We start from the raw sequence: 57671 nt of genomic DNA, 5'->3' as shown, positions 1-57671 counted from the left end.
CCTCGCCGAGGGTGCGTCCGCGGGCGCCGTAGGCCCAGCCGTCGTGTCGGGTGCCGTCCTCGAGGACCAGCACGGCCCGTTCGCGTGTCATCAGTTCGTCCCTTCGCCCGCGGTGTGCGGGTGGTTGTGCTTCGTCGACAGCTCCTGCAGGGCGACGAGCGCTGCTGCGTCGTCCTGCGGGAACCGGAAGTAGGTGTCGAGGTCCGTCGCTCCGGCGGCGCCGGTCGCCGTCCATCGCAGGCGGACCAGTCCCCCGGGTTCGACCACCCGGTCGATGGCCGCCGTCGCGCGGTCGGCGCCCCGGAGCAGCGCGGCGGCGATCCACCGGTCCGGCTCACCGGCCAGGTGCATCGCCACGCCGGTCTGGTGCACGGTCAGACCGCCGCGACCACGGAAGCCGAGCCCGCCCGCCGCGATGCGTTCGAGGGGCTGGTCGGCGCGGGTCGTCGCGACGCTGAACCCGTCCCACGACCCGACCGTGGTTCCGGGGTCGGACGGCACCGGGACGGGAGGCACGACCTGCGCCTGCTTCCTGACCCGCGTCCGCCAGGTGCGCACCATGGCGAGGAACAGCGCGGCCACGGCGAGCAGGATCACGCCGCCGAGGACCCACCGTGCGGCGTCGCCGCTCATGCGTGCACCTGCTGCGCCCTGGCCGCCGCGGCGACCGTCGCCGCGTCGACGACCACGCCGTCGAGCACCGTCGGGTACCCGTGGTGGAACGTCGCGACGACGCGGCCGGGCAGACGCATGCCGAGGTAGGGCGAGTTCCGTGACTGCCCCGCCAGGTCGGTGACGGCGAACTCGCGGCTCGCGCTCGGGTCGTAGAGCGTGACCTCGGCCGGGGCACCCTCGGCGATGGCGTGCCCGTGGCCCTCGACCTGCCCGATGCGCGCGGGAGCACTCGAGAGCACACGAGCGACGTCGGTCCAGTCCAGACGGCCGTCGTCGACCACGGCGGCCTGCACCACGCTCAGCGCGGACTCGAGGCCGACCATGCCGTTCGCGGCGGCCGGCCACTCGCAGCACTTCGCCTCTGCCGTGTGCGGCGCGTGGTCCGTCGCGACGATGTCGATCGTCCCGTCGGCCAGGGCGGCCCGCAGCGCGTCGACGTCCTCACGCGAGCGCAGCGGCGGGTTCACCTTGTAGCGGGCGTCGTACCCGGGGGCGCCGTCGAGCCCCGCGATGAGGTCCTCGGTCAGCACGAGGTGGTGGGGCGTGACCTCGGCGGTGACGTCGATCCCGCGGGACTTGGCCCAGCGGATCACCTCGACGCTGCCGGCGGTCGAGACGTGGCACACGTGCAGCCGGGCGCCGACGTGGTCGGCCAGCAGCACGTCGCGGGCGATGATCGCCTCTTCCGCGACCGCGGGCCACCCAGCCAGACCGAGCTCGGACGACAGCCGGCCCTCGTTCATCTGCGCACCCATGGTCAGACGGGGTTCCTGCGCGTGCTGGGCGAGGACGCCGCCGAAGCCCTTGATGTACTCGAGCGCCCGGCGCATCAGCAGCGGGTCGGACACGCACGAGCCGTCGTCCGAGAACACCCGGACCTTCGCCCGCGAGGTCGCCATCGCGCCGATCTCGGACAGGTGCGTCCCCTGCAGGCCCTGCGAGACGGCTCCGATCGGACGCACGGTGACGTAGCCCGCGTCGTCGCCGAGTGCCTGGACCTGCTCGACCACGCCGGCGGTGTCCGCGACGGGACTCGAGTTCGCCATCGCGTTGACGGCGGTGAAGCCGCCGGCGGCCGCGGCACGCGAGCCGGACAGGACGGTCTCGGACTCCTCGGAGCCGGGCTCGCGCAGGTGGGTGTGCAGGTCCACGAGCCCGGGCAGGGCGATCAGGCCGTCCGCGTCGACGGTGGTGGCGCCGGCCGCGTCGAGACCGGACCCGACCGCGGTGACGAGCCCGCCCTCCAGTCGGATGTCGGCACGCGAGCCGTCCACCAGCTGCGCACCGCGGATCAGGTGAGCGGTCATGCGACGGACTCCTTCGCTTCGTTGCCGGTCAGTTTCGCGTCGTTCCCGGTCAGCGCCAGGTACAGGACGGCCATCCGGACCGACACCCCGTGCTCGACCTGCTCGACGATGGTCGAAGCCGGCGCGTCGGCGGCGACGTCGGCGATCTCGAGACCGCGGTTCATGGGTCCCGGGTGCATGACGAGGGTGCGGGGGTCGAGCCGGGCGAACCGCGCCGCGGTCAGGCCCCAGTGGCGGCTGTACTCGCGCGGGTTCGGGAAGAACGCGTCGTTCATGCGCTCCTGCTGGATGCGGAGCGTCATCACGACGTCCGGGTCCTCGGCCAGTGCGACGTCGAGGTCGTGGTGCACGGCGGCGCCGAACGGCGTGGTCGTGGCGGGGAGCAGGGTCGGCGGCGCGGCGAACGTCACGCTGGCGCCGAGCGTGCGGAGCAGCCAGGCGTTGCTGCGGGCGACGCGGCTGTGCAGGACGTCGCCCACGATCAGGACGCGCACGCCGTCGAGGGCCTGGCCGCGGGACCCGGAGCCGTGCAGGCGACGTCGCATCGTGAACGCGTCGAGCAGTGCCTGGGTGGGGTGCTCGTGGGTGCCGTCGCCGGCGTTGACGACCGGGACGTCGATCCAGTCCGCGTCGGCCAGCACCCGCGGGGCTCCGGACGCGCCGTGCCGCATCACGATGCCGTCGATGCCCATCGCACCGAGCGTCTGCACCGTGTCCTTGAGGGACTCGCCCTTCGAGACGCTGGAGCCCTTCGCGGCGAAGTTGATGACGTCCGCGGACAGGCGCTTGGCGGCGGCCTCGAACGAGATGCGCGTGCGGGTCGAGTCCTCGAAGAACAGGTTCACGACGGTCTTGCCGCGCAGGGCCGGCAGCTTGCGGACCTCGCGCTGGTTGACCTCGGCCATCTCCTCGGCGACGTCGAGGATGTGCACGGCGTCAGCGCGCGACAGGTCGGCGGTGGACAGCAGGTGCTTCATGCGTCGCCCCCCGACTGCTCGATCACGACTTCGTCGGTGCCGTCGGTCTCGGTCAGGCGCAGCGTGACCCGCTCGTCGGACGCCGTCGGCAGGTTCTTGCCGACGTGGTCCGCGCGGATCGGCAGCTCGCGGTGCCCGCGGTCGACCAGCACGGCCAGCCGGACGGCGCGAGGCCGGCCGATGCCCTGCAGCGCGTCGAGTGCGGCCCGGACGGTGCGGCCCGAGTAGAGCACGTCGTCGACGAGCACGACGACCTTGCCGTCGATCCCGCCCGCGGGGATGGTCGTCCGGTGCGGTGCTCGGCCGATGCCGTGCCCGAGGTCGTCGCGGTGCATGGTGACGTCGAGGGCGCCGACCCGTTCGGTGCCGATCCCGCCGCGGGCCGAGGCCCACTCCGGCTCGATCTCGGCCAGGACGCGGCCGAGCCGTTCCGCCAGGACGGCGCCGCGGGTCGGGATGCCGAGCAGCACGAGGTCCGAGCCGCCGTGGTTGGCCTCGAGGATCTCGTGTGCGATGCGTGTCAGGGCACGCGTGATGTCGGGGTGCTGCAGGACCGTTCTGGTACCCACGCCGACCTCCTTCCCCGCCTCTCAGGACGGCATTTAAAGGATGCTGACGAGCTCAACCCTAGCGGGACTCCTGGTCCCCGGCGACCGTCCGACCGGACGGTCCACGGTCGCCTCCGACGGGCGCTCGCCCGCCGGCGACCGCGCCGAGCACACCGTTGACGAACCCGGCGGACTCCTCCGTCGAGAGCGACTGCGCGAGTTCGACCGCCTCGGAGATGGCGACCGCGTCGGGCACCTCGTCGTTGAACCGGATCTCCCACACGCCCATGCGCAGGATGCACCGGTCGAGCACTGGCATGCGCGGGATCGACCAGCCCTGGGCGTGCTCGACGATCACGGCGTCGATCTCGGGGCGGGCCTCGTCCACGCCGGTGACGACCTGTCGCGCGTAGTCCCAGCTGGACGCACGCTCGGGCTGGTCGAGGTGGCGGACGGTCTCGGTCGCCAGCACGTCGGCGATCGGGAGTTCACGCACCTCGGCCACGTACAGCATGTCGAGGGCGCGCTTGCGGGCCTTGGAACGAGCACTCATGTGGCAGCGCCCTAGTCGTTGACGCGGCCGAGGTAGTTGCCGTCGCGCGTGTCGATCTTCACCTTGGTGTCGGTCTCGAGGTACAGCGGCACCTGGATCTGGTAACCGGTGGCCTTGATGGTCGCCGGCTTCGTGCCACCCGACGAGCGGTCGCCCTGCAGGCCCGGCTCGGTCTCGATCTCGGTGACGATCGAGGTGGGGAGCTCGATGTAGAGCGGGTTGCCCTCGTTCATCGCGATGGTGACCATCGCCGACTCGAGCAGGAAGTTCTTCGCGTCGCCGACGACCGTGGCGGGGACGGGGACCTGGTCGTAGGTGTCGGTGTCCATGAAGACGTACGAGTCGCCGTCCTCGTAGAGGAACTGGTAGTCACGGCGGTCGACCGTCGCGGTCTCGATCTTGGCGCCGGCGTTGAACGTGCGGTCGACGACCTTGCCGGAGACGACGTTTTTCAGCTTGGTGCGGACGAACGCACCACCCTTGCCGGGCTTGACGTGCTGGAACTCGACGACCGACCAGAGCTGCCCGTCGATGATGAGAACGGCGCCGTTCTTGATGTCAGTGGTACTGGCCATGGGTGTCGATGTCCAATTCGTGTTGAGGAATGAAGGGGTGCGGGCGGCTGCGCGCCCCGGACGAGTGTAGCCGACCGCCTCAGTCGCGCCGTCGTGCCCGCCGAGCGTCTCAGTCCCGCCGTCGTGCCCGCCGAGCGTCTCAGTCGCGCCGTCGTGCCCGCCAGGCGTCGATCGCGGCCCAGCCGAGCAGCACCACGGTCGCCCCGCCGAGCAAGCCACCCGCTGCACCCGTGCTCAGCACCGCGGTCGGCCGGCTCGGCATCGTCAGGTACACGATCGACAGGATCCCGGCGCCCGAACCGAGGAGCACGAGCAGGATCCGCCGGATCATGCCCGACACCGTCCGGCGGTCGCGCTGGTCGGCGAGCAGGCGGATGTTCACCGACAGGCGGTTCTGCTCGATCGCCTCGCCGATGCGGTCGACCCGGCGCGGCAAGCGCCGGACCGTCGAGACCAGGCCGAACAGCTCGCGGGCGGCGATGCCGCCCAGCACGCTGGGTCGGAGCTGGTCGCGGATCTGCTCGCTTGCGAGGTTGCGCGACTCGTCGAGCAGGTCGAACGACGGCAGCAACGTGCGGAGCGTGCCCTCGAAGATGGCCAGCGCCCGGGCGGCCGCGACGAAGTCCGGCGGGGGCTTCAACCGGTAGCGACCGAACACCTCGACCGCGTCGTCGACCGTCTGCACGCCGATGCGGGCACCGGGCCCGAGCTCGTCCGCCACGAACCGCGCGATGTCCCGCCGGAAGTCCGGTTCGTCCTCGGCGCGGCGCACCGGCGCCATGCGCAGCACCGCGTCCGCGATGCGCGTCGTGTCGTTCTGGATGTACGCCGCGACGAGTTCCTGCACGACGTCGCGCAGGGTCGGGTCGAGTCGTCCCACCGATCCGAAGTCGATGAGTGCGGGGCGACCGTCGGGCAGCAGCAGGACGTTCCCCGGGTGCAGGTCGCCGTGGTAGATCCCGTCGAAGACGACCTGTCGCAGGAACACCCGCAGGATGGCCCGCATCGGTCCGTCCAGGTCGCGATCGGCACGGGACGCCCGGATCGCGCTCAGCGTGTCGCCCTCGAGGAACTCCATCACGAGCACGCGTCGGCCGGACAGCTCGGGGTACGAGGCCGGGAAGCGGACCTCGTCCGGACGAGCGCTGCGTTCCTGCGCCGCACGCAGGGTCTCGAGGTTCCGGAGCTCGGACCGGAAGTCCACCTGGCGGATCAAGTCGTCGGCGTACTGCTGCGCGACGTCCCGCACGCCGACCTGTCTGGCCTCGGCCGAGGTGCGCGCCATGAACGTGACCACCCGCAACGCGATGTCGACGTCGCGACGGACGGCGTCGTCGATGCCGGGACGCTGCACCTTGACCGCCACAGCGGTGCCGTCGTGCAGTCGCGCCCGGTGGACCTGCGCGATCGACGCCGCGGCCACGGGCGTCGCGTCGAAGGACTGGAACAGCTCGTCGACCGGTGCGTGCAGTTCGCTGGCGAGCAGTTCGGCGACCTCGGACGGATCAGCCGGCGAGACCCCCTCCTGCAATGACGCCAGGCCGTCGGTCCACTCGTCGGGCAGCAGGTCGTCGCGTGTGGAGAGCAGCTGCCCCATCTTCACGAACCCGCCACCGGCCTCCTCGAGCGCCAGGCGGAGGTGCTCGGCCTGGCTGCGCCGCTTGTCGGAGGTCTCCGGGTCGCGGGAGAAGTCCAGCCGGCGGAAGGGCAGGAGGTCGTGACGGCGGGCGATGGACAGCAGTTCGGCGAAGCGGCGCGCGCGGGTCCGGAGGGTTCCCGCGTCGACGGCCTGCCCGCCGCCGAGGTCGCTCAGGCGGGGAGGGTTGGGCACTCAGCCAGCATGCTCCCCCGGCCTGGGGTTCCGCAGGCGACTCCTCCACAGGACGGGAGGCCCGGCTCGTCCCCCACAGGACGGTTCCGCCCGCCCCGCGGTCGTCGGGGCCGCGTCAGGGTCGCCCCGTGGCTAGACCCCGACCTCTTGGTACGCGGTGAACAGCAGGTGGTCCTCGGGCCCCTCCAGCACCACGGGCTTGCCGACACCGTCGAGCACGATGAACCGGAGCATGCCGGCCCGGGCCTTCTTGTCCCGGCGCATCGTCGCCAGCAGCGACTGCCAGCGCCCGAGGGGGTACGTCGTCGGCAGCGACAGTGCGTCCAGGATCGCCCGGTGGCGGTCGACGGTGGCGTCGTCCAGGTGCCCGGTCAGGCGCGCGAGCTCCGCGGCGAAGACCATGCCGACCGACACCGCCGCACCGTGCCGCCACTGGTAGCGCTCGGCGTGCTCGATGGCGTGTCCCAGGGTGTGTCCGTAGTTGAGGACCTCGCGTCGGCCCTGTTCCGTGAAGTCGTCCGACACCACGCGTGCCTTGAGCTCGATCGCGAGCTCGACGACGCGGCGGAACTCCGGCGTGGTCGGGTCCGTCGCGCGCTCGACGTCGGCCTCGATGACGTCGAGGATCTCGGGCACGGCGATGAACCCGGCCTTCACGATCTCGGCGAAGCCGGTCAGCACGTCGTTGCGGGGCAGCGTCGCCAGCAGGTCCAGGTCCGCCACGACCGCGTGCGGTGCGGCGAAGGCACCGACCAGGTTCTTGCCCTCGTTCGTGTTGATGCCGGTCTTGCCACCGACGCTGGCGTCGACCATCCCGAGCACGCTCGTCGGGATCGACACGTACGGCACGCCTCGGAGCCAGGTCGCGGCGACGAACCCGGCCAGGTCGGTGACGGCACCGCCGCCGAGCCCGATCACGGCATCGGTCCGCGTGAAGTCGGACTGGCCCATCACCTGCCAGCAGAACGCGGCCACCTCGACGCGCTTGGCTGCCTCGGCGTCCGGGACCTCGGCGATGAGTGCCTCGAGGCCCGCGTCCACGAGCAGCACCCGCAGTGCCTCCGCACGGGCACCGAGCGTCGGGGCGTGCACGATGAGCACCTTCGCGACGCGGGGGCCGAGCAGCGCGGGCACCGAGTCGAGCAGCCCGGTCCCGACCGCGACCACGTAGCCGTCCTCGCCGCCGACGCGGATCTCGGTGGTGCCCTCGGGCAGGGTCGACTCGGTCACGGTGCTCCTCGTTGGGTTCAGTGGTCGGACTGCAGCCAGCGCACGACGTCGTCGACCACGTGCGACATCGGTCGCCGCGAGGTGTCGACCACGGTGTGCGCGAGTTCCGCGTAGGTCGCGGCGCGCTCGTCCAGGATGGTCTGCCACGCGTCGATGCCGCCGGACGCCAGCAGCGGTCGATCGGAGCCGGCGATGCGCTCGGCGACGGCCTCGGGCGACACGGTCAGCAGCACGATGCGGGCGCCGGTCAGCGCCTGACGCGTGGCCGCGTGCGTGACCGCTCCCCCGCCGACGGCGATCACCCCGCCGGCACCGAGTGCCCGCCGCACCGCGTCGGCCTCGAGTTCGCGGAAGGCGGGCTCGCCCCGGTCGGCGAAGATGCCGGGGATCGGGCCGTGCTCGCGCGCGATGACCCGGTCGGTGTCGGTGAAGGGCACGCCGAGCCGCTTCGCCACCCGCTTGCCGACGGTCGACTTGCCCGCGCCCATCGGGCCGATCACCACGACCGGCGCCGCGATGGTCTGCTCAGCGCTCACCAGGTCGTGGAGTGCGCTGCCGGCTCGGTGCGGCGCGAGCGCAGGGTCTCCGGGATCGACGCGAGGTACGACTCCAGGTTGCGCTTGGTCTCGACGACGTTGTCGCCGCCGAACTTCTCGAGGACGGCATCGGCCAGGGTCAGGGCGACCATCGCCTCGGCGACCACACCGGAGGCCGGCACGGCGCAGACGTCGGAGCGCTGGTGGTGCGCCGAAGCGTCCTCACCCGTGGCGACGTCGATCGTGTGCAGGGCGTGGGGGATGGTGGCGATCGGCTTCATCGCGGCACGGACCCGGAGCACGGTACCCGTGGACATGCCGCCCTCGGTGCCGCCCGCTCGGTCGCTCGTGCGGATGATCTCGCCGTCCTCGCGGTACAGCTCGTCGTGCGCCTCGGAGCCGCGGCGTCCCGCGGTCTGGAAGCCGTCGCCGACCTCGACGCCCTTGATCGCCTGGATGCCCATGATCGCCGCGGCGAGCCGGGCGTCGAGGCGGCGGTCCCACTGCACGTGCGAGCCGAGCCCCGGCGGGACTCCGTAGAACAGGACCTCGACGACACCGCCGAGGGTGTCGCCGTCCTTCTTGGCGGCCTCGACCTCGGTGACCATCCGTGCCGAGGTGTCGGCGTCGAAGCAGCGCAGCTGGTCCTCGTCGAGACGGTCGACGTCGTCGGGCTGCGGGAGTGCCGTGCCGTCGGGCACCCGGACGGTGCCCACCTGCAGGGTGTGGGCGACGGAGCGCATGCCGAGCTCGGCGAGGAAGGCCTTGGCGACGGCGCCGAGCGCGACGCGGGCCGCGGTCTCGCGGGCGGACGCGCGCTCGAGGATCGGTCGGGCCTCGTCGAAGCCGTACTTCTGCATGCCGACGAGGTCGGCGTGCCCGGGACGGGGTCGGGTCAGCGGGGCACTGCGGCCGCGGGAGAGCTCGGTCTGCTCGACCGGCTCGGGGTTCATGACCTCGACCCACTTCGGCCACTCGGTGTTGCCGATGCGGATGGCGATCGGGCTGCCCAGGGAGTAGCCGTGCCGGACACCGCCCGAGACGTGCAGCTCGTCCTGCTCGAACTTCATGCGGGAGCCACGACCGTAGCCCAGCTTGCGCCGAGCGAGGTCGGTGCGGATGGACTCGAACGACACCGGGACGCCAGCGGGCAGGCCCTCGAGCATCGCGATCAGTTCGGGTCCGTGGGACTCACCAGCGGTCAACCAACGAAGCATGGTGTCCATCCTCCCACAGGCGCCGTCTGTGCGACGCGCCCGTGGGAGGACCGGCGACTACTGGTACGACGGGTGGGCGCGCAGCCATGCCTGGAACTGCTGCACAGCGGCCTCGTGCTGCGGGAGCGTGTCGGAGAACACCGTCTCGCCGGTCTCGAGGTTCACCGTGACGAAGTACAGCCAGTTGCCCGTCGCGGGCTGGGTGACGGCCTTGATGGCGATGTCACCCGGGTTCGAGATCGGCCCCGGCGGCAGTCCCTGGTGCTGGTACGTGTTGTAGGGGTTGCCGGAGTCAGACCGCTCGGCGTCGGTGGTCGTGACGCGGTGCGTGTTCCCGGTGCCGTAGGCGACCGTCGCGTCTGACTGCAGGAGCATGCCCTGGTCGAGGCGGTTCTGGAAGACGCGCGCGACCTTCGGGAAGTCCGCCGCGAGACCCGCCTCTTTCTGCACGAGCGAGGCGAACACGATGACGTGCTCCTGGTCGGCCTCGGCGACGCCGGCGTCCTTCAGGTGCTGCTTCATGGTGTCGACCATCGACTGGAAGTACTGCTGTGCCGTCCACCCCGGGTTGATCGGGTAGGTGGCCGGGAACAACCACCCCTCGAGCGACGTCACGCCGCTCGGCAGTCCGTACGCCGACACGTCCTTCGCCGCGGCCGAGACCTGTGCCTCGGACAGTCCGGCCTTCGAGACCATGCCGGCCTCGATGTCCGCCAGCGCCGTGCCCTCGGGGATGACGATCGACGCGGTCACCTTGTTGTCGGCGTCCTGCAGGGCGGCGAGCGCGGCCCTCGAGCTCATGTGCTTCTTCAACGCGTACGAGCCGGGCTGGAACTGCACCTCGTTCGAGGTGAGCAGCAGCTTGTAGAACGCCGTCGACGTCTTCACCACGCCGCTGCGCTGCAGGGTCTTCGCGACGTCCTCGCCGATGTCGCCCTGCTTGATCGTGATCGTCACCTTCGACGTGCCCGACCCGGTGTAGTCGTCGGTCTCCTGCTTGCCCGAGACCGCCGCGATCACCTGCTGCACCTTCGGTGCGGCGAACGCGTACGCGCCGATGCCGGCCGCGATCACGACCGCGACGATGACGATGCCGGCGACGAGGGCGCCACGCGACCTGCGGTGCGGCTCGCGCGGCGGACGGGAGGATCGCCCGCCTCCGCCACGGCCCCCGCCACCGGCGCCGCCCGCAGCGTCGTCGCCGCCGTTGCCGTGGCTGTCGCCGTTGCCGTTGCCGTTGCCGTTGCCGACGCCCTGGTCTGCGTCGCGCGGGGCGCGGGCCGCCGCCCCCGTCCCGCCGTCCGCCGCGGAGCGCTCGCCCGGCCCGGTGCCCAGCAGTGCGTGCACCTCGGGGTGCAGCTGGTCGGTGCCGCGGACGGCTGGGCTGTCGGCCGGAGGGACCGAGGATCCGGCGTCGTCAGGAGCGGGAGACGCGGCGTCCCGCGCCGATGCGGACTCGCGGGCACGGGCCTCCCGTCGGGAGAGCGGTCGTCCGATCTCGCCTCCGGCAGCCGGAGCGTCGTCGTGGTCGTCTGATCGGCCGTCGACGGGCTGCTCAGCCCGCCGTTCGGCGTCGTTGCCGGAGGCGATGATCGCGTTCCAGTCCAGGTCGTCTGCCAACGGTCCTCGGTCTCTCGGTGGGTGACTCCGCAGCGGCTCCGTCGATGCGGTGACGACGGGAGGGCAGCCTATCCAGGGAGCGTGGCCCCCGGAGGGGCGCCGGACGAGCGCTCGTGGTCGAGCGCATGTTGCAGAATGATAACAGCGGCCGCTTGGTCGATCACGGCTCGCGACTTCTTCGTGTTCCGGCCGGCCTGGTGCAGGCCGCGCTGCGCCGTGACCGTCGACATCCGCTCGTCGACCATCCGCACGGGTCGGTGTGCGGCGAGTGCCGCGGCGAACACGCGGGCGTCGGTCGTCGAGGGCGTGTCCCCACCCGACATCGACAGCGGCAGCCCCACGACCAACTCGAGCACGTCGTACTCGTCCGCGATGGCCACGATCCGGGCGATGTCGGTCTTGTCGTCGCGACGGACCGTCTCGACCGGGGTGGCGATCAGGCCGTCCCGGTCGCACACCGCAATGCCGATCCGGGCGCGACCGACGTCCACGCCGAGTCGCCGCCCGGACCGCATCGGCACGATCAGCCCGCGAGCCGCGCGGTGACGGCCCGGAGCGCCGCGGGCAAGACCGTTGCGTCGGTCCCGCCGCCCTGGGCGAGGTCGGGCTTGCCGCCACCGCCGCCGCCGAGCACCCCGGCAGCTTCCTTCGCGAGGGGACCTGCCTGGACGCCGGCGGCGCGCGCGGCGTCGTTCGTCGCGACGATCACGGCCGGCTTGCCGCCGACGACGGCACCGAGGACGACCACCGCGGCACCGTCACCGAGCTGCGACCGCACACCGGTGGCGAGCGAGCGGAGGTCGTCGGCCGACTTCAGGCCGTCGACGGACTCGGCGACGACGGTGGTGGCGCCGATGGTCGTCGCCAGACGGGCGATGGTGGGGACCCGCTGCTGCAGGCCCGCGGACTCGAACTCCGCGATGCGCTTCTGTGCCGCGCGGAGGTCCTCCATCAGCGACTGCACCCGCGTGGGGAGGTCGTTGCGGGGTGCCTTCAGCGCACTCGACAGCTGCGACACGATCGTTCGCTCGACGGCGAGGTCGCGGAAGCCCTCGAGGCCGACGAGCGCCTCGACGCGGCGGTTCGTCGAGCCGACGCTCGCTTCGCCGACGAGGTTCACCAGGCCGACCTGCGCGCTGGAGGCGACGTGCGTGCCACCACAGAGCTCGCGGGACCACGGGCCGCCGATGTCGACCATGCGGACCTCGGCGCCGTACTTCTCGCCGAAGAGCGCCTGCGCGCCGAGCTCCTTCGCCGCGTCGAGCGGGAGGACCCGGGTCGAGACCTCGAGGTCTGAGCGGATCGCGGTGTTGACGACCTCTTCGATCTCGGAGCGAGTGCTGAGCGAGATGGGCTGGCTCCACGAGAAGTCGAGGCGCATGTAGCCCGACTTGTTGTAGGAACCGGCCTGCAGCGCCTCCGGGCCGAGGATGTCACGCAGTGCGGCGTTCACCAGGTGCGTGGCCGAGTGCGCCTGGGTCGCACCACGGCGGTACTCGGCGTCGACGACGGTGGTCGCGGCGTCACCGACCCCGACCTCGCCGGAACGGACCTGCACCTTGTGGCTCCAGAGCCCGGAGACCGGGCGCTGCACGTCGAGCACCTCGAGGTCGAAGCCGTTGCCGACGATCGACCCCTGGTCGGCGTCCTGCCCGCCGGACTCGGCGTAGAGCGCGGTCTCGCTGAGGACGACCTCGGCGATGTCGCCGACCACGGCGCGGTCGACACTGGCGCCGTCGACGATGATGCCGAGCACGGTGGACTCGGCCTCGAGTGCGTCGTACCCGAGGAAGGTGGTCTCGCCCTTCGCGCGGAAGGCGCTGTACACGCTGAGGTCGGCCAGCGCTGTCTTCTTGCTCTTCGCGTCGGCCTTCGCGCGGGAACGCTGCTCGGACATGAGCGTGTCGAAGGCCGCGCGGTCGACGTGCACGCCGGCCTCTTCTGCCATCTCCATCGTCAGGTCGATCGGGAATCCGAAGGTGTCGTGCAGCAGGAAGGCGGTGTCGCCGCCGATCGCGGGCTGGTTGTCCTGCTTGGCGCGGTCGACCGCGACGTCGAGGATCGTCGTGCCCTGCGCCAGGGTGCGGAGGAAGGTCTCTTCCTCGGCGTAGGCGATGCGCGCGATGCGGTCGTAGTCGGACGCGACCTCGGGGTAGGCGTCGCGCATCGCGTCGCGGGACGCCGGGAACAGCCGCGGGAAGGTCGCGGACTCCACGCCGAGCAGGCGCATCGCGCGGACGGTGCGGCGCAGGAGCCGACGGAGGATGTAGCCACGCCCCTCGTTCGACGGCGAGACACCGTCGGCGATGAGCATGAGCGAGGACCGGACGTGGTCCGCGATGACGCGCATGCGGACGTCGTCCTCGTGCACGGCACCGTAGCGGCGACCGGACACCGCGGACGCTTCGTCGAGGACCGGACGGACCTGGTCGATCTCGTACATGTTGTCGACGCCCTGCTTGATGAAGGCGACGCGCTCGAGCCCCATGCCGGTGTCGATGTTCTTGTTCGGCAGCTCGCCGGTGATCGTGAAGTCGTACTTGGAGCGGACGTCGGCGATCTGGTACTGCATGAACACGAGGTTCCAGATCTCGACGTAGCGGTCGTCGTCGGTCGCCGGACCGCCGTCGATGCCGTACTCCGGCCCACGGTCGAAGAAGATCTCGGAGCACGGCCCGGCCGGCCCCGGCTGCCCGGTCGACCAGTAGTTGGTGTCCTTGCCGAGTCGCTGGATGCGGTCGTCCGGCAGGGACGAGTGCTGCTTCCAGAAGGCGATCGCCTCGTCGTCGTCCTCGTAGACGGTGACCCAGAGGTCGTCCGGGGCGAAGCCGAGGCCGCCGTCGGACTCCGCGCCGGTGAGGAACTCCCAGGCGTACTGGATCGCCTGTTCCTTGAAGTAGTCGCCGAACGAGAAGTTGCCGTTCATCTGGAAGAACGTGCCGTGACGCGGCGTCTTGCCGACTTCTTCGATGTCGTTCGTGCGGATGCACTTCTGCACGCTGGTTGCGCGGGGGTACGGCGCGGGGATGAGCCCGGTGAGGTACGGGATGAACGGCACCATGCCGGCGACGGTGAACAGCAGCGACGGGTCGTCCGAGACGAGCGAGGCGGAGGGGACGACGGTGTGGCCTCGGTCGCCGAAGTACTGGAGCCAACGGCGGCGGATCTCTGCGGTCTGCATGGTGCTTCCTGGTGACGAGAGGGCGGAACGGGAGGGCTTGTCAGACGTCGGTGCGGAGCTCGGCTTCGCGGGAGCGGTACCCGTCTGCCACGGCACCCCGGAACGCCTTCGTGCGGGCGTCGACCTCGGCGAGGAACGTCGCACCGGCCGAGGTCCTGCCGACCCGGTGGGCGACGAGGAACCCGATGACGACGCCGACGGCGACGAAGAACAGCTGCTTCACGGTGCCTCCCTCCAACGCACGCCGAGGCGCGCGTCCGACCAGCTTAGCCGTCACCCCGGCAACGCCGAACGGCGGGCCGTCCGCTGTGGACGACCCGCCGTTCGGGGTGTGCTGTGGATCAGCCGGGGCTGGTCAGCGAGCTGCGTAGTACTCGACGACGAGCTGCACTTCGCAGGTCACGGGGACCTCGGCGCGCTTCGGGCGACGCGCGAGGCGTGCCTGGAGCTTGTCGATCTCGACCTCGAGGTAGCCCGGGACCTTCGGGAGGACTTCCTGGTGGCCACCGGCAGCGGCGACCTGGAAGGGCTCGAGCGACTCGGAGCGCTGCTTGACGTGGATCAGCTGGCCCTCCTTGACGCGGAAGGAGGGACGGTCGACGAGCTTGCCGTCGACGAGGATGTGACGGTGCACGATCAGCTGACGGGCCTGCGAGGTCGTGCGGGCGAAGCCGGCACGGAGCACGAGGGCATCGAGGCGCTGCTCGAGCAGCTCGACCAGGTTCTCACCGGTCAGGCCGTTCGTCTTGCGGGCCTCTTCGAAGACGATGCGGAGCTGCTTCTCGCGGATGCCGTACTGGGCGCGCAGACGCTGCTTCTCACGGAGACGGACGGCGTAGTCGCTGTCCGCGCGACGGCGCGTGCGGCCGTGCTCACCGGGCCCGTAGGGGCGCTTCTCGAGGTACCGGGCCGCCTTCGGCGTCAGCGGGATGCCGAGCGCGCGCGAGAGGCGGGTCTTGCTGCGGGTACGTGACTTGGTAGACACAGGGTCCTTTTCTCTGTACTTGCTGAACTGAACACGGGTCTCGGCACGCGCACGTGCCGACGAACCCCGTGAAGGGATCCAGAGGGATGAGCCTGTGGGATCGGACGGCTACAGTCCGAACCTCTGTCCCCGTACCGGACCACGCGAGGTGGTCACGGGACTCTGTTCCCGACGCAGCCGCACGCGGGAACCAGGACGTAGGCCCGTCAACGATAGCAGGGTTCCGCCGGGCCCCCAAGCACCGCGCTCACTCGCCGCGGGTGATCCTCCGCAGGCGGTCGAGCCGCGGGCCGACCTCTCGCTCGAAGCCGTTCGTGGTCGGCGTGTAGTACTCGGTACCCTCGAGCGCGTCGGGCAGGTACTGCTGCTCGGCGACGCCGTGTTCGGCGTCGTGCGAGTACACGTAGCCCTTGCCGTGGCCGAGGCGCTTGGCTCCGGCGTAGTGGGCGTCGCGCAGGTGGTTCGGCACCACGCCCATGCGACCGGCCTTGACGTCGGCCATGGCCTGGTTGACGCCGTTGTACGCCGCGTTCGACTTCGGCGCGGTCGCCAGGTAGACGACCGCCTCGGCGAGCGGGATGCGCCCCTCGGGCATGCCGATCAGCTGGACGGCCTGGGCCGCGGCGACCGCGATGGGCAGGGCCTGGGGATCCGCCATCCCGATGTCCTCGGACGCCGAGATGATGATGCGTCGCGCGATGAAGCGGGGGTCCTCGCCCGCCTCGATCATCCGGGCCAGGTAGTGCAGCGCGGCATCGACGTCGCTGCCCCGGACGGACTTGATGAACGCACTGATGACGTCGTAGTGCTCGTCGCCCTGTCGGTCGTAACGCAGCAGCGCGCGATCCACGGCAGCGGCCACGGTGTCGGCGTCGACGACCGGCACGCCGTCGTCGTCGTCCTCCTGCGCCGCCCCGGCGGAGGCGGCCGCGGCTTCGAGCGCGGTCAGCGCGCGGCGGGCGTCTCCCGAGGCGAGGCGCACGATGGCCGCGCGGGCTTCGTCACCCAGGACCACGGAGCCACCGAGACCGCGCGGGTCCTCGACCGCGCGGTCGACGAGCATGCCGAGGTCGGCATCGGTCAGGGGCTTGAGCGTCAGCAGGAGGGACCGCGACAGCAGCGGCGAGATCACCGAGAACGACGGGTTCTCGGTGGTCGCTGCGATGAGGATCACCCAGCCGTTCTCGACACCGGGGAGCAGGGCGTCCTGCTGGGCCTTGCTGAACCGGTGGATCTCGTCGAGGAACAGCACCGTGGTGGCCCCGTACAGGTCGCGGTGCGTGAGGGCCTTCTCCATGACCTCGCGCACGTCCTTGACGCCGGCCGTCACGGCGGAGAGCTCGACGAACTCACGGCCCGACTGCCGGGCGATGGCCTGGGCCAGGGTCGTCTTGCCGGTGCCCGGCGGTCCCCAGAGGATCACGGACACGCCCCCGGGGTTCTCACGGGTGCCCGTCGCGAGCTGCACGAGCGGCGAGCCGCGACCGAGCAGGTGCTGCTGTCCGGCGACCTCGGCGAGACTCGTCGGTCGCATCCGGACCGCCAGCGGCACGGACCCCTGCGACAGTCCGGTACGCCCGCCGGTCGTGGGCGCCGTCATGCCCGATCGATCCGATGCCATGGCGTCAATCGTAGGCGCGGAGACCGACACCGGATCCATCGGCGCGGTCCGATACGCTCGCAGGCACACTGCGACGAGAGGGCAGACCAGCACCGTGGCACCGAAGAACCAGGCGCGCGAGGACCGCGAGGCGCGCGAGCGGCTCCGACTGTACGAAGCACGGCAGGGACTGCACGACCGGCAGCGGCGCCGTCGGGTGCGGGACGACCTGTTCGGTGTCGGTGCGCTCGTCGTGGTCGCCGCCCTCGCGACCGGCTCGCAGCTGGCCTTCGCCGGCTCCCGCCCGTCGCACGACGCCGACGCGAGTGCCAGTGCGAGTGCGAGTGCCAGCGCCTCCCCCACGCCGTCCTCGAGCGCCACGCCCGCGAACACCGGCGACGTGCCGAGCGCGTCCATCGCGAAGGACAGCACCTGGACGGGCACGCTCACCCTCAACAAGGACGTCGATCTCGGGATCGAGCTCGACGGCAAGGCCGCTCCCCAGGCGGCCAGCGTCGAGATCGACCTGATCCGCAAGCAGTTCTACGAGGGCACGAAGTGCCACCGGCTCGCCGACAGCGCGGACTTCAAGTTCCTGCAGTGCGGTTCGGCGAACGGCGACGGCACCGGTGACGCCGGCTTCGAGTACGGCCCGATCGAGAACACGCCGAGCGATGACGTGTACCCGAAGGGCACGATCGCCGTCGCGCGGAGCTCCTCGACGTACTCGCAGTCGACGCAGTTCTTCATCGTCTACGGCGACACGACGCTCGACGGTTCCACGGGCGGGTACACGGTCGTCGGCAAGGTCACCAGCGGCCTGGACGACCTGCAGCGCGAGATCACCTCGAAGGGCATCACGGACGCCGGCCAGGACGGCACGGGTGCCCCGGAGGTGGCGACCACCATCACCGGCGCCACGATCGAGCGCCAGCAGTAGTCCACAGTCTCCGCACCGGCGGGTCGCGCAGCCCGCAGTTGCAATAGGGTGGCTTCCTGACCGTGCCGACGGTGACGTCGGTGATGCATGACCACGATCGAGGCGAGACCTGTGGGATCTGACGAAGCAACGACCTGGGGGCGGGTCGACGATGACGGCACCGTGTACGTCCGGTACCAGGACACCGAACGTGTCGTGGGCGAGTACCCGGATGCCACCGCCGACGAGGCCCTCGCCTACTTCGCGCGCAAGTACGCCGACCTCGAGGGCCAGGTGAAGATCGCCGAGCAGCGTGTGCAACGTGGCGCCTCGGCGAACGACGTCGCCCGCACGGTCGAGCACCTGACGGCCCTGGTCGGTGAAGCCCGGGTCGTCGGTGACATCAAGTCGCTCGAAGACCGTGTCGCGGTCCTGTCCGAGCAGCTCGGTTCACTCACCAAGGAGCAGGAAGAACAGGCCAAGCAGGCCCTGACCGACGCGCTGGCGTTCCGGACGGGCTTGGTCGAGGAAGCCGAAGCCCTGGCTGCGGTCGACCCTGCTCGCGCCCAGTGGAAGCAGATCACCGCGCAGCTCGACGACGTCTTCGCGCGCTGGCAGCAGCACCAGCACGACGGCCCGCGCATCCCCAAGAACGACGCCAACGAACTCTGGAAGCGCTTCCGGTCCGCCCGGTCGACCGTCGACCAGCACCGTCGCGCGTTCTACTCGGAGCTCGACGCCCAGCACCGCGACGCGCGGACGCGCAAGCAGGAACTGGTCCAGCAGGCCGAGGCACTCGCACCCCGCGGTTCCGACGCCATCCCCACCTACCGGCAGCTCCTCGACGACTGGAAGCAGGCCGGACGCGCCGGCAAGCGCCACGACGACGCACTCTGGGCGCGCTTCAAGGCCGCGGGTGACGTGCTGTTCGAGCAGCGGCACGCCGAGAGCGCTGCCGAGGACGAGGAGTACTCGGTCAACCTCGAGGCCAAGCAGGCCCTCCTCGTCGAAGCCGAGCCGCTCCTGCAGCAGCGCGACCGGGTGGCCGCGCGCAGGACGCTCACCGACATCCAGCGCCGCTGGGACGAGGTCGGTCGTGTCCCGCGCAATGACGTCCGCCGCATCGAGGACCGTCTGCGTGCGGTCGAGGACCACGTCCGCAGCCTCGAGGACGCGCACTGGCGTGAGTCGAACCCGGAGCGCAAGGCCCGCACCACGGGTCTGGCGAGTCAGCTCGAAGACGCGATCGGCAAGCTCGAAGCCGAACTCGAGTCCGCTCGGGCCTCCGGTGACTCCCGCAAGATCAAGGACGCGCAGGAAGCCCTCGACGCGCGCAAGATCTGGTTGGACGCCCTCGGCAGCTGATCGACGAACGATCTCATTCCGTGCCCTCGTGACCGTCCGGTCACGAGGGCACGGTCGTGTTCAGGCTGCCGGCCCTCAGACCGCCGTGGCCATCCCGAGCAGGAGACGGATGTCGAGGTCGTCCTGCCGCATCTGCGCAGCGAGTTCGTCCATCGACGAGAACTTGACCATGCCGCGCACGTACGAGACGAAGAGCACCGAGATGGTGTCGTCGTATAGGTCGATGTCGACGTCGAGCAGGTGCGCCTCGATCTGCTTCGCCGGCACGCCCTCGAAGGTCGGGTTGTTGCCGACCGACACGGCCGCCGGGTAGGTCCTGCCGTGGTGCAGCACCCGCGCGGCGTACACGCCGTCGGCAGGGACGAAGCCCTCGCACGCCGGGTCGAGGTTCGCCGTCGGGTAGCCCATCGCGCGACCCCGCTGGTTGCCGTGCACCACGGTGCTGCGGACGGCGTGCTCACGCCCGAGCAGACGCGCCGCCTCGGCGACCCGGCCGTCGCCGAGCAGCTCGCGGATCCACGTGGAGGACACCCGGCGTTCCCCGTCCGGCCGGACGTCGTCGACGAGGTCGACGTCGTCGATGAGCTCGACCGCGAAGCCGTGCTGCGCACCCAGCACCCGCAACAGCGCCACGTCGCCGATGCCCTTCGCGCCGAACCGGAAGTCGCTGCCGACGAAGACGAGTCGTGCGTTCAGGGTGTCGACGAGGATGCGGGACACGAACTGCTCGGGCGACCAGGACTGCAGTTCCTCGTCGAAGCGCAGCAGGAGCGTGGCGTCGACGCCGACGGCCTCGAGCAGTTCACGGCGCTGCGCGATGCTGGTCAGCGCCGGCGGGACCTTGTCAGGGTCGATCACGGTGAGCGGGTGCCGGTCGAACGTGACCACGGTCGACACGAGCCCCTGTCGGGCGGCGGCCTGTTCGAGGTGCGCGATCACGGCGCGGTGCCCGACGTGCACGCCGTCGAACTTGCCGATGGTGACCGCGCTCGGGCCGAACCCCTGTGCGACGTCCGCGACGTCCTCGTAGTACTGCATGCTGCTCCCCCGTCTACTCGCCGGCCGCAGCGGCGGGCTCGGACTGGGTGACGGGCGCTCCGGCGGTGCGGTGGTGCTTGCGGAGCCACCAGAGGCCGGCGATGGGCAGCACGAGCGGCGCGAAGGCGTAGCCCAGGCCGTAGTAGGACCAGATCGTCAGGTCGGGGAACAGCTGCCGGTCGAAGAGCGAGAGCGTGCCGATCACCAGGACACCGGTCATCTCGAACACGATGGTCACGCATGCCACGCGGTACCAGAACCGACCGGGCACGATCAGGGCGATCATCGCGACGATGTAGACGACCGCGGCAACGGCACTGAGCGTGTAGGAGAACGGAGCAAAGGAGAACTTCTCGGCGATCTGCACCACGCTGCGACCGGTGGCGGCGAGGGCGAGGATGCCGTAGACGGCGATGAGGACGCGCCCGACACCGGTCGCGAGGGAGGACTTGGTCGCCATTGCACCGATTCTACCGATGCCCGGTGACACCACCGACCGCAACCGGGTCAGTTCAGCGCGAACCAGATCTGGTACATGCGGTAGACCATCACCGCGACCGTGAATGCACCGGCTCCGAGCACCACGGTGCTCCACCGGGTGCGGTCGACGAGCGCCCACACGATGGTCGCCGGTGGGACCAGCAGCACCGACACCGCGTAGACCCAGAACTCGAGCACGTTGCCCTTCGGCGGGTTGCCGACCGCCGGTGCCACGAGTGCGATCACGAGCTGCGCGACGAGCAGCAGCTCGACGAGGACGAGGGACCCGACGGTGTAGTCGTTCGGCTTCCAGCCGACGAACCCGACGACGACGGCGAACAGCCCCACGACGACGGCGAGCACGAGCTGCACCCACATGAACCACTCGATCACGCCGTGGCTCCGTTCGTGGGGAAGTTCGTGATGACGCGCAGCAGACCACGGCGGACCGACACCAGGCCCACCAGGCGGTCGTCCCGCGCGGTGACCGCGGCGACCGGGCCGTCGGTGTCCGGGTGGTCCGCGCTGATCCGCTTGCCGTCGGCCAGGTCCTTGGCGGCGACGGCGTCGAGCGCGACGACCGGGAAGAGCTGCCGGGCGACGTCGGCGGGACGGTGGAGTGCGGCGCGGACGTCGACGGCGTCGTCCTCGAGGTCGATGGCGTCCGCGACCGAGAACGGGCCGACCAGCGTGCGCCGGAGCGCGGTCAGGTGTGCGCCGGTCCCCAGCGCGGCACCGACGTCACGGGCGAGCGCCCGCACGTAGGTGCCGGACGAGCAGGACACGACCACGTCCAGGTCGACGACGGCCGTGTCGGCGCCGTCCACCGTGACCGTGCGGTCGTTCCGACCGGTGACGTCGAACTGCGAGACGGTGACGGACCGGGCGGTGAGCGTGACCGCCTCGCCCTTGCGCGCCAGGTCGTACGCGCGGCGTCCGTCGACCTTGATCGCGCTGACGGTCGAGGGGACCTGCGAGATCGGTCCGCGCTGGGCGGCGACGGCCCGCTCGACCGCGTCGTCGGACACGTCGGCCTGTGCGACCCCCACAGCGGCGACCGGGGTGCCGTCGGCGTCGTCCGAGTCGGTTGCGACACCGAGCCGGATCGTCGCCGTGTAGGTCTTGCCGAGTCCAACCAGGTGCGTCAGCAGGCGCGTCGACGGGCCAGCACCCAGCAGCAGCAACCCGGTCGCCATCGGGTCGAGCGTGCCGGCGTGACCGATCTTCTTGAGACCGAGTCGCCGTCGAGCGATCGAGACCACCCGGTGGCTGGAGATCCCCTGCGGCTTGTCGACCAGGAGGATGCCGTCGGGCGCGGTTTCGAGCACCCGAGGAGAATACCAGCGCTGGTCAGCAGGCGTCGTTCCACTCGCGTCGCGGGTGCTCCGGGTCGGTGACGTCGAGCACGGCCGACGCGGCGATCTTGACGTCGGCTCGTCGTTCGAGGCGCCCGGACTCCTGCTCGACCCACATCGACCAGCGCCACAGGCCGCGGGCACCGACGCCGAGGACACCGTGCCCGTGGACGACGAGGACACCGTCACCCGCGCCGGTGCTGCGGAACGGCGCGACGAGGTCGCTGCGGAGCTCGTCGACGTCGGCGGACGGCGCTGCCGCGGCCATCGCCGAGATCCCGTGCTGCTCAAACCCGGCGACCAGTGCGGCAGCGACGTGCTCGAGGTCGACGCCGTCCTGACCGTCGATGCCGATGACAGTGCGGTTCGTGCCGACCTGTGCGATCACCTCGCTCGCGATCGCGGCCATCGTGTCCGTCTCTTCGGGTGCCCAGCGTGCCATGCACCCACCGTAGGCTGTCGTGGTGAACGCGAGCGGAGCCTCTCCCCACGCCCACGGCCGTCACGACGCTCCGCAAGCTCCGCATCGCGCCGGAACCGGGGCGCGTGGGCCCCGGCCGTCTGTGGACGACCCTGCGGACCCGGACCTGCCGGACATCGCCACACCGTTGGTCGCCTGGTTCCGCGCCGAGGCGCGGGACCTGCCCTGGCGCCGCTCCGGGTTCCCCGCCTGGGGCACGCTGGTCAGCGAGATCATGCTGCAGCAGACGCAGGTCGCGCGCGTGGTCCCCCGCCTGGAGGCGTGGCTCACCCGGTGGCCGACGCCTCGCGACCTCGCGGACTCGCCTCCGTCCGACGCGGTCCGGGCATGGGACCGGCTCGGCTACCCGAGACGGGCGCTCGCGCTGCACGCGGCGGCCACGGTGATCGCCGAGCAGCACGACAACGTCGTGCCGCGGGACGTCGACGCACTCCTCGCACTGCCTGGCATCGGCGACTACACCGCGCGGGCGGTCGCCGTCTTCGCCTACGGCGACCGGCACCCGGTCGTCGACGTCAACGTGCGACGGGTGCTCGCCCGGGCGCTGCTCGGGGAGGGCGAGCCGGGCCCGGCGAACGCGAAGCGGGACCTGCCGCTGATGGCCTCGGTCCTCCCGGAGGACCGTGACGAGGCGGCCGCGACCAACGCCGCCGTGATGGAGCTCGGCGCGCTGGTCTGCGTCGCCCGCTCCCCCGCGTGCGACGCGTGTCCCATCGCCGACCGGTGCGCTTGGCGAGCCGCCGGCTACCCGGAGCACGACGGTCCCCGTGCGCCGAAGCAGGCGAAGTTCGCCGGCAGTGACCGGCAGGTCCGGGGCCTGGTGATGGCAGAACTCCGCGCGAGCGACGTCCCCGTCACCCCCGCTGAGGTCGCGATGGTCTGGCCGGACGCCGACCAGCTGGCCCGCGCGCTCGCGTCGCTCCTCCGCGACGGTCTCGCCGTCGGTGACGACGCGAGCGGCTACCAACTGCCCGGCGGCGACGACTAGGCCGAGTCCGCTGCCTCGTCGTCGTCGTGCTTGTACGGGTCGGCGTCGCCGGCGTAGGTCGCTCCGGTTGCGGCACTGCGGACCTGCTCGTCACGCATCTTCGCCTGGGCCAGCAGGTCCTCGAGGTGTGCCGAGGTGTCCGGCAGGGCGTCGGCGATGAACTCGAGCGACGGGGTGAGCCGCGCCGTGATGTTCTTGCCGACCTCGGTGCGGAGCAGGCCGGTCGCGGCCTTGAGCGCCGCGGCGGAGTCGGCGCGTTCTTCGTCGGAACCGTAGACGGTGTAGAAGACCGACGCGTGCTGCAGGTCGCCGGTGACGCGGACGTCGGTGATGGTCACGAACCCGAGGCGCGGGTCGCGCAGCCCCTTGTCGATCCGACGAGCGACGACTTCCTTGATGCGGTCCGCCATCTTGCGTGCGCGCTGCGGGTCAGCCATGGGTGCCTCCTGGGGCAGTGGTGGAACGGGGAGAGCCCCGGCCTCCCCGTACAGGGAAGCCGGGGCTCAGGGTACTCACACGATCAGTCGCGCGGCTTCTCGACGAGCTCGGTGGTCTCGATCTCGTCACCGGGCTGGATGTCGTTGAACTTGCCGAGACCGATGCCGGCCTCGTAGTCCGTGCGGACCTCGGTGACGTCGTCCTTGAAGCGACGGAGCGACTCGATCGCCAGTCCGTCGGCCAGGACCACGCCGTCACGGATGACGCGCGCCTTGGCGTTGCGCGTGATCGTGCCGGAGCGGACGATGACACCCGCGATGTTGCCGAACTTCGAGGACCGGAAGACCTCGCGGATCTCGGCGACACCGGACTGCACCTCTTCGTACTCGGGCTTGAGCATGCCCTTGAGGGACTGCTCGATGTCCTCGAGTGCGTTGTAGATGACCGAGTAGAACCGGACGTCGATGCCTTCACGCGCCGCACGCTCACGGGCCTTGACGTCCGGACGGACGTTGAAGCCGATGACGATGGCGTTGTCGATCGTGGCGAGGTCGATGTCCGACTCGGTGATCGCACCCACACCGCGGTGCAGGATGCGCAGCTGGACGCTGTCGTCCACCTCGATGTCGAGGAGCGACTGCTCGAGTGCCTCGACGGCACCGGAGACGTCACCCTTGATGATGAGGTTGAGCGAGTCGACCTTGCCCTCTTCGAGTGCACGGGTGAAGTCCTCGAGCGAGATGCGCTTGCGGGCCTTGGCCAGCTGGGCGTTGCGCTCGGCCGCTTCACGCTTCTCGGCGATCTGACGGGCCGTACGGTCTTCCTCCGTGACCAGGAAGGTGTCACCGGCGCGGGGCACCGAGGACAGACCCTGGACCTGCACTGGACGACTCGGGGTCGCTTCGGTGACGACGTTGCCGTCCTCGTCCGCCATCGCACGGACGCGGCCGTAGGCCGTCCCCGCGACGATCGCGTCGCCGACGTGCAGCGTGCCGGACTGGATGAGCACCGTGGCGACTGCACCGCGGCCCTTGTCCAGGCGTGCCTCGATCGCGACACCGCGGGCGTCCTTGTCGGGGTTCGCACGCAGGTCGAGTCCGGCGTCAGCGGTGAGCAGCACGGCGTCCAGCAGTTCCTGGATGCCGATGTTCTGCCGCGCGGAGACGTCGACGAACATGACGTCGCCGCCGTACTCCTCGGCCACCAGGTTGTACTCGGTGAGCTGCTGGCGGACCTTGGCCGGGTTCGCGCCTTCCTTGTCGATCTTGTTCACCGCGACCACGATCGGCACGTTGGCCGACTGCGCGTGGTTCAGCGCCTCGATCGTCTGGGGCATGATGCCGTCGTCCGCCGCGACCACCAGGATCGCGATGTCCGTCACCTGCGCACCACGGGCACGCATGGCGGTGAACGCCTCGTGACCAGGGGTGTCGATGAAGGTGATCGGGCGTTCGATGCCCTCGTGCTCCGCGACGATCTGGTACGCACCGATGTGCTGCGTGATGCCGCCGGCTTCGCCCTCGACCACCTTGGAGTTGCGGATGGCGTCGAGCAGTCGGGTCTTTCCGTGGTCGACGTGGCCCATGACGGTGACGACCGGGGGACGCTGCTGCAGGACGGAGTCGTCCTCGTCGGCGTACTCGGCGTCGATGTCGATGTCGAAGCCCTCGAGGAGCTCGCGGTCCTCGTCCTCCGGCGAGACGATCTGGATCCGGTACCCGAGCTCTTCGCCGAGGACCTCGAAGGTCGCCTCGTCGAGCGACTCGGTCGCGGTCGCCATCTCACCGAGGTGGAACAGCACCGTCACGAGGTTGCCCGGGCTGGCGTCGATCTTGTCGGCGAAGTCCGAGATGCTCGCACCGCGACGCAGGCGGACGACCGTGTTGCCGTCGCCGCGCGGGACCTGCACACCGCCGAGCGACGGCGCCTGCCGCATCTCGTACTCGGCGCGCTTCGTCCGCTTCGACTTGCGGGCACGGCTCTTGCCGCCACCACGACCGAACGCGCCGGCGGTCCCACCACCGGGACCACGACCACGGCCACCGCCACCGGCGGGACGCGGGCCGCTGAAGGCCGGACGCGGGAAGCCACCACCGGCGCCACCGGCACCGGCACCCGGACGACCACCGGGGCCGCCACGACCGCCGCCACCCTGGCCCGGGCGCTGCCCGAAGCCGTTGGGACGGTTGCCCTGACCGGGACCACCGGGACGAGGAGCACCCGGGCGGGGTGCACCCGGACGCGGGGGCTGGGGACGCGGGATGCCACCGCCGCCACCGGCACCGGCTGCAGGACGCTGTCCCATGCCCTGGTTCGAGGCGAACGGGTTGTTGCCGGGGCGCGGCGGGCGCGAGCCCATGCCCTGGTTCGACGCGTAGGGGTTGTTGCCGGGACGGGCGCCCGGCTTCGGGCCACCCGGCTTGGGGCCGGCTGCGGACGGCTTGGCGCTGCCGGCCTTGACGGCGTCGTTCTTCGGGGCGTCGTCGGTGGACGACTCACCCGTCGACTCGGCGGCCTTCTCGGCTTCCTTCGCCTTGCGTGCCGCCTCGGCCTCGGCCTGTCGCTGGGCGACGGACTTCGGTGCCGGGGTGACGGCCACGTCCGAGTCGGTCGCCTGGGGAGCGACCTCGGGCTCGGGCTCCGGTGCCGGGCGCTTGGGGCCGGGCTTCGGACCACCCGGCTTCGGGGCGGACGACTTCGCCGCCGCGGGTGCGGGGGCTGCTGCGGGTGCGGCGGATGCCGAGGCACCCTGCGCCTGCAGGGCGGCACGGAGCTTCCGTGCCACGGGGGGCTCGACACTCGAGCTCGGTCCCTTGACGAACTCGCCGAGCTCCTTGAGCTTCTCGAGTGCGGTCTTGCTGTCGACGCCGAGCTCGCTTGCGATCTCGTGTACGCGTGGTTTCGCCACTGTTCTCCTTCACGGGTCCCACCCCGTCAAGGGGCAGGACTCACTGGATGATGGGTCTCATTTCGAGCCGCTCATCAGTTGTCCATAAGCCGTTCAGCCTGTTCTGTCGTGTCCTGGTGCTCTTCCGCGTCGATCTGCTCGGCGAGACGGGGTTCCGCCTCGGGCAGACGCCGCAGGTACTCGAGCACCGCAGACGTGTCCGGTTCACGATCCAGCCGCAGCGCCCGGCGGAAAGCCCGGCGCTTGACGGCCAGCTCGTAGGCTTCGACGGTCGGTGTGAGCCACGCTCCCCGGCCCGGCATGACTGCCTTCGGATCCGCCACCACACGGCCGTCGCCCTGGGCGACGACTCGGAGGAGGGAGGATCGGGGCGCGCGACGACGACTGCCGATGCACGTTCTGACGGCGACCACTCTACTCCCTGCCTTGGATGACCGCGATCCGGCACGCCCGGATCCGCAACGCCACGGGCGAAACGCCGTCAGCGGTGCGCATCCGGACGATGTCGATCAAGACTCGTCGTCGTCCAGGATCGAGCCCCGACGACCTGCCTGGATGTCGATCAGGACTCGTCGTCGTCCAGGATGGAATCCGGCTGGATGTCGATCCGGGCGCCCGTGAGCTTGGCGGCGAGGCGGGCATTCTGCCCTTCCTTGCCGATCGCGAGCGACAGCTGGTAGTCCGGCACCAGTGCCCGGACCGCCTTCGTCGAGGCGTCGAGCACGAAGGCGCTGGTCACCTTGGCCGGCGACAGTGCGCTGGCCACGAACGTCGCCAGGTCCGGCGACCAGTCCACGATGTCGATCTTCTCGGCCCCGAGTTCGGTCGTCACGGCACGCACGCGGGCACCGAGCTCACCGATGCAGGCGCCCTTGGCGTTCACGCCCGGCTCGTTCGCCTTGACGGCGAGCTTGGTCCGGTGACCGGCCTCGCGGGCGAGCGAGGTGATCTCGACGACACCGGACGCGATCTCCGGGACCTCGAGCGCGAAGAGCTTGCGGACCAGCCCCGGGTGCGTGCGGGAGACGGTGATCTGCGGGCCCTTGTTGCCACGGCCGACGCTCGTCACGAAGACGCGGATGCGCGAGCCGTGCGCGTAGGTCTCGCCGGGGACCTGCTCTTCCGGAGGGAGGATCGCCTCGACCGTCCCGAGGTCCACCATGACCATCTTCGGGTTCGGGCCCTGCTGGACCACACCGGCGACGATGTCGCCTTCCTTGCCGCGGAACTGCCCGAGGATCTTGTCGTCGCCGATGTCGCGCAGGCGCTGGTTGATGACCTGCTTCGCCGCGAACGCCGCGATGCGGCCGAAGTCGCTCGGCTGGTCGACAGCCTCGCCGATGACCGTGCCCTCGTCGTCGCGCTCCGGCACGAAGACGCTGACCTCACCGGTCTTCCGGTCGAGCTCGACGCGCGACTGGGCATCGGCCGGCTCGCCGTTCTCGTCGGTGTGCTTGTGGTAGGCCGTGAGGATGGCCGACTCGATGATCTGGACGAGTTCTTCGAACGGGATCTCCCGTTCACGCTCCATGAGTCGCAGGACTGCGAGATCGATCTTCACCGCGTGGCCTTTCGTATTCAGCTGAGTCGCTCCGACGCACTGGAACCGCGCAGAAGTCGGCGTTCAGACTACCGCACTGCGCCCCGCGGCCCCGCCGCCCCCAGGATGCACGAGAGGCCCGGTGCCAGCTGGCACCGGGCCTCCTGTTCGGCCTCGGGGACGCGACCCGCTAGATCGCGCGGACGGCCTCGAGCAGCTGCGTGACCGGGACCTCGGTGCGGTCGCCGCTCGCGCGGTCCCAGACCTCGACGACCCCGTCGGCCGCACCGCGCCCGGCGACGACCACGACCGGCATGCCGAGCAGTTCGGCGTCGCGGAGCTTGACCCCCGGTGAGACCTTGGGGCGGTCGTCGTACAGGACCTCGTAGCGGTCCCCATCGAGCTGCTCGACGATGCTCGTGGCGAGGTCGTACGCCGTCGCGTCCTTGCCCGTCGCCACGACGTGCACGTCGAACGGAGCGACGTGCTTGGGCCACGCCAGGCCCTTGTCGTCGTTGTGCGCCTCGGCCAGGATCGCCAGGATCCGGGTCACACCGATGCCGTAGGAGCCCATCGTGACCGTGACGAGCTTGCCGTTCTCGTCCTGCACCTTGAGCCCGAGCGCCTCGGCGTACTTGCGACCGAGCTGGAAGACGTGACCGATTTCCATGCCGCGCGCGGTCTCGAGCGGGCCGGAGCCGTCGGGTGCCGGGTCGCCGGCGCGGACGTCGGAGACCTCGGCGACGCCGTCGGGGACGAAGTCGCGACCGGCGACCAGGCCGGCCACGTGCACCCCGCGCTCGTTCGCGCCGGTGAGCCAGCTCGTGCCGTCGACCACGCGCGGGTCGACGACGTAGCGGATGCCCGTCGTGCTGTCGGCACCGAGCACCTGCGGGCCGATGTAGCCCTTGACCAGGACCCGGTGCTTGCGGAAGTCGTCGTCGCCCGCGGCTTCGACCTCGGCCGGGGCGAAGGCCACCTCGGCACGCTTGAGGTCGACGTCGCGGTCCCCGGGCAGCCCGACGACGACGAGCTCGCGCGACCCGTCGAGCTGCGTCAGCGCGAGCACGACGTTCTTGAGCGTGTCGGCCGCCGTCCACGGGGAGCCGTCTCGGGGGACGACCTGGTTCGCGTGGTCGACGAGGGTGCTGATGGTCGGCGTGTCGGCAGCGGGCAGCAGCACCGGCTCGGGCTGGCCGTCGATCGGCAGCGCGTCGGGGACCGGCGTGACGTAGGCCTCGACGTTGGCGGCGTACCCGCCGGCGCTGCGGACGAAGGTGTCCTCGCCGACGGCGATCGGGTGCAGGAACTCCTCGGACTTCGAGCCGCCCATCGCGCCGGCGTCGGCCTTGACGATCGCGTACTCGAGCCCCAGACGGGAGAAGATCCGCTCGTACGCGTCGCGCATGGTCTGGTAGCTCGCGTCGAGCCCGGCGTCCGTCACGTCGAACGAGTAGGCGTCCTTCATCGTGAACTCGCGACCGCGCAGCAGCCCCGCGCGCGGACGGGCTTCGTCGCGGTACTTGTCCTGGATCTGGAACAGCGTGACGGGGAGGTCCTTGTACGACGAGTACAGGTCCTTGACCAGCAGCGCGAACAGCTCTTCGTGCGTGGGCGCGAGCAGGTAGTCGGCGTCCTTGCGGTCCTTGAGCCGGAAGATGCCGTCGCCGTACTCGGTCCAGCGGTTCGTCGCCTCGTACGGTTCACGCGGGACCAGGGCCGGCAGCAGGACCTCCTGCGCACCCGCCGCCTGCATCTCGTCGCGGATGATGCCCTCGATGCGGGCACGCACGCGCAGACCGAGCGGCAGCCAGGCGAAGATGCCCGGGGCCTGGCGACGGACGTACCCGGCGCGGACGAGCAGCTTGGCGCTCGTCACCTCGGCGTCGGAGGGGTCGTCGCGGAGCGTGCGGAGGAACAGATGTGAGAGCCGTGTGACCACGGGCCAAGCCTAGCGGCGGCCGAACCCGCACTGCGACGGGGCCAGGTCGCTGTGGAGAACCGGTCGTGGTCCCCCGGGTCGGGTCAGGACGTGACGACGAGCGGTTTGCCCGTGCCGGCCGCGGGGCCCATCTCGTCGGCCAGACGGTTGGCCTCGTCGATGAGGGTCTTGACGATCTCGCTCTCGGGGACGGTCTTGATGACCTCGCCCTTGACGAAGATCTGGCCCTTGCCGTTGCCGGATGCGACGCCGAGGTCGGCTTCGCGGGCTTCACCCGGACCGTTCACGACACAGCCCATCACCGCGACGCGGAGGGGCACGGTCATGCCCTCGAGCCCCGAGGTGACGTCGTTGGCGAGCTGGTAGACGTCGACCTGTGCGCGGCCGCAGCTGGGGCAGGACACGATCTCGAGCTTGCGCTCCCGCAGGTTCAGCGACTGCAGGATCTGCAGACCGACCTTGACCTCTTGTACCGGGGGTGCGGAGAGCGAGACACGGATGGTGTCGCCGATGCCCTCGCCGAGCAGGATGCCGAACGCCGTGGCGCTCTTGATGGTGCCCTGGAACTCCGGACCCGCTTCGGTCACACCGAGGTGCAGGGGCCAGTCGCCGCGCTCGGCGAGCTGGCGGTACGCCTTGACCATGATGACCGGGTCGTTGTGCTTGACCGAGATCTTGAAGTCGTGGAAGTCGTGCTCCTCGAACAGGGAGGCTTCCCAGACGGCCGACTCGACCAGGGCTTCGGGGGTGGCCTTGCCGTACTTCTGCAGCAGGCTCGGCTCGAGCGACCCGGCGTTGACCCCGATGCGCAGACTGACGTTCGCGGCCTTGGCCGCCGCGGCGATCGCGCCGACCTGGTCGTCGAACTTGCGGATGTTGCCCGGGTTCACGCGGACCGCGGCGCACCCGGCGTCGATCGCCTGGAAGACGTACTTGGGCTGGAAGTGGATGTCGGCGATGACCGGGATCTGCGACTTCTTGGCGATGATCGGCAGCGCGTCGGCGTCGTCCTGCGTCGGCACGGCCACGCGCACGATGTCGCAGCCGGAGGCGGTGAGCTCGGCGATCTGCTGCAGCGTCGCGTTGATGTTGGTGGTCTGCGTCGTGGTCATCGACTGCACCGACACGGGTGCGTCGCCGCCGACCAGCACCTTGCCGACCCGGATCTGCCGGGACTTGCGACGAGGGGCGAGGGTTTCCGGGGCCTTGGGCATACCGAGATTCACAGCGGGCACGATCAGCACTCTACGCGCTCGGTCCGACACGACCGAGCCGCCTCACAGGGTGTCGACGACCGTGACCAGCGGGCCGTACAACCGCATCGCGGCCAGGGCGCCCTCGTGGTCGGCGTCGCTCGCACCGGCGCACGCATCCGCCACGACCGTCACGCGGACGCCGGCGTCCGCTGCCGCCAGGGCGGTCGACAGCACGCAGCAGTCGGTCGAGACGCCGACCAGCACCAGGTGCGGGTGGTCGCCCACCAGGGCCGGGAGGTCCGTGCCCCACTTGCCGAAGGTCGTCGCGGTGACGACGGGACCGTCGACCGCCGCGAACGGCTCGGTCAGGTCGTACAGCGGGTCGTCCGCGGCCACGAGAGCGAACGGCCAGTCACGGTAGTAGTCGACCCAGGCCCCCGTCGGCTGCTCCGGTGCCACGAACCGCGTGCGGACGGTCCGTCCGGCGAACCGGGGCAGGATCCGCTCGATCGCCGCGGACGCACGGTCGTACCCGGGCGTCGACCACGGGCTGTCGCCGGTGAAGACCCGCTGCATGTCGATGACGACGAGCCACGCGTCGGTGAAGTCGACGTCGGCCACGGCGGACGCGGCGCCGGCGACCGTCATGCCCGTGCCTCCTGGCGCCGGATCGACCCGCGCGAGGCGAGCGTCCCGACGAACCCGACGACGAGCGCGACCAGGACCCCGAGGTTGGCGTAGGCCCAGGCGCCGGTCCTGCCACCCAGGCCGAAGGGCTCGAGGAGGTACCCCTGCCAGTTCAGCCAGGACGGGACGCCGTACGTGTTGGTGACGAGCCCCCACCCGAGCACCGTCCCGAGCACGACGAGCCCGATCGCGCCCCAGCGGACGTCGCCGTACCGCCCGTGCCGGTCGTGCAGCTCGCCTTCGGCGTACGCCGTCCGACGCAGCACCACGTCGGCGACGAACACCCCGCACCACGCGGCGACCGGGACACCGAGCGTCACCAGGAACGCCTGGAACGGGGAGATGAAGTCGGACGCGAAGAACACGACGTACACGGCTCCGGCGATCATGAACACGCCATCGACCCCGGCCGCGACGGGACGGGGGATGCGGACACCGGCGCTCAGGAGCGCGAGCCCGGACGAGTAGATGTCGAGGACGGCGCCGCCGACCAGTCCGAGGATCGCCACGATCGCGAACGGGATGAGGAACCAGACGGGCAGCAGGGTCGTCAGGGCCCCGATCGGGTCCGCGCCGATGTCCGCGTTGAGCTGCTTCGACGAACCAGCGAGCAGGACCCCCGTCACGACGAGGATCGCCGGGGCGAGCGCGCCGCCGAACGTCGTCCACCAGACGACGCCGCCGGTCGACGCCGACCGGGGCAGGTAGCGCGAGTAGTCCGCCGCCGCGTTCACCCAGCCCAGGCCGAAGCCGGTCATCACGAGGACGAGCGCTCCGATCACCTGCTGCGCGCTGCCCGAGGGCAACGCCGCGATCGCGCCGAGGTCGATCGACGGTGCCGCCAGCACGATGTAGACCACGGTCAGGACAGCGGTGACCACGGTGATCACGGTCTGCAGCCGCATGATCACGTCGAACCCGGCGATGCCGGCTCCGATCACCAGGGCCGCGACGACGATGAGGGCGACCACCTTGGTCAGGACACCGTCGTCCCAGCCGAGCTCACGGAACACGGTCGAGGTCGCCAACACGGCCAGTGCGGCGAGGGCGGTCTCCCACCCGACGGTGAGGACCCAGCTGAGGAACGACGGCAGCCGGTTGCCGCGGACGCCGAACGCCGCCCGGCTGAGGACCATCGTCGGCGCGGACCCGCGCTTGCCGGCGATCGCGACGATCCCGCACAGCAGGAACGAGAACGCGACACCGACGACGGACACGATGGTCGCCTGTGCCGCCGAGATGCCGAACCCCAGGACGAACGATCCGTAGCTCAGTCCGAGCACCGATATGTTGGCGGCGAACCACGGCCAGAACAACCCGCGTGGGCGTCCCTTGCGTTCGGACTCGGCGATGACGTCGATGCCCTGCCGCTCGACCGTCCGGACCTCGGGCGCTGTGCTCATGCGCCGAGCGTAGTGCTACCCGAACAGGTTGACCGGACGGACGATGTCGGCGTAGATCAGCAGGGCGCTCATGCCCGCGAGCAGCACGACCACCACCATCGTGAGCGGCATGGTCTTCGCCAGGTCGATCGGACCCGGGTCGGCCTTGCCGACGAGCTTGAACGCCCGTCGCTTGACCGTCTCCCAGAGCGCACCGGCGATGTGTCCGCCGTCGAGGGGAAGGAGCGGCACCATGTTGAGCACGAACAGCCCGATGTTGAGCGACGCGAGCAGCCCGAGGATCGTGTAGATCTTGTCGACCACGGGCACGCCGCTCATCGACGACACCGTGCCGATCGCCCTGCCGACGCCGACGACCGAGACGGGGCTGTCCGCCGACCGGGCCTGTGAGCCGAACGCCGCGTTCCATACGGCGACCAGGCGCTGCGGCAGGTCGATGATCAGGTGCGCGGACGCACCGATCTGCGCGCCGGTCGCGGGCAGCACCGCCGCCGGCGACTGCCGCACCAGGGTCTGCCCGATCGACACGCCGACGACGCCGACCTGCTGGGTCTTGGCGGTGCCGTCGGCCCGTTCGACGATCTTGCCGGACGCGTCGTACACGTCGCGGGTCGCCAGCGCCGGTGTGACCTGCAGGGTCTTCCGCTCGCCGTCACGCTCGACGACGACCGTGACCCGCTCGCCAGCCGACCGCTGGAACGCGTTCGAGACCTGCGTGATGGTCGGGTTCTCGGTGCCGTCCACCGCGACGACGACGTCACCGGACCGGATGCCGGCTTCCTTGGCGGGCGAGACGGCGTCGCCCGGGGAGCACTCCGTCGACTGCGTCGTGGGCAGCACGCAGTCCACGCTCGACGTGAAGGTCGTCGTCGGGGACCCGAAGCCCACGAGCAGCACACCGAACAGGACGATGCCGATCACCAGGTTCATGGCCGGCCCGGCGACCATCACGATGATGCGCTTCCACGGCGTGAGTCGGTAGAACGCGCGGGAGTCGTCCCCACCCGACTCGGCGATCTGCTCCGCGCTGGCCTGCCGGGCGTCCTGGACGAAGGCGCTGTACATGCCCGTGTTGGTGATGGCACGGCCGGACGCGCGGGGCTTCAGCATGCCGACCATCGAGATGTAGCCGCCGAGCAGGACCGGACGGATCCCGTACTCGGTCTCCCCCCGTCGGAACGACCAGATCGTCTTCCCGAACCCGAGCGAGTACTGCGTCACCTTGACACGGAACAGCTTCGCGAAGGCGAGGTGACCGAGCTCGTGGAGCCCGATCGAGACGAGCAGGCCGATGATGAACACGACCACGCCGAGGACGAACAGGAGCACGGTTCCGACGGTCACCGGAGCAGCGTACGGGACGCTGGCCATCAACCAGCCGAGCGTGCGCTGGGTGGTGGGTCGGGCCTCCCGTCCGGACTGGAGGCCCGGTGCACGTCCGCCGCACCACGCGCGTCGGGTGTGTGGTCAGCCGGCGGTCTCAGCGCGCGAGCACGCGGTCTGCCGCGTCGCGTGCCCAGCGCTCGGCGGCGAGGACGCCGTCGAGCGAGGACTCCCCCGCGACGTGCGCGTCGACGACGCGCTCGACCGTGTCGACGATGTCGAGGAACCCGATCGCGCCGGCGTGGAAGGCGGCCACGGCTTGCTCGTTGGCGGCGTTGAACACCGCCGGATGGGTGCCGCCGAGCTCGCCGACCCGCTTCGCCAGCGCGACGGCGCCGAACGCATCGGTGTCGAGCGGTTCGAAGGTCCAAGTGCTGGCGGTCGTCCAGTCGAGCGGCACACCGACCTCGGGCACCCGGTGCGGCCAGGCCATCCCGAGCGCGATCGGCAGTCGCATGTCGGGCGGCGAGGCCTGGGCGATCGTCGAGCCGTCGGTGAACTCCACCATGGAGTGCACGATCGACTGCGCGTGGACCGTCACCTCGATGCGGTCGTAGGGGACGTCGAACAACAGGTGGGCCTCGATCACCTCGAGGCCCTTGTTGACGAGGGTGGCCGAGTTCGTGGTGACCACGAGGCCCATGTCCCACGTCGGGTGCGCAAGTGCCTGCGCCGGGGTGACGTCGCGGAGTTCCTCGCGAGACCGCCCGCGGAACGGTCCGCCGCTCGCGGTGAGGACCAGGCGGCGGACCTCGGCGTCGGTGCCGGAGCGCAGTGCCTGGGCGATCGCGGAGTGCTCGCTGTCGACCGGGACGATCTGGCCGGGCGCGGCCGCCGCGCGCACGAGCGGACCGCCGACGATGAGGCTCTCCTTGTTCGCGAGGGCAAGCGTGGCACCGGTCTCGAGCGTCGCGAGGGTCGGGCCGAGGCCGACCGACCCCGTGATGCCGTTCAGGACGACGTCGGCCTGGACGCTGCGGACCAGGCGCTCGGCGTCGGTCGCGCCGAGGGCGGTGTCACGGACGCCGAAGGCGGCGGCCTGGTCGGCGAGCATCGCGGCGTTGCTGCCCGCCGTCAGGCCGACGACCTCGAAGCGCTCGGGGTTGCGCCGGATGACGTCGAGCGCCTGGGTGCCGATCGACCCGGTGCTGCCGAGGAGGACGACGCGACGACGCTCGACGGGCACGGTCAGCCCTTCGCGAGGATGTCGACGACGAAGACGAGCGTCGCGTTCTTGGGGATGTTCGAGCCCTCGGGCGGGGTGGCGCCGTAGCCGTCCTCCGGGGTGACGACGATCATCACCTGCGAGCCGATCTTCTGGCCGACCAGCCCGGTGACGAAGCCCTTGATGAGCGAGCCCTCGGCGATGGTGAAGGTCGTCGGTGCGCCCTTCGACCACGAGGAGTCGAACTCCTTGCCGGTCTTGTAGACGACGCCCTTGTACTGCACGAGCGCGGTGTCGCCCTCGGCGATGGTCGCGCCGTCGCCCTGCTTGATGACCTCGGGCGTCGTCGTGCTGGGCGCGTCGACGTCGGGGATGGTGATCTCGGGCTCGCCGCTGGCCTTGTCCTTGACCGTCGGCAGCTTCGGGTCCTGGGTCTGCGGGGTGCCGGTGGACTTGGTGGGGGTCTGCGCGACGACGTCCGCGACCACGACGATGTCGCCGCCGGTGTTGAACCCGAGCGCGGCCGAGGCGCCGATGGCCGCGATGCGGTCACCCACGTGAGCGCAGGACAGGAGCGCGCCGAAGCCGCTGCCGCCGACGGAGAGGACCTGGGCGTTGCCCTGGTCGAACCCGACCGTGCCGAGCTTCTTGGCGGTCGAGGCCTGGTAGACGCTGTAGGCCACCTGGGCGAAGTCGCCCTTCTTCAGGTCGGTGCCGGTGCCCTTCGTGACCGTCGTCGCCTGCGGCGGGGAGGCCTTGAGGCCCTTGTCGAACGTCACGGTCGGCGCGGTGGTCCCACCGAAGTCACCCGTGACGTCGATCGCCGCGGAGGACTTGCCGGGCTTCGGGCAGCTGGTGATCGCTGCGGTCGACGCACTGGCCGAGGCGGACGGGGACGAGGACGCGTCGCTCGACCCTGACCCGGAACAGGCGGCGAGGCCCAGGACGACGGCGGGGACGAGGGCGATCGGGAGCAGGCGGAGACGCTTCACGGGGAGTCAGTCTGCCGCACGTGTCGAAGAGTCCGCTCCGAGTGCCGCGTCGGAGTCCGAACCCCGCACCAGGGTGACGGGGTCGTGGTGCACGGGGAACGCCACCGAGCGGGCGATGAAGCACAGCGCGTTCGCGGCGGTGTGCGCCGCGTCGGCGTCGGCGACGCGGTCCGCTTCGGCGATCGTGACGACGGGGTGCAGCGTGGCCGAGGTGATCTCGCCCGAGCCGTCGCGGTTCGTGTTGAGCGCGGCCGTGGCCGTGTCCTCGTAGGCGAGCACCGTGAACCCCTGGGTGACGGCGACGTGCAGGTAGCTCAGCATGTGGCACTGGGCGAGTGCCGCCGTCAGGAGCTCCTCCGGGTTCCACCGGTCGCGATCGCCGCGGAAGGTCGGGTCGGCCGAACCGGCCAGGTCGTGTTTGCCGGCGGCGGAGACGACGTGGTCGCGGCCGTAGTCGCGGTACCCGCTCGTGCCGGTCCCCCGGTCGCCGGTCCAGCTGACGGACACCTGGTACGTGTGGTCGTGCATGGGGCTCCTCGTCGTCGTGGCACCGCGGTCACGGTCGTCATGGCAGCGCGGTCACGGTCGTCATGGCAGCGCGGTCACGTCGGTACGATCGCTCCATGACGGAGAGCACCGATGTCCGCACCGACCGCCATCCTCTCACCGCGTCCGGGTCCGTCGAACTGGCGGTCCTGGAGCGTTCGGGGTTCGACGAGAGCCGGCACGTCGGCGCCGGGATCGTGGTCGACGCCACGGGCGCGATGATCGACTCGGTCGGCGACGTCACCGCGAGCATCTACCCGCGCTCGACCATGAAGCCGTTCCAGGCCCTGGCGATCCGTCGCAGCGGGGCCGTGTTCTCCGCCGAGGAACTGGTGCTGACGACGGCGAGCCACGCAGGCACCCCCGCGCACCAGGCGGTCGTCCAGCACATGCTGCACGCCTACGACCACGTCGAAGCCGACCTGCGATGCCCGCCCGACATGCCCTACGACCGCGCGACCGCTCGTACGATGACCGAGCCCCGACGCCTGACGATGAACTGCTCCGGCAAGCACGCGGGCATGCTCGCCGCGTGCCGGGTCAACGGCTGGGACGAGTCGAGCTACCTGGACATCGAGCACCCGATGCAGCAGGCCGTCCGTGCCACCGTCGAGGACGCGGCGGGCGAGACCGTCGACGTCGTCGGCATCGACGGGTGTGGCGCGCCGGTCTTCCCGTTGACGTTCGCGGGCATGGCACGGGGCATCGCCGGCGTCGTGCAGCGCGGCGACGCCGACACCGCGGCCCTGACCGACGCGGTGCTCGCGCACCCGTGGGCGATCGACGGTGTCGGCCGGGCGAACACCGTGACGATCGAACGCCTGGGTCTGGTCGCGAAGCTGGGTGCCGAGGGCGTCATGGTCATGGCGCGTCCGGGTGGCGCCGCGGTCGTCGTCAAGGTCCTGGACGGGGCGCTGCGGGCTGGCACGCTGGCGGCCCTGACCCTGCTGGAACGGAACGGCGTGGTGTCGGCGGAGGGCGTGGCCGACGTGATGGCGACCGTGGGCGAGAAGGTGCTCGGTGGCGGCGTGCCGGTGGGTGCCGTGCGCGTGGGGGCCGGCCTGCGCTGAGGTGCTGGTCGCCGGCTCGCCGGATCGCCGGGTCGCCGGGTCGCCGGGTCGCCGGGCCCCCGGGTCGCCGCTCATCGTTCGTCCGGCTGACCGAGCTCGGGCAGCACCGGCGCGACCCGTCGGCCCGTCGCCCCCGGCCGTGACCGTGTGGTGCACCCGTACCGTGTGACGTCGATCGTCGGCCCCTCCTGCCGCGGCGCCGTCCCGAGATCCGGCACGAGCACCACCGACGCGATCCGCTGCCCGCGACCGTCGAGCAGCACCGCCACGGCGGTCCCGGATCCGAGGCCCGAACCCGCGCGGCGAACCACCCCAGGCAGGACACGGTCGTCGTCCGGGAGCCGCACGTCGTCCGAGCAGACAGTCCGTGCCTCGTCCTGCTCCGATGCACAACGGCCGAGTGCCACGACCATCGCCGCGAAGACCGCCACGGCCAGTGCTCCGTGTCCGATGACCACGATGCCGGCGGTGGCGTCGAGCGTGACCGGCCGACCGTCGTCCGCGCGACCGACCGGGACCGTGCCCGCTCGGGAGACACCCGACGACGCGCCCGTGTCCACCGGCGGGTCGACCCAGGGCAGCGGATCGACGACGGCCACGGGCGGCGCGACGTCGGTGTCGGCGGGAGCACGGACCGACACCGTGACGACGACCAGCGCGACCGCGCACGCGACCATCGAGCCACGCTGCACGGCAGTGGCGACCTGGTCGGCCCCGACGACCAGGGACGGACCGAACGCGAGCAGGACCGCGAGGAGGCCGAGGATCGTGCGCAGCACCGGGATCGTCATGCGGCGATCGAACCGCACCTGCGCTGCCCGGAAACGAGATCGGCACCCGCGGTGGATGACCGCGGGCGCCGATCCTGGTGTGGAGGAGTGCTACTGCAAGAGGAAGAACTGCTCGCCGATGTCCACCCGCGCACCGCGTTCCACCCGGTAGCGCCGCCCCGGTTCGCACCGCCGGATCGAACCGTCGATGTGCCGGATGACCGATCCGTTGCCGGAGAACCGGTCCGACACCCACAGGTCGTCCCCGTCGCGTCCGATCTCGAGGTGCGTCTTCGACACGGACTTGCCCGGGTCGTGGATCGTCAGGAGGTCGTCGAACCGCTCGCCCGGCTGCGGTCGCGGCAGCCGGCCGAGGAGTCCGGTGCCGTGGACACCGAGCTGCTCACCGGTGCTGCAGTGCAGCACGAACGGTGCACGCGTCGGGGTCTTCGTGACGATCCGGGTCTCGTCGACGTCCTCGTCGTCCTCGTCGAGCTGCGCTGACTCGTCGGCATCGCTGCTCGAGGGGACGGTCGCGGCGCCGGGGACGGGCAGCACCGGACCGGTCACCCCGGGGATCGGGGGCAGTGGTGCGGACGTCGGGGCGGACGGGGCCTGGTCATCGCCGCCCGGTGTCGAGGACGGCGCCGTCGGCGACTCGGGCATCGGAGGGACACGGAGCATGTCCTGGTCGTGGTCCTGGTCCTGGTCCTGGTCGACCCCGCTCGACTCGCCCGGGCCTGACTCGACCATGCCGGTCTCGTCCACGTCGATCTCGCCACGGCCGGTTTCGTCCGCGCCGGTCTCGTCAGCGTCGGTCTCGTCCGTGCTGGTCTCGTCCGCCCCGGTCTCCTCCGCGTCGAGCTCGTCCGTGGCCGAGCGCGCAGCCCAGTCGGGCCGAGCGACCGGCAACGGCACCACCGGACCGGTGAACGCAGCGGTCACGGCCGGGCGGACCGCCCCGCACTCGTTGCAGAAGATGTCGTCCGGCTCGAGCTGGTGTCCGCAGACGTGGCAGGTCGTGAGGTGCGTCCCCGGCTGGACCAGCGGGGTCGGACGGGGCGGGCGTCGGTCGACGAGCGGCTCGACCGCGACGGTGTCGCCGGGACGGGGAGCCTCGTTCGCCAGCTGGGGGCCGGCCGCCGGACTCGCCAGGCCCTCCGGCTCGCCGGCCTGCGCCGTCGCACCGGTCTGCGTCGCGGCGTCCGCCCGACCCGAGTCGTCGGTCGGCGCCGAGGCGTCCGCCCGCGCCGAGTCGCCGGCCGTGTCATCAGCGGGCGGTACGAGTGCAACCGGAGCGTCGGATGCGGCAACGGCAGCCACGTCGGGTTCGGACGCGGTCGTCGCCGTCTCGTCGCCGGCTCGTCCGATCCACCACGAGGGCGTGCTCGGGGTCGGTGCGAGAGTCTGCTGCGCAGGAGCCCAGAACGGCGCTGCGTCGTCTCGCGACGGTCCCGGCGGCTGGGCGGCCGGTGGGCCGGACCGTTGCGCCAAGCGGGTGATCTCGGGGTCGTCCTCGGGCGCGATCGGCTCGGCCGGGAACGAATCGGGGTCGAGCGGCGGCTCCGCGGGCAGCTGCTGCGCCTGCCCGGCGGCGACGGGAGGCTGTTCGGCGGGTCCCGTGGTCCACGCACCGAGGCCACTGCCCGCACCGTGGACGTGCGTCGGCGCCGAGCGCGGCGCGAAGGAGTCCGGCGTCTGTACCGGGACAGGCTCGACCGGGCCGGACCGGCGTCGGTCCTCGCCGGTGAGCCACGCACGGGTCGCCGGGTCCAGCGTCGACTCCGGCAGCCACGCTTCCGTTGCGGGGTCCTGGCGTCGTCCGTGCTGGTCGGGCTGCTGCAACGGCGGCGGGGTGCCGCGGTCGACGGGCTCGGGAGCGACGGCACGACGGTTGGCGGCGGTGTTCACGGCACGACCGCACTCACCGCAGAAGATCGCGCCGTCAGGCAGCACCGATCCGCAGTGTTCGCATGTGATCACAGGTTGCCTCTGTCCTCGTCCGGCCCGCTGCGTCGCTCGGCGAGCCTCCCGACATCGTAGTCACCGTCCGCTCCGTGCCCGACGGGGGGCCCGGCGGGGCGGCGGGCGCCGCTGCTGACCGGCCCCGGGGTCGTCGCCTGAGGACGTCGTGCGCGCAGTGACCGGGTGGAGACCGCCGTCCGGAGACGCTCGCGGCGCGTACGACCGGAGCGCAGGTGTCCGATCGCGGAGTCGACCGCGTCCCACATCCGGTCTGCGGCATGCTGGTCCGCGTTGCTCGGCCCGAAGACGGCGCGGTCGGCCAGCGCTGCGAGCCCCGTGCCCGCGTCACCGGGGGCCGCGATCGCCACCTCGCGCCGGGTCGCCGCGGCAGGGATCTCCTGCCCCCGGTCGAGCAGGGCGTCGCGGTACTCGTCCCACGCGCCGATGATGCGTCCGCGGGCGGTGGCAGCACGTCGACGGCGGCGACGGCGGACCCGCTTGACCACGAGGACGACGGCGAACGGCAGGAGCACGAGCGCCACGAACCCGAGGGTCCCGACGATCCACGGCAGTGCGGCGAGCAGGACCTGCAGCCAGAGCGGCGGCTGGTCGGGCGTGTCGCGGTCGCTCTGTGGCGGGGCCTGCTGGTCCTGGTCCTGCTGCTCGGCGGGCGGCGGCGGGACGACCGTCTCCGGTCGCGTCACCGGCTTCGGGGTCTGCTGCTGTTCGTCGGGGATTTCACGGACGGCCGGGTTCGGGTCGAGCATGACCCAGCCCCACTGCGCCGTGTCGACCTCGATGCGGGCCGTGACGTCCGAGCCGCGGAACGTCGTGGTCCCCGACCCGCCGGAGCCGTCCCCGGTTCCCTGACCAGACGGACTCGTGCCGGAGTCACCGCCGGCGGTGAACCCCATGACGACCCGCGCGGGGAACCCGATCTCGTCGGCCATCAGTGACGCTGCGACCGCGTACTGCTCCTGGTCCCCCACCATGAGCGGCGAGGTCAACAGCTCCTGGATCCGGTCCGCACCGTGTCCGGATCGGCTCACCCGGTCGTCGCCGACCCCGTGGCTGACGTACCCGTTGCGCTTGAGTGCCTGGATGACGGCCACGAGTTCCGCCCCGTCGGTCTGCGCATCGGCTGCCGTCGAGTCGACGGTGTCGCGGACAGCGTCGGGCACGTTCGTGGCGGACGGCACGACGGCGTCGCCTGGTCGGGCGGCCGCCATCTGCTCGTCGGTCGGCTGGTCGGGGACGACGGCCCGCAGGTCGTACCGGGTGCCGTCCCGCACACCGCCGACGACGGCTCCGGTGTGCGTCGCGGCGTTGTAGAAGAACGCGCTGCGGTGCCGTTCTGCATCGGGGCCACGGAACGCGACCTGTTCGAGGTCACCGACCGTCGGCAGCCACACGCCGCTGTACCCGTCGACGGTCACACCGACGTCGACCGTGCTCCCGCGCACACCGCGGACCTCCACCGCGGTCGGCACGCGCTCGAAGGTGCCGGAGGGCGACGCCCCGTCGGACCCGCCCACCCGGTAGGTGACGCCGTCGTAGGTGTCGAGCGTGGCGATGCGGACGAACCCGTTGCGCGGCAGACCGGTCACGCGCAGCTGCGTGGTGTCCGCCGCGGTCGACTCCTCGTAGGCGCGGAACCCGCTCAGCGGGCTCACCTGGTCCCGAGGGTCGAAGGGCTTCACGACGTCGGTCCGGGCCACCGTCCTTGCGGTGGTGGGCGGGGCGACGAGTCCCAGCCCGGTCGCGACGACGGCGGCCGCGACGATGGTCCCGGTGCCCACGAGTGCCGGCCGCAGCACGGATCGACGCACCGCGACGGGTGCACCGATGGTCCGTGCCACCGCGGTCGCGCGACGCGCGTGCCGGACGGTCAGTGCCCAGACGAGCGCGACCCCGGTCAACGCGACCCCGACCGCGATGGACGTGTCCAGTCGCGTCGGTCCGACCACGACGCCGGCTGCGAAGAGCACCAGCGCCGGGATGCTCGCGAACTCCGGACGGGAGGCCCGGGTCGCGCAGCTCATGCCGGTCACGGTCGCGACGAGGAGCGTCACGAAGAACGGCACGAGCAGGGCCTCGTAGGTGCCGACCGGCAGGCTGATGGTCACGAGCCGCTTCCAGCCGAGTGCGACCCCGGAGAAGAGCTCGAGGAGCCCCTGCCCCGTCGGCAGTACCCCCGCCGCACCTCCGGGCACTGCGGCCGGGACGCCCGTCACGACGAAGGCGGCGATGGTCGCGACGGCGACGGCCGCAGTGGGCAGTCGGAACACCGCGCCGAGCAGGGCGATCACGGTGCCCGCGACCACGGCCGTCAGCGCTGCGACGACCATCCCCTGGTCACGGTAGACCGGCCACCAGGCGACGCTCGCGAGCGCGAGCAGGAGCCAGACGACCAGGGTTCCTGCAGTCAGCCGGGTCGGGGACACCCGCCGGGCGTCGCGACGGGCCTGCCGACGGGTGTCCCGTCGTGGGCGCGCCTCTGCGAGCGGCGGGGCGCTCATGCGGCTGCCGATCGGTGCAGTGCCAGGCGGAGGTCGTCGAGGTAGCCGATGGTCATGACCGTCAGGCCGGGGACGCGGACGAAGCGCGGGACGGACTCCGCTTCGCAGATGACGGCGACGACCTCGACACCGATCGGGAAGCGGGTCGCCGCCAGACGGAGCGCGGGCAGCCCGACCGTCGACCCGACGACGAGGAAGGCGACGGAGATGCCGGCGGTGTCGTTGCCCACGATGCGCGCGACCTCGGCGACGGGCAGGCACGCGTCGGCCAGGGCGACCGACGCGAACTCGTCGAGCAGCCGCGTCGGCGTGACCGTCGGCAGGCGGTGGACGGCGTAGACGGCGCGCTTGGCGAACTCGGGCGTGCGCTCGGAGACGACGACCGTGACCTCGCGTCCGTCACGGATCGCGCGGCTGCCGAGCGACGCCGCCGCACTGACCGCGAGCTCGAACTCGTCGTCGTCGGCGAACTCCGACCGGGCCACCCCGAGGGCGACCACGAGGTGCGAGCGCCGGGTGTCCTCGAACTGACGCACCATGAGCGCACCGGTCTTCGCCGTCGACTTCCAGTGGACGGTGCGGGGATCGTCGCCCGGCATGTACTCGCGGATGGCGTGGAACGAGATGTCAGCGGGTGACAGGTCCGTGGTGGCCTGACCTTCGAGGTCGCGGACGAGACCGGTGCTCGTCGACGGGATGGCGACCGTCCTGGGGTGCACGATCACCTGTTCGCGAGCGGTCCACACGAGTTCGCGGCGGACCAGCCCCACCGGGTCGGCTCGCACACCCGTGACCGGTCCGACGTCGAGGACACCGCGCCGGGAGGTCGGGACCGGGACGGCGCGTTCGAAGGTGCCCCGCGGCGCGATCGTCGGCACGGCGACGTCCACCAGACCGGCGCCGACCGGGACCTCGACGGTGACGGGGACCGACGGCAGCCGTGTGGGGTTCTCGGCGGTCACGGTGACCCCGGCCTCGTCCCCCACCGCGACGCGCTTGGCGGGCGGGCTCATCCGGATGACCAGTCGGGAGTGCCCGATGAGCGCGACGGCGGCGACGACCACGAGGAGCACCCCGGCGAAGCCCACGACCACGACCTCGCGCAGGCCGAAGCGGTACCCGACGACCAGCGCGACGACCGTCAGGGCCGCGACGGTCCAACCCAGGCCGGTGACCACGGACGCGACCTCGTCCCGGGCACGCGATGCGGTCCTCCAGACGGTCCGCCACAGGCGCACGACACCGACGACCGCGTCGGCCGCGACGCCGTCCCGGTCGCCGACGATCCGCGTCCGGACGTTCGTGAGACCGGCGACCGTACCCGTGCGCTCGTGGGCCGTGCCCGCTCGACGCGACCGCGTCGAGGAGGGACGACGCGAGCGCGTGGAGACCGGTCGCCGGTCGGTCACGACGTGACCCGGTCGGCGGGCGGCGGGGTCTCGACCAGGAGCTGGGAGACGACGCTCGAGGTGCTGACGCCGTCGAACTCCGCCTCAGCGTCCAGCACCATGCGGTGCGCCAGGACCGGTTCGGCGAGGGCCTTGACGTCGTCGGGCGTGACGTAGTGCCGTCCGCTCAGCGCGGCGAAGACCCGGCTCGCCCGCATCAGGCCCATCGCGCCTCGCACGCTGACGCCGAGGCGGACCTCGCTCGCCGCGCGGGTCGCGTCGACCAGCCGCGCCACGTAGTCCGCGATCGTGGCGTCGACGTGCACGGTACGAGCCAGGGCCGCCATCTCGGTGATGGTGGCGGCGGGAACGACGCTCGCGAGCGGGACCGACGACGACGGTGCGGACGAGGTCTCGAGGATCTTCACCGTCGCCGCGTGGTCCGGGTACCCGATCGACGCCTTCATCAGGAAGCGGTCGAGCTGGGCCTCGGGGAGTCGGTAGGTCCCCGCCTGCTCGATGGGGTTCTGCGTGGCGATGACCATGAACGGCGCGGCCAGGCGGTGGGTGATCCCGTCGACGGTGATCGCGGATTCCTCCATCGCCTCGAGCAGGGCGGACTGGGTCTTCGGGCTGGCGCGGTTGATCTCGTCGGCGAGCACGATGTTCGCGAAGACGGGGCCCCGGTGGAACTCGAACTCCTGGTTGCGCTGGTCGTAGACGCTGATGCCGGTGATGTCGCCGGGGAGCAGGTCCGGTGTGAACTGGATGCGGTTCGTCGAGCCCTGCACGCTCTGTGCGAGCGCCCGCGCCATGCTCGTCTTGCCGGTGCCGGGGACGTCCTCGAGGAGCAGGTGCCCCTCGCTGAGCATCGCCGTCACCGCGAGCCGGATGACGAACGTCTTCCCGAGGAGCACCTGCTCGACGTTGGTCACGATGCGGCCGGCGACGTCGGCGAACCAGGTGGCCTGCTCGGGGGACATGCTCATGCGGGGAGTTCTCCTCGTTCGGTTAGTTGCCGTCGGCCGACGTGACGTCGTGGCTGGCGTACCCGGGGTCAGTGTGTCCGTCGACGGTAGCGCTCACGCGGATCTCCACCGCTCCGACTGGCACGGGATCCGACGTGCCGTACGCTCCGCCGTTGTCCGGTTTCTGATCCGTGCAGCTGATGACGCCGAGGAGCCCGGGTGAGCAGTAGACAATGCCGTAGTCGCTGGGGGCGAACGCTGGGTTGCCGTTGTTCGGAGCGTTGATCACCGGCCTCTGGCCCTCGACAGCACCGGCGATCGACGCTCGCGTGGTGAACGCCGTTGCTCCGGAGAGCGTCGTCGAGGCGCAGTAGTCGTCCGCAGTCGCACAGGTCGTGAGCACGACGTTCGTCGGGACGCCGAATCCGGCACCAGCCCCGAGGTCGGCGGACCCGTCGAAGAGGACCCTGGGCCCTCCGTTGACCGAGTAGTACAGGTAGTCGCCGCGGCCCGAGGCAGTGAGGGCGATGCCGTAGTCCTGTTTGGGCAGACCATCCGTCGGTACCGACACGGTGCCTGTCGGCGCATCGGGCGTCTGGTATCCCTGCACGTTTGCGACATCGGAGGCAGAGCAGAACAGGCCGTTGTCCGCGAGTGCCACGTAGCGGTACTGACTCGAGATCTGGTCCGTCGCCGTGGTCGCGTTCCACACGTATTCCGAACCCGAGGTCGAGCATCCCGTCGGGATTGCGGCGTCGGAACGGTACTTGACGATGCGCATCGAGGTACCGCCGCCCGCCCAGTCGGACTCCGAAGCGGTCAAGCTCACGGCCGTCTGCCCTGCCTGCGGGTTGCCCGTTGCCGACAACGCTGGCTTCGCAGGCGACCCGACGGCCGTCCCGCTCCCCTGGGCCGAGTTCCACTGCACCACGGTGTTGTCCCGATCCGCACTGTTCCGCGCGGAGACGGTCACGGTGTACTGCGCAGCGCTCTGGGCGCCCTGGAACGTCGCGTCCGTCGCCGTGCCGGTGTTCCGCGTGGTCGACAGCCCCGGGCCCTCGATGCTGACGACGTAGTTCGACACCGGGGTGCCGTTGTTCGGCGTGGCGACCGGGTTCCACGAGACGTCGAGCTGGTTCGGCGTGGACCGGTCGGCTGCGACCGTGATGCCCTTCGGGGGTGCCGGCACGTAGTCGGCGCTCATCGCGGCGGACTGCTGCGAGGCGGCGGACTGCCCGATCGCGTTCACGGCCACGACGGTGAAGCGGTACGTCGCCTTCGGGTCAAGGCCCGTCAGGGTGCAGACCGTCGCCAGTCCGCAGTCCTTCGCGATGCCGTTGGTCCCGGTGACGCGGTACCCGGTGATTGCCGAGTTGTTGGCCTGCGGCGAGGACCACGACAGCGTGACCTGACCGCCGTCGTACGAGCCCGTGCGGGTCGGTGCGCCGGGGGCGTCCGGCACGTCCTGCACCGAGATCGTCACGTCGCCCCAGACGTACCGGTCCGGGTCGTTCGTCGCGTCGGCGATCTGGTACTGCAGGTTGGTGTTGACGGGCTTGGCCGAGTCGGACACCGAGACCTGCAGCCGTGACCGGTCTGCGCTCGGGGTGATGGTGACTCCCGAGGGCAGCCCGCCGGCCAGCCCGCGGATGTTGACGACCCGCAGTCGTTCGTTCGGGAACGGGTTCGTCGGCTGGTCGTTGGCGAGCACGTCGATCGTCGTCGACTGCCCGCGCTGCGCGACCGCGCTGTCGGCCCCCGGTTGGACGAGTGGGCGGTTCGAGGCGACGATGCCGACCGACACGAGACCCGAGCGGCCGGCGTTCGTGGCGTCCGCCACACCGATGCCGATCGTCGCGGTGGTGTTCTTCTGCGCGGTGTCGGCGACCGAGATCGTCAGGCGCTGCCCGGAGATCGTCGCGGTGGTCCCCGCGGCCGGCTGGCTGACGACGGAGTACGTGAGCTCCGGCAGGTCCTTCGGGTAGGGGTAGTCCGTCAACCGGGCCAGGTCGATCGTGCGGGAGTCACCGGGCTGCATCTCGATCGACGATCCGGTGAAGGCCGGGGGCTGGTTCGACCGTGGCTCCACCTTGATCGGCAGGACGAGCGTCGCGACACGGCCCTTGCCACCGTTGGCGTCGGAGCCGTCCGTCACCTCGAACGAGATCGACGCGTTGCCGTAGTAGAGCTTCGCGGAGGTGAACTGGAGCGTGGACCGGTCGGCGGTCAGGTCGTCGCCGTTGGCGTGCGTGGCCTTGACGGAGCCGGCGTCGGTGACCTCGGCGGTCCGGCCGTTGGCGGTGACCACGTACTTCGAGAGCGGGATCCGCACGGTGGCCTCGCTCGTGACGGTGATGGCACCGGCGGAACGGTTGACCTGCGGGAGGGCGTCGTCGAAACCGGGGACGTGGATGAAGCCGTAGGACACGATGTCCGGGTGGTCCTGGCGTGCGACCGAGAACGGGATCACCTGCGACTGGTCCGTCAGCGTCACGACGACCCGACCGTCGGTGGTGACGCGGGCGTCGTCGCCGTAGCCGTCGACCACTCCGACGCGCAGCTGGGACGTCGCCCCCTCGGCGAAGAAGACGTTCCGCAACACGTCGACCGTGACGGTCTGTCGGTGCAGGATGTCCTGCAGGTCGAGGGTGGTGTCGTCCACCTCGGGTCGGAGCGGTCGGGCGTCCTTGTCGATCGTCACCGTGAGGAACGCCGTGCTCGCCCCACCGTTCTCGTTCGACGCCGTGTACAGCACCGCGAAGTCCCCGCTGGTCGCGTCCTTCGGCGGCGTCACACGGATCTGCTGCCCGCGCAGCACCTTCGCTCTGACGTCCTGTGCCGTGGGCTCGGCCTTGGAGACGGTGAGCTGCCCGCCCTCGGGATCGGAGTCGTTCTGCAGGACCCGCACCGTGACTGACCCACCCGGACGGATGGTGACGTGGTCGGCCTCGGCGATCGGGTTCGACGCTTGTTCTGCACGCGGCGCGATCCCGATCCGGATCGTGCCGGTGGCCCGGGCGCCGAGGGCATCGACGACCGTGTAGGTGAACTCGTCGGTGCCGGCGGAGTAGTCACCGGCGTCGTAGGTGAGCGAGGACGACCCGACGTCGCTCACCGAGCCCTTGTCGGGGTTCGACGCGACACCGACGAGCTGCACCGAGTCACCGTCGGGGTCGATCCCGTTGAGCGGCACCGAGATGCGCACGGCCTGGCCGGCGACGACACGGGCGGTCACGGTCTGCGGCACCGGCGGGTTGTTCGTGGCACTGTCGGCCTCCCGGACGGAGATCGACACGGCAGCGTCGGCGGACTGCCCGTCGGGGCCGGCGACCCGGTAGACGGCGGTGTAGTTGCCCGGCGTCTTCGGGGCGAGGTAGCGCAGGTGGTCACCGGAGACGAAGAGCAGGCCGCCGTCGCCCGGCACGTTCTGCACCAGGTCCGGCTCGAGCGTGAGCGGTTCGCCCTCGGGCTGCGTGTCGTTCGCGAGCACGTCGATGTCGGCCACGTCACCGACACGGACCGTGGCGGAGTCCGGCTGTGCGACCGGCGGCTGGATCCGGTCGGGCTTCGGGATCTCGACGACGGTGATGGTCCCCGTCGAGGACGCGAGCCCGTTCGTCTCGGTGTAGCTGAACGTCACGGGGCCGTCGAGCGGCGCGGTCAGCGTGGTGCGCACGGTGTGCTGGTCGAGGATGCTCGCCTGCACCCCGGAGCCACGGTCGGGTCCGCCGAGCGCGGTCACGAGCAGCACACCGCCGGCCGGGTCGATGTCCGTCGCGGTGACGTCGGTGTCCTTCGTCGACAGTGTCGTGACGAACACGGTCTTCGGGGTGGTGATCGGAGCCGTCGAGGCGTCGGGCGGGCGCAGGACCGTGATGCGCACGACACCGCTGGCCGTCTTGGTGCCGTCCGTCACGGTGTACTCGAGCTGGTGGTCCCCCAGGGCGGAGCTGTCGACGCGGAACGTGCCCGCGTCGTAGCTCGGCGTGATCGTCACGCCGGTGGCCGAGGAGACACTGGTCAGCGTGACCGTGCCGTTCCCGCCCCGGACGTGCTCGAGGGGGTCGACGGAGAAGGTCCTGCCGGCGTAGCCCTGCACCGCGAAGGCGTCCGCCCGCAGCGGCACGCTCCCCTGCGCGGCGACGTGCACGGTCACCGAGCCACGACCGTCCGCGCGGCCGTCACTGACGACGACCTGCACGCTGCGGTCGCCGGTGCGACCGCTGGTGTTCCGGAAGTCGAGCAGTCCGTCGGGCGTCGTGGAGACCTGGTCGCCGTCGGAGGCCGAGGCGGACTTGAGGTAGACCGGATCGCCGTCCGGGTCGACCCAGTCGCCGAGGACGTTGCTGGAGACGTGCCCGTTGCGCACCACGTCAGCGCTGGTGTCCCGGACCTGACGCGGTGCGTCGTTCTGCGACGCGGGACGCACCGACACGCGGACGGTCGCGCTGGCGGAGCCACCGTTGCCGTCGGTGATCGTGTAGGGGAACACGACGGTGCCGCTGGCACCCTCGGCGAGGCTGATCTGGAGTCGCTGTCCGTCGTCGACGATCGCGACCGAGCCGTCGGCGCTGTCCACGTCACCGACCTCGGTGATGACGATCGGGTCACCGTTGGGGTCGTAGTCGTTGAGCAGGACCGGGAGGCTCGTGGTGCGTCCGGGACGCGCGCCCAGGTCGTCGTCGACCGCCACCGGCGGCTTCTGGTCCTTCTCGACCTGCGGGTCGTCGTCGGACACCTGTTCCTGCTGCTGGTCGTCGTCCCGCTTGACCAGGTCGGACCAGTTGTCGATGAGCTGGCCGCTGCGGGCGATCGCCCACGACCGGCCCGTGGCGGGGTCGTTCGCGACGACCGTGTCCCCGTTGTGCACGATCGCCAGCGCAGCGTCCCCCGGCACACGGTCGAGCTGCTGCACGGCACGGCCGTCACACGTGTCGACGGCCTGTCCGCCGCTCCACGCGGCGTAGGTGCAGGACCCGGTGACGTACGGTCGAGCGGCGCGACCGGACACGGCCAGCGCGGTCGAGGTCACCGACCCCGAGGGGGTCACGCGCACGGTTCCGGCCGCGCCCGCGACGACCACCGCGTCGCCGGTGGCAGCGGAGCGCTGGAGTGCTGGCGACGCCCCCACGCGGTCCCCGAGGTCGACGGTGCTGCCGTCGATCGAGAGCCTGCCGTTGGTTCGGTCGAGGACTGCCACGTGGGTCCCGACACTCGCCACCTGGAAGTCGTCGGTCCGGTCCATGCGCACCGACCACTTCTGCGCGACCGACAGCGTCGTCCCGAGCTGGACCAGGGACGCCGTGCCCGTGCGGGGCGAGTAGACGGCGACGTGGTCGTCCGAGGCGTCGAACACGGCGTCGGCGCCGAGGGTCAGGTCGGCCTTGGTCGACGCGTCGAACTCGTCGAGGCGGTTGGCCGGCGTCGACCAGAGCTCGCCGGTGTCCTGGTTGCCGATGACCGCGGTGCTGCCGGCGAGGAAGACCTGCGGGGACCCGGACGGCAGGGTGACGGCGTCACCCACGGTCGCGTCCGCCACGTCGACCTTGGCGACGGTGCCCTTGGTCTCGTCGACGCTGTAGACCACCGAGCCGCGCTGGAGCACCGAGAGGGAGTCCGTCGATGCCTCGACCGCGGTGTTGAGCTGCAGGACCTGGGTGTTCGCGCGTCCCACGGCTCCGTACTGCGCCGACGGCACCCACACGGTGCCGTCGCCGAGGTCGATGCGCTGGGTGTGGTAGCCGCTCGACACGACGGCGGCACCCGCGACCAGGGCCGCGACGACCACCGACGCGCCGACGGTCACGGCGGCGGACCGGTGCCGCGCGATCAGCCGCCTGATCACGAGCCGCTCCCGACGGTCGCGCAGCGCTGTGCACTCGCGGCCCCGGTCTTGCCGTCACGGTTGACGGCGACGGAGATGCACTCCTCGTCGCCGGCGGCTCCGGACACGACGAAGGTCGTGCCCGACTGCTGACTGGAAGCGCCGTTCGACGAGATGACGTACGTGTCGCCCGACTCGAGCCCGGGGTCGGACCAGCGGAAGGTGATCGACCCGGTCGACGAGGACGCACGCACGTCGGAGACCGTCGGGATCGCGCCGGTGCCCGACCGGGACACCGCGAGGACCGTCGTCACCGCGAGGGCGGCCACCACGACGGCCGCGACGCTGGACACCCACACGACGGTGCGTCGGGAGCGGCGCCGGTTCTGTGTCATCGAGCCGGTCCGGTGCACGGTGCCGACGCTGCGGGACCCCGTGGCCGCGACCCCGCCCTGGACGGGACGCCGTGCGCGGCGCCGACGTCCGACCCGCGACGGTGGCTGCAGGTCGCGCACCATCGTGCGGTCACCGTCGGGCGAGGGCATCGCGACGGCCCAGGCCTCAACCGCGACGTCGGCCGGTGTCTGCGGCAGGCCGAGCTCGGCCTGCACCTGCTGGAACCCGCGCACCAGTTCCATGACCGTGGCCGGTCGCTGCTGGACGCGGCGCGACATCGCCGTCGCGAGCAGCCGCTCCAGCGACGGCGGGACGTCGGTCCGTCCGGTGGGCTTCACGCCACCCCGGTCGATCCGGCCCATCAGGTCGGATGCGCCGTTCTTGCCGCCGGGCACCTCGAAGGGACTGCGGCCGGCGACGAGCGAGAAGACGGTGGCGGCGAGCGAGTACACCTCGGACTGGACCGAACCGCGGGACTCGTCGATCAGGACCTCGGGCGCCGACCACGGGATCGACATGCCGATGGGCTCGTCGGGGTCCGCGCCGCCGATGGTGGCCGCGATGCCGAAGTCGGACAGCACCGGGTTGCCGTACGCCGTGAGCAGGATGTTCGAGGGCTTGACGTCCCGGTGCAGCACACCCTCGCGGTGCGCCGTCTCGAGCGCCGACCCGATGCGGATGCCGATTGACAGCACCTCGGACACGGGCACGGGCGCACGACGGTACCGCTCGCTGAGGGAGGACGAGCAGAGCTCCATGACCAGGTACGGTCGGCCGTCCGACGCGACGCTGGCCTGGAACACCGTGAGGATCGACGGATGCGTGCTGAGCCGCGCCATCAGGTTCGCCTCGGCCTGGAACATCTGCCGCACGCGGTCGTCGACGACCTCGTCGAGCAGGACCTTCACCGCGACCTGACGCCGCGGCATGTCCTGTTCGTAGAGGAAGACGTCGGCGAAGCCACCGGAACCGAGCACGTGGACGGGGCTGAAGCCGGCGATGACCGGAGGCGTGGACGGCAGGCGTCGCGCCATGGTGCCCTTCCTCCCCGGCCGGCATGGCCAGTCGTTCGTCGCGGCATCCCAGTCTACGGAGCCGCACTCGGCGCGACTCCGTGCGCACACGCAGGCAACGCCCCCGCGGTCCCCCAGTTCGGGGGCCCTGGTCAGTGTCGAGGAAGCGTGTCCTCGAGGTCGGTGTCGTCGGGTGCACCCTCGACCTGCAGGACGACCACGGTGACGTTGTCGCGGCCACCCGCGACGAGTGCGTCGCCGACGAGGCGTTCGGCGAGTTCCTGCGGATCGGTGACCTTGGCGGCGATCCGGCTGATCCCGGCGTCACCGATCTCCTTGGTGAGCCCGTCCGAGCAGATGATGTAGCGGTCGCCGGTGCGGAGCGGCAGGGTCCACCAATCGGGCTCCGGCGGCTCGCCGAAGCCCACGGCCCGGGTGATCACGTTGCTGTCAGGGTGCGCCTCGGCGTCCTCGGCACGCAGGACACCGGCGTCGACCATCTCCTGGACGACCGAGTGGTCGACGGTGATCCGGCGGAGGGCGCCGTTCTCGATGCGGTAGGTGCGGGAGTCCCCCACGTTGAACACGAGCGCGGCAGGCTGCCCCTCGGTCGCCACCAGGGCCAGCCCCGTGACGGTCGTGCCCGCGCCGATCGCGTTGCCACCGGCTGCGCGCTCGATGTCCGCCGTCGCCAACAGGAGCGCGTGCTGGATGGACTGGCGCGACCCGAAGGGACCGTCGACCGCGTCTCCGAGCCGACGGACGACCGCGTCACTGGCGCGGTCGCCGGCGAGGTGGCCGCCCATGCCGTCCGCGACGACGAAGAACGGCGCCTCGACGATGTAGCTGTCCTCGTTGTGGTCCCGACGGCGGCCGATGTCGGTCGCGGCACCCCACGACAGCGTGAGCATGGCACCGCCTGCTCCGGGGACGTCGATGGCGTGTGCGGCGGCGGCTCGGCCGAGTTCGGTCACGTGTCAGGATCGCTCTCTGGGGGTTCGGGGCGTGCCGGTCAACTGCGTCGGGGGGATGCGAGGGTCGGTGGGAAGCCGTCCGCAGACGGTGTCGCTCGGAGGTGTGGCGAGAGGATCTCGATGGCGATGCCATCCCCGATCTCGACTACCGTACCCGTCAGCGCGACGATCGACGCACCTGCTGGCATCCGGTACGGCGGGGCACCCGCGGGTCTGACCACCGTGCCGTTGGTCGAGCGGAGGTCCTGGACCACGGCGACGTCGCCCTCGGCGTGGACCTGCAGGTGCGACGAGGAGACCTGACCGAGCGGCGAGGGGACCGTCACGAGGACGGGCTCCGGTCCGCTGACGATGCGTGGGAGCGCCGGCCGACGGCCGATCACGACGGGGCGGTCCAGGCGGAGACGTCGCTCCCCCACCCGGATCGACGGCACCCGGTCGCGGACCTGTGTCGATCCGCCGTGGGACGGGACCGCTGGGAGGACCGGCGACGCGTCCGGTTCGCCGGACGGCCCCGACGAGGGCTGCGGCTCGGACGTCGCAGCACGTCGGATGACGGTGTCGCCGAACGGGTCCGACAGCCCACGGGCATGCGGCGGGAGCGACCGGGGCCGGATGACGGTGTCCTCGGTGTCGTCGTCGTGCACGCCGTGCCCCTTCCCCGATGTCCCGACGAGCGTAGACGATGCCGTGCACCGCGCGTCACCCCCGCCACGCCGGGGCGGCGCCGGCGAGCACGGAACGGAGCACGAGGCCGGCGAGCGGGTCACGCGGGTCCGTCTCCAGCGCGTAGCGAGCGCGGACCTCGGCGCGAGCGGTGGAGCCGGTCGCCCACGCGCACCACGCCGCCAGTGCGAGCGCGCCGGCGACCCCGATGCGTTCGTCGCGCGGAGACCCTTGGCGCTTCCATGCCTGCCAGACGGCGACGCAGCGGTCCCCGGCGGTGCGGACCCGGACGAGGTCCGGGGTTGGCCCCACGCCGTGGAGAGCCGTCGGGGTGCCGTCGTGGAACGGGTCGTACGGTCGCACCGCGCGGGCGTCGGGCACCGCGGGGTCAGCGAGCTCACGGACGAGCGCCATGCGGGTGGCGAGGGCACCGCAGGCGGTCGTGATCGCGGCTGCGGTCGCGGTCGTCACCGCCGCCGGACCCGGCGCGACGAGGGCGGCGCACGCCGCCGGGAGGGTGATCGCAGCGGCGATCTCCCGCGGGTGACGGACGTACCGGTCGGAGGCTGATCGGACTGCGTCTGGGTTCATGGGGCAATCGAAGCGCGAACCGGGCCTCCAGGATGGCGCGCAGCGTGACCTGTGGACGACCGGACGCTCCGGGCCCGCTGTGCAGGACTCGGTCAGGCCGTCGCCGGCGCGAGGCTCTCGGCGACGAGCTCCCATGCACCGTCGACGCGGTCGATGACCACGCCGTTCGCGGCCGCCCATGCCAGCAGGTCATCCATCCCGCTGACTTCGGCGCCGGTGCGCGCCAACAGGGCGACGAGCCGTCCCTTCGCCGTCTTGTTCCAGTGGTTCAGCGCCTTGCGTCGACCGCTGCCGTCGACGCTGACCACCCGGAGGGGCACGGCCCCGTCGAGCGGACCGAGCGCGCGGTACCCCTCGGACCTGAGGTCGAGGACGAGGCCGTCCGAACGCGACGACAACGCCCGAGCAGCCGGGGCCGGCCAGTGCGACGCGAGCCGCAGCGACCCCAGGCGCGAGTCGTGGGACAGGCGGTAGGCCGGGATCGGGTCGCCCCCACCGAGCGGTCCGAACATGGCGGACTGCACCACGACGTGCCGCGCCCACCACGCACGGGACGCCACCGAGGCCGTGGCCGCCTCGAGCGGGTCGTAGAGCACCCCGGTGTACCGCTCGATCGCGGGCAGGGTCGGTGCAGTGTCCAGCGACAGGTTGCGGTGGCGTTCCGCGATCGACTTCGGGCCGAGCTTCAACGCCGTCCGTGCGGTGGACTCCTCGGAACTGACGGAGCGGGCCGCGGTGATCACCGCGGCCCGCTCGTCGGACAGTTCCGGGAACGAGAGCACTCCCAGGTCGAGGGTGGTGCCGATGTCCCCGCCCTCCCGCTTCGTCTCGGACGGCGGGAGGAGGACGGTCAGTCCGGTCAGGACGCCAGCGCGGCCTGCCGCGCCACGATCGTGACCGTGTCGTGCTCGACGGAGAGGAAGCCGTCCTCCGCGTCGACCGCGACGGTGGAGCCATCGGCCCGCGTGATGCGGACCTGGCCCTGCGCGAGGATCGCGAGCATCGGCTCGTGTCCCGCGAGGATGCCGATCTGGCCCTCCGTCGTGCGTGCGACGACCATGGTGGTGTCGCCCGTCCAGACCTCGCGGTCCGCCGAGACGACACTCACGGTGAGACCCGCCATGTCAGCGGTTCTCCTTCTGGATCTGCGACCACTTCTCTTCCACGTCGTTGATGCCACCGACGTTGAAGAACGCCTGCGTCGCGACGTGGTCGAACTCGCCGTCGGCGATGGCGCGGAAGGACTCGATGGTGTCCTTGAGCGGCACCGTGGAGCCCTCGACGCCCGTGAACTTCTTCGCCATGTACGTGTTCTGCGAGAGGAACTGCTGGATGCGACGCGCGCGCTCCACCGTGATCTTGTCCTCTTCGGAGAGCTCGTCGACACCGAGGATGGCGATGATCTCCTGCAGTTCCTTGTTCTTCTGGAGGATCTGCTTGACGCGCGTGGCCGTCTCGTAGTGGTCGGCACCCAGGTAGCGGGGGTCCATGATCCGCGACGTCGAGGTCAGCGGGTCGATGGCCGGGTACAGACCCTGCGACGCGATCTCACGCGAGAGCTCGGTCGTCGCGTCGAGGTGCGCGAACGTGGTCGCCGGCGCCGGGTCGGTGTAGTCGTCGGCCGGCACGTAGATCGCCTGCAGCGACGTGATCGAGTGACCACGCGTCGAGGTGATGCGCTCCTGGAGCACACCCATCTCGTCGGCGAGGTTCGGCTGGTAGCCCACCGCGGACGGCATGCGACCGAGCAGCGTGGAGACCTCGGAGCCGGCCTGCGTGAAGCGGAAGATGTTGTCGATGAAGAGGAGCACGTCCTGCTTCTGGACGTCGCGGAAGTACTCCGCCATCGTCAGCGCCGACAGGGCG

Annotated in this window: 50 protein-coding genes and 1 pseudogene (1 of these 51 running past the window's edge); 4 read left to right on the top strand and 47 right to left on the bottom strand. The window is 71.2% G+C overall.

Annotated features, from left to right (window positions below; translation table 11 throughout):
• The 17 genes from carA to ASG04_RS11130 all read right to left on the bottom strand — a co-directional run.
• On the bottom strand, positions 1-91 hold the start of the coding sequence (carA, locus tag ASG04_RS11210; protein WP_056124199.1) for a glutamine-hydrolyzing carbamoyl-phosphate synthase small subunit. 1109 nt of this gene lie to the left of the window's left edge; the window shows 91 of its 1200 coding nt (coding positions 1-91); it begins with the start codon at positions 89-91; its stop codon lies beyond the left edge, outside the window.
• A complete protein-coding gene (locus ASG04_RS11205; RefSeq protein WP_056124196.1) occupies positions 91-633 on the bottom strand; it encodes a hypothetical protein in 543 nt (180 codons plus the stop codon). The genes carA and ASG04_RS11205 overlap by 1 nt, the downstream gene beginning before the upstream one ends.
• A complete protein-coding gene (locus tag ASG04_RS11200) occupies positions 630-1982 on the bottom strand; it encodes a dihydroorotase (RefSeq protein WP_056124193.1) in 1353 nt (450 codons plus the stop codon). The genes ASG04_RS11205 and ASG04_RS11200 overlap by 4 nt, the downstream gene beginning before the upstream one ends.
• Positions 1979-2959: an aspartate carbamoyltransferase catalytic subunit gene (locus ASG04_RS11195; RefSeq protein ID WP_056124190.1), complete on the bottom strand. Its 981-nt coding sequence runs from the start codon at positions 2957-2959 to the stop codon at positions 1979-1981. Before ASG04_RS11195 ends, ASG04_RS11200 begins: the two co-directional genes overlap by 4 nt.
• On the bottom strand, positions 2956-3528 hold the full coding sequence (gene pyrR / locus ASG04_RS11190; protein WP_056124187.1) for a bifunctional pyr operon transcriptional regulator/uracil phosphoribosyltransferase PyrR: 573 nt from the start codon (positions 3526-3528) through the stop codon (positions 2956-2958). Before pyrR ends, ASG04_RS11195 begins: the two co-directional genes overlap by 4 nt.
• Positions 3529-3586: 58 nt before the next feature.
• Entirely contained in the window at positions 3587-4060 is a 474-nt protein-coding gene (gene nusB / locus ASG04_RS11185) for a transcription antitermination factor NusB (protein WP_056124184.1), read from the bottom strand.
• An 11-nt stretch (positions 4061-4071) separates the two neighbouring features.
• A complete protein-coding gene (gene efp / locus ASG04_RS11180; protein WP_056124181.1) occupies positions 4072-4635 on the bottom strand; it encodes an elongation factor P in 564 nt (187 codons plus the stop codon).
• Between the two features lie 139 nt (positions 4636-4774).
• Positions 4775-6466: an ABC1 kinase family protein gene (locus ASG04_RS11175; RefSeq protein ID WP_056124179.1), complete on the bottom strand. Its 1692-nt coding sequence runs from the start codon at positions 6464-6466 to the stop codon at positions 4775-4777.
• 132 nt (positions 6467-6598) lie between these two features.
• A complete protein-coding gene (gene aroB, locus ASG04_RS11170) occupies positions 6599-7696 on the bottom strand; it encodes a 3-dehydroquinate synthase (RefSeq protein WP_235515525.1) in 1098 nt (365 codons plus the stop codon).
• 17 nt (positions 7697-7713) lie between these two features.
• Positions 7714-8232, bottom strand: coding sequence for a shikimate kinase (locus ASG04_RS11165; protein ID WP_268750899.1), 519 nt, complete (start codon positions 8230-8232; stop codon positions 7714-7716).
• Entirely contained in the window at positions 8229-9449 is a 1221-nt protein-coding gene (aroC, locus tag ASG04_RS11160; RefSeq protein WP_056124176.1) for a chorismate synthase, read from the bottom strand. The genes ASG04_RS11165 and aroC overlap by 4 nt, the downstream gene beginning before the upstream one ends.
• Before the next feature lie 57 nt (positions 9450-9506).
• Positions 9507-11069 (bottom strand): endolytic transglycosylase MltG, encoded by a 1563-nt coding sequence (gene mltG, locus ASG04_RS17905; RefSeq protein WP_235515524.1) that lies wholly within the window; start codon positions 11067-11069, stop codon positions 9507-9509.
• Positions 11070-11137: 68 nt separating this feature from the next.
• Entirely contained in the window at positions 11138-11584 is a 447-nt protein-coding gene (gene ruvX / locus ASG04_RS11150; protein WP_056124173.1) for a Holliday junction resolvase RuvX, read from the bottom strand.
• Positions 11585-11592: 8 nt separating this feature from the next.
• Positions 11593-14250, bottom strand: a complete 2658-nt coding sequence (alaS, locus tag ASG04_RS11145) for an alanine--tRNA ligase (RefSeq protein WP_056124168.1) — start codon at positions 14248-14250, stop codon at positions 11593-11595.
• 40 nt (positions 14251-14290) lie between these two features.
• Positions 14291-14473, bottom strand: a complete 183-nt coding sequence (locus tag ASG04_RS11140) for a hypothetical protein (protein WP_056124165.1) — start codon at positions 14471-14473, stop codon at positions 14291-14293.
• A gap of 132 nt (positions 14474-14605) precedes the next feature.
• Positions 14606-15235 (bottom strand): 30S ribosomal protein S4, encoded by a 630-nt coding sequence (rpsD, locus tag ASG04_RS11135; protein ID WP_056124163.1) that lies wholly within the window; start codon positions 15233-15235, stop codon positions 14606-14608.
• Positions 15236-15482: 247 nt separating this feature from the next.
• A complete protein-coding gene (locus tag ASG04_RS11130; protein ID WP_082518054.1) occupies positions 15483-16835 on the bottom strand; it encodes a replication-associated recombination protein A in 1353 nt (450 codons plus the stop codon).
• A 115-nt stretch (positions 16836-16950) separates the two neighbouring features.
• Between ASG04_RS11130 and ASG04_RS11125 the strand changes: the two genes are divergently transcribed.
• Positions 16951-17775 carry a peptidylprolyl isomerase gene (locus ASG04_RS11125; RefSeq protein ID WP_056124161.1) on the top strand — a complete coding sequence of 275 codons (825 nt, stop codon included), beginning with the start codon at positions 16951-16953 and terminating at the stop codon, positions 17773-17775.
• Between the two features lie 111 nt (positions 17776-17886).
• A complete protein-coding gene (locus ASG04_RS11120; RefSeq protein ID WP_200938492.1) occupies positions 17887-19119 on the top strand; it encodes a DUF349 domain-containing protein in 1233 nt (410 codons plus the stop codon).
• 75 nt (positions 19120-19194) lie between these two features.
• Here ASG04_RS11120 and ASG04_RS11115 read toward each other — a convergent pair whose 3' ends face one another.
• From ASG04_RS11115 to ASG04_RS11095, 5 genes are read right to left on the bottom strand one after another with little or no spacing between them, the layout of a single operon-like run.
• Positions 19195-20157 (bottom strand): bifunctional riboflavin kinase/FAD synthetase, encoded by a 963-nt coding sequence (locus ASG04_RS11115; protein WP_056124158.1) that lies wholly within the window; start codon positions 20155-20157, stop codon positions 19195-19197.
• A gap of 13 nt (positions 20158-20170) precedes the next feature.
• A complete protein-coding gene (locus ASG04_RS11110) occupies positions 20171-20617 on the bottom strand; it encodes a hypothetical protein (protein WP_056124155.1) in 447 nt (148 codons plus the stop codon).
• Between the two features lie 47 nt (positions 20618-20664).
• The gene (locus tag ASG04_RS11105; RefSeq protein ID WP_056124152.1) at positions 20665-21030 is read right to left on the bottom strand and encodes a hypothetical protein; all 366 of its coding nucleotides are present in this window, start codon (positions 21028-21030) and stop codon (positions 20665-20667) included.
• The gene (truB, locus tag ASG04_RS11100; RefSeq protein ID WP_056124149.1) at positions 21027-21965 is read right to left on the bottom strand and encodes a tRNA pseudouridine(55) synthase TruB; all 939 of its coding nucleotides are present in this window, start codon (positions 21963-21965) and stop codon (positions 21027-21029) included. Before truB ends, ASG04_RS11105 begins: the two co-directional genes overlap by 4 nt.
• Positions 21966-21987: 22 nt before the next feature.
• The gene (locus ASG04_RS11095; protein WP_056124146.1) at positions 21988-22434 is read right to left on the bottom strand and encodes a hypothetical protein; all 447 of its coding nucleotides are present in this window, start codon (positions 22432-22434) and stop codon (positions 21988-21990) included.
• Positions 22435-22579: 145 nt separating this feature from the next.
• On the opposite strand from ASG04_RS11095, the gene ASG04_RS11090 reads away from it, so the two are divergent.
• Positions 22580-23461, top strand: a complete 882-nt coding sequence (locus tag ASG04_RS11090) for an A/G-specific adenine glycosylase (RefSeq protein WP_056125695.1) — start codon at positions 22580-22582, stop codon at positions 23459-23461.
• Here the strand turns inward: ASG04_RS11090 and rbfA are convergent.
• The 12 genes from rbfA to ASG04_RS11030 form a co-directional block, all read right to left on the bottom strand.
• Entirely contained in the window at positions 23458-23898 is a 441-nt protein-coding gene (gene rbfA, locus ASG04_RS11085; protein WP_056124144.1) for a 30S ribosome-binding factor RbfA, read from the bottom strand. The two genes, ASG04_RS11090 and rbfA, sit on opposite strands and share 4 nt — an antisense overlap.
• An 83-nt stretch (positions 23899-23981) precedes the next feature.
• Positions 23982-26807, bottom strand: coding sequence for a translation initiation factor IF-2 (gene infB / locus ASG04_RS11080; RefSeq protein ID WP_056124140.1), 2826 nt, complete (start codon positions 26805-26807; stop codon positions 23982-23984).
• Positions 26808-26881: 74 nt separating this feature from the next.
• Complete coding sequence (locus ASG04_RS11075; RefSeq protein WP_082518052.1) at positions 26882-27220, bottom strand: YlxR family protein; 339 nt, start codon at positions 27218-27220, stop codon at positions 26882-26884.
• Between the two features lie 149 nt (positions 27221-27369).
• On the bottom strand, positions 27370-28368 hold the full coding sequence (gene nusA / locus ASG04_RS11070) for a transcription termination factor NusA (RefSeq protein ID WP_056124137.1): 999 nt from the start codon (positions 28366-28368) through the stop codon (positions 27370-27372).
• Between the two features lie 169 nt (positions 28369-28537).
• Entirely contained in the window at positions 28538-30289 is a 1752-nt protein-coding gene (locus tag ASG04_RS11065) for a proline--tRNA ligase (RefSeq protein ID WP_056124133.1), read from the bottom strand.
• A gap of 83 nt (positions 30290-30372) precedes the next feature.
• Positions 30373-31503 (bottom strand): flavodoxin-dependent (E)-4-hydroxy-3-methylbut-2-enyl-diphosphate synthase, encoded by a 1131-nt coding sequence (gene ispG, locus ASG04_RS11060; protein ID WP_056124130.1) that lies wholly within the window; start codon positions 31501-31503, stop codon positions 30373-30375.
• A 63-nt stretch (positions 31504-31566) separates the two neighbouring features.
• Positions 31567-32133: a cysteine hydrolase family protein gene (locus tag ASG04_RS11055; RefSeq protein WP_082518050.1), complete on the bottom strand. Its 567-nt coding sequence runs from the start codon at positions 32131-32133 to the stop codon at positions 31567-31569.
• Positions 32130-33575 carry a purine-cytosine permease family protein gene (locus ASG04_RS11050; protein WP_056124127.1) on the bottom strand — a complete coding sequence of 482 codons (1446 nt, stop codon included), beginning with the start codon at positions 33573-33575 and terminating at the stop codon, positions 32130-32132. Before ASG04_RS11050 ends, ASG04_RS11055 begins: the two co-directional genes overlap by 4 nt.
• A 15-nt stretch (positions 33576-33590) precedes the next feature.
• Positions 33591-34919 (bottom strand): M50 family metallopeptidase, encoded by a 1329-nt coding sequence (locus tag ASG04_RS11045; RefSeq protein ID WP_235515523.1) that lies wholly within the window; start codon positions 34917-34919, stop codon positions 33591-33593.
• A 136-nt stretch (positions 34920-35055) separates the two neighbouring features.
• Complete coding sequence (gene dxr / locus ASG04_RS11040; RefSeq protein WP_056124124.1) at positions 35056-36144, bottom strand: 1-deoxy-D-xylulose-5-phosphate reductoisomerase; 1089 nt, start codon at positions 36142-36144, stop codon at positions 35056-35058.
• Between the two features lie 2 nt (positions 36145-36146).
• A complete protein-coding gene (locus tag ASG04_RS11035) occupies positions 36147-37115 on the bottom strand; it encodes an FKBP-type peptidyl-prolyl cis-trans isomerase (RefSeq protein WP_056124122.1) in 969 nt (322 codons plus the stop codon).
• A 6-nt stretch (positions 37116-37121) separates the two neighbouring features.
• Positions 37122-37643 carry an OsmC family protein gene (locus tag ASG04_RS11030; protein WP_056124119.1) on the bottom strand — a complete coding sequence of 174 codons (522 nt, stop codon included), beginning with the start codon at positions 37641-37643 and terminating at the stop codon, positions 37122-37124.
• A 95-nt stretch (positions 37644-37738) separates the two neighbouring features.
• Between ASG04_RS11030 and ASG04_RS11025 the strand changes: the two genes are divergently transcribed.
• Positions 37739-38731 carry an asparaginase gene (locus ASG04_RS11025; RefSeq protein ID WP_056124116.1) on the top strand — a complete coding sequence of 331 codons (993 nt, stop codon included), beginning with the start codon at positions 37739-37741 and terminating at the stop codon, positions 38729-38731.
• A gap of 71 nt (positions 38732-38802) precedes the next feature.
• Here the strand turns inward: ASG04_RS11025 and ASG04_RS11020 are convergent, their stop codons facing one another.
• The 13 genes and pseudogenes from ASG04_RS11020 to ASG04_RS17900 form a co-directional block, all read right to left on the bottom strand.
• The gene (locus ASG04_RS11020) at positions 38803-39522 is read right to left on the bottom strand and encodes a hypothetical protein (RefSeq protein ID WP_056124113.1); all 720 of its coding nucleotides are present in this window, start codon (positions 39520-39522) and stop codon (positions 38803-38805) included.
• 90 nt (positions 39523-39612) lie between these two features.
• Positions 39613-41412, bottom strand: a complete 1800-nt coding sequence (locus ASG04_RS11015; RefSeq protein ID WP_156463640.1) for a hypothetical protein — start codon at positions 41410-41412, stop codon at positions 39613-39615.
• Between the two features lie 68 nt (positions 41413-41480).
• Positions 41481-43985: a transglutaminase domain-containing protein gene (locus ASG04_RS11010; RefSeq protein ID WP_056124105.1), complete on the bottom strand. Its 2505-nt coding sequence runs from the start codon at positions 43983-43985 to the stop codon at positions 41481-41483.
• Positions 43982-45394 (bottom strand): DUF58 domain-containing protein, encoded by a 1413-nt coding sequence (locus ASG04_RS11005; protein WP_082518048.1) that lies wholly within the window; start codon positions 45392-45394, stop codon positions 43982-43984. The genes ASG04_RS11010 and ASG04_RS11005 overlap by 4 nt, the downstream gene beginning before the upstream one ends.
• Complete coding sequence (locus tag ASG04_RS11000; protein ID WP_056124103.1) at positions 45391-46362, bottom strand: AAA family ATPase; 972 nt, start codon at positions 46360-46362, stop codon at positions 45391-45393. The genes ASG04_RS11005 and ASG04_RS11000 overlap by 4 nt, the downstream gene beginning before the upstream one ends.
• Positions 46363-46384: 22 nt before the next feature.
• A complete protein-coding gene (locus ASG04_RS10995) occupies positions 46385-52186 on the bottom strand; it encodes an Ig-like domain-containing protein (protein ID WP_056124101.1) in 5802 nt (1933 codons plus the stop codon).
• A complete protein-coding gene (locus ASG04_RS10990; protein WP_056124098.1) occupies positions 52183-53595 on the bottom strand; it encodes a serine/threonine-protein kinase in 1413 nt (470 codons plus the stop codon). The genes ASG04_RS10995 and ASG04_RS10990 overlap by 4 nt, the downstream gene beginning before the upstream one ends.
• A 131-nt stretch (positions 53596-53726) precedes the next feature.
• Complete coding sequence (locus ASG04_RS10985) at positions 53727-54548, bottom strand: PP2C family protein-serine/threonine phosphatase (protein WP_056124095.1); 822 nt, start codon at positions 54546-54548, stop codon at positions 53727-53729.
• A 38-nt stretch (positions 54549-54586) separates the two neighbouring features.
• Positions 54587-55195: an FHA domain-containing protein gene (locus ASG04_RS10980; protein ID WP_056124092.1), complete on the bottom strand. Its 609-nt coding sequence runs from the start codon at positions 55193-55195 to the stop codon at positions 54587-54589.
• 55 nt (positions 55196-55250) lie between these two features.
• On the bottom strand, positions 55251-55805 hold the full coding sequence (locus ASG04_RS10975) for a DUF4192 family protein (RefSeq protein ID WP_056124090.1): 555 nt from the start codon (positions 55803-55805) through the stop codon (positions 55251-55253).
• Between the two features lie 92 nt (positions 55806-55897).
• A complete protein-coding gene (locus ASG04_RS10970) occupies positions 55898-56659 on the bottom strand; it encodes a YaaA family protein (protein WP_056124087.1) in 762 nt (253 codons plus the stop codon).
• Positions 56660-56664: 5 nt separating this feature from the next.
• A complete protein-coding gene (locus ASG04_RS10965) occupies positions 56665-56928 on the bottom strand; it encodes a F0F1 ATP synthase subunit epsilon (protein ID WP_056124084.1) in 264 nt (87 codons plus the stop codon).
• A gap of 1 nt (position 56929) precedes the next feature.
• Positions 56930-57671: pseudogene (locus ASG04_RS17900) on the bottom strand (F0F1 ATP synthase subunit beta); the annotation flags it as partial.

Origin of the sequence: Curtobacterium sp. Leaf183, assembly GCF_001424385.1 — a bacterium.
Classification (GTDB): domain Bacteria; phylum Actinomycetota; class Actinomycetes; order Actinomycetales; family Microbacteriaceae; genus Curtobacterium.
Note: the sequence above shows the minus strand (reverse complement) of the source record. Positions and strands in the feature narration are given on the sequence as shown.

Bases quoted from the DNA above. Each gene is read 5' to 3' on its own strand.
- ASG04_RS11200 (WP_056124193.1), bottom strand. From the start codon at position 1,982: ATGACCGCTCACCTGATCCGCGGTGCGCAGCTGGTGGACGGCTCGCGT.
- alaS (WP_056124168.1), bottom strand. From the start codon at position 14,250: ATGCAGACCGCAGAGATCCGCCGCCGTTGGCTCCAGTACTTCGGCGAC.
- ASG04_RS10975 (WP_056124090.1), bottom strand. From the start codon at position 55,805: ATGAACCCAGACGCAGTCCGATCAGCCTCCGACCGGTACGTCCGTCAC.
- ASG04_RS11055 (WP_082518050.1), bottom strand. From the start codon at position 32,133: ATGACGGTCGCCGGCGCCGCGTCCGCCGTGGCCGACGTCGACTTCACC.
- aroC (WP_056124176.1), bottom strand. From the start codon at position 9,449: ATGCTTCGTTGGTTGACCGCTGGTGAGTCCCACGGACCCGAACTGATC.
- ASG04_RS10990 (WP_056124098.1), bottom strand. From the start codon at position 53,595: ATGGCGCGACGCCTGCCGTCCACGCCTCCGGTCATCGCCGGCTTCAGC.
- ispG (WP_056124130.1), bottom strand. From the start codon at position 31,503: ATGCCCAAGGCCCCGGAAACCCTCGCCCCTCGTCGCAAGTCCCGGCAG.
- ASG04_RS11110 (WP_056124155.1), bottom strand. From the start codon at position 20,617: ATGGCGACCAAGTCCTCCCTCGCGACCGGTGTCGGGCGCGTCCTCATC.
- ASG04_RS11050 (WP_056124127.1), bottom strand. From the start codon at position 33,575: ATGAGCACAGCGCCCGAGGTCCGGACGGTCGAGCGGCAGGGCATCGAC.
- ASG04_RS11205 (WP_056124196.1), bottom strand. From the start codon at position 633: ATGAGCGGCGACGCCGCACGGTGGGTCCTCGGCGGCGTGATCCTGCTC.
- ASG04_RS11095 (WP_056124146.1), bottom strand. From the start codon at position 22,434: ATGGCACGCTGGGCACCCGAAGAGACGGACACGATGGCCGCGATCGCG.
- ASG04_RS11010 (WP_056124105.1), bottom strand. From the start codon at position 43,985: ATGAGCGCCCCGCCGCTCGCAGAGGCGCGCCCACGACGGGACACCCGT.
- ruvX (WP_056124173.1), bottom strand. From the start codon at position 11,584: ATGCGGTCCGGGCGGCGACTCGGCGTGGACGTCGGTCGCGCCCGGATC.
- efp (WP_056124181.1), bottom strand. From the start codon at position 4,635: ATGGCCAGTACCACTGACATCAAGAACGGCGCCGTTCTCATCATCGAC.
- nusB (WP_056124184.1), bottom strand. From the start codon at position 4,060: ATGAGTGCTCGTTCCAAGGCCCGCAAGCGCGCCCTCGACATGCTGTAC.
- ASG04_RS11000 (WP_056124103.1), bottom strand. From the start codon at position 46,362: ATGAGCATGTCCCCCGAGCAGGCCACCTGGTTCGCCGACGTCGCCGGC.
- ASG04_RS11130 (WP_082518054.1), bottom strand. From the start codon at position 16,835: ATGACGGCGCCCACGACCGGCGGGCGTACCGGACTGTCGCAGGGGTCC.
- ASG04_RS11030 (WP_056124119.1), bottom strand. From the start codon at position 37,643: ATGCACGACCACACGTACCAGGTGTCCGTCAGCTGGACCGGCGACCGG.
- ASG04_RS11025 (WP_056124116.1), top strand. From the start codon at position 37,739: ATGACGGAGAGCACCGATGTCCGCACCGACCGCCATCCTCTCACCGCG.
- ASG04_RS11195 (WP_056124190.1), bottom strand. From the start codon at position 2,959: ATGAAGCACCTGCTGTCCACCGCCGACCTGTCGCGCGCTGACGCCGTG.
- ASG04_RS10965 (WP_056124084.1), bottom strand. From the start codon at position 56,928: ATGGCGGGTCTCACCGTGAGTGTCGTCTCGGCGGACCGCGAGGTCTGG.
- rbfA (WP_056124144.1), bottom strand. From the start codon at position 23,898: ATGGCTGACCCGCAGCGCGCACGCAAGATGGCGGACCGCATCAAGGAA.
- ASG04_RS11115 (WP_056124158.1), bottom strand. From the start codon at position 20,157: ATGCAGTACTACGAGGACGTCGCGGACGTCGCACAGGGGTTCGGCCCG.
- ASG04_RS11020 (WP_056124113.1), bottom strand. From the start codon at position 39,522: ATGACGATCCCGGTGCTGCGCACGATCCTCGGCCTCCTCGCGGTCCTG.